This window comes from Pigmentiphaga sp. H8 (assembly GCF_003854895.1).
In the GTDB taxonomy this organism is placed as follows: domain Bacteria; phylum Pseudomonadota; class Gammaproteobacteria; order Burkholderiales; family Burkholderiaceae_B; genus Pigmentiphaga.
This window is the reverse complement of sequence record NZ_CP033966.1, coordinates 3,156,315-3,212,815: the sequence shown is the minus strand read 5'-3', so window position 1 is coordinate 3,212,815 and position 56,501 is coordinate 3,156,315. Positions and strand designations below refer to the sequence as shown.

51 protein-coding genes and 1 tRNA gene (2 of these 52 cut by a window edge) are annotated in these 56,501 nt (G+C 67.4%); 35 read left to right on the top strand and 17 right to left on the bottom strand.

Going from position 1 to position 56,501, the window contains the following annotated elements; genetic code table 11:
* Positions 1 to 358: the 5' portion of a RidA family protein gene (locus tag EGT29_RS15240; protein ID WP_124689786.1), read on the bottom strand. The gene continues 59 nt to the left of window position 1, outside the view; only the first 358 of its 417 coding nucleotides appear in the window; its start codon is at positions 356 to 358; the stop codon falls past the left edge of the window.
* A gap of 311 nt (positions 359 to 669) precedes the next feature.
* On the opposite strand from EGT29_RS15240, the gene EGT29_RS15235 reads away from it, so the two are divergent.
* Genes EGT29_RS15235 through EGT29_RS15220 form a run of 4 tightly spaced genes read left to right on the top strand, consistent with a single transcriptional unit; the run spans position 670 to position 4,452 of the window.
* Complete coding sequence (locus EGT29_RS15235) at positions 670 to 1,728, top strand: extracellular solute-binding protein (RefSeq protein ID WP_161567825.1); 1,059 nt, start codon at positions 670 to 672, stop codon at positions 1,726 to 1,728.
* Positions 1,728 to 2,624 (top strand): ABC transporter permease, encoded by an 897-nt coding sequence (locus EGT29_RS15230; RefSeq protein ID WP_124689784.1) that lies wholly within the window; start codon positions 1,728 to 1,730, stop codon positions 2,622 to 2,624. Before EGT29_RS15235 ends, EGT29_RS15230 begins: the two co-directional genes overlap by 1 nt.
* Complete coding sequence (locus EGT29_RS15225; protein ID WP_161567824.1) at positions 2,621 to 3,424, top strand: ABC transporter permease; 804 nt, start codon at positions 2,621 to 2,623, stop codon at positions 3,422 to 3,424. The genes EGT29_RS15230 and EGT29_RS15225 overlap by 4 nt, the downstream gene beginning before the upstream one ends.
* On the top strand, positions 3,421 to 4,452 hold the full coding sequence (locus EGT29_RS15220) for an ABC transporter ATP-binding protein (protein WP_124689782.1): 1,032 nt from the start codon (positions 3,421 to 3,423) through the stop codon (positions 4,450 to 4,452). The genes EGT29_RS15225 and EGT29_RS15220 overlap by 4 nt, the downstream gene beginning before the upstream one ends.
* A 20-nt stretch (positions 4,453 to 4,472) precedes the next feature.
* Here the strand turns inward: EGT29_RS15220 and EGT29_RS15215 are convergent, their stop codons facing one another.
* On the bottom strand, positions 4,473 to 5,567 hold the full coding sequence (locus tag EGT29_RS15215; RefSeq protein WP_124689781.1) for a helix-turn-helix transcriptional regulator: 1,095 nt from the start codon (positions 5,565 to 5,567) through the stop codon (positions 4,473 to 4,475).
* Between the two features lie 154 nt (positions 5,568 to 5,721).
* On the opposite strand from EGT29_RS15215, the gene EGT29_RS15210 reads away from it, so the two are divergent.
* The 19 genes from EGT29_RS15210 to EGT29_RS15120 all read left to right on the top strand — a co-directional run bounded on the left by EGT29_RS15210 (position 5,722) and on the right by EGT29_RS15120 (position 26,599).
* On the top strand, positions 5,722 to 6,156 hold the full coding sequence (locus tag EGT29_RS15210) for a hypothetical protein (RefSeq protein ID WP_124689780.1): 435 nt from the start codon (positions 5,722 to 5,724) through the stop codon (positions 6,154 to 6,156).
* Positions 6,157 to 6,307: 151 nt separating this feature from the next.
* A tRNA-Cys gene (locus EGT29_RS15205) sits at positions 6,308 to 6,381 on the top strand.
* Between the two features lie 284 nt (positions 6,382 to 6,665).
* Positions 6,666 to 8,753: a TonB-dependent siderophore receptor gene (locus EGT29_RS15200; protein ID WP_238160457.1), complete on the top strand. Its 2,088-nt coding sequence runs from the start codon at positions 6,666 to 6,668 to the stop codon at positions 8,751 to 8,753.
* A 180-nt stretch (positions 8,754 to 8,933) separates the two neighbouring features.
* A complete protein-coding gene (locus EGT29_RS15195) occupies positions 8,934 to 9,779 on the top strand; it encodes a methionine ABC transporter ATP-binding protein (RefSeq protein ID WP_124689778.1) in 846 nt (281 codons plus the stop codon).
* 2 nt (positions 9,780 to 9,781) lie between these two features.
* Positions 9,782 to 10,444: a methionine ABC transporter permease gene (locus EGT29_RS15190; protein ID WP_124689777.1), complete on the top strand. Its 663-nt coding sequence runs from the start codon at positions 9,782 to 9,784 to the stop codon at positions 10,442 to 10,444.
* Between the two features lie 59 nt (positions 10,445 to 10,503).
* Positions 10,504 to 11,313: a MetQ/NlpA family ABC transporter substrate-binding protein gene (locus EGT29_RS15185; RefSeq protein ID WP_124689776.1), complete on the top strand. Its 810-nt coding sequence runs from the start codon at positions 10,504 to 10,506 to the stop codon at positions 11,311 to 11,313.
* 96 nt (positions 11,314 to 11,409) lie between these two features.
* A complete protein-coding gene (locus EGT29_RS15180) occupies positions 11,410 to 11,595 on the top strand; it encodes a hypothetical protein (protein WP_124689775.1) in 186 nt (61 codons plus the stop codon).
* A gap of 137 nt (positions 11,596 to 11,732) precedes the next feature.
* Complete coding sequence (locus EGT29_RS15175) at positions 11,733 to 12,827, top strand: ABC transporter ATP-binding protein (protein ID WP_124689774.1); 1,095 nt, start codon at positions 11,733 to 11,735, stop codon at positions 12,825 to 12,827.
* 47 nt (positions 12,828 to 12,874) lie between these two features.
* Entirely contained in the window at positions 12,875 to 13,837 is a 963-nt protein-coding gene (locus EGT29_RS15170) for an ABC transporter substrate-binding protein (protein ID WP_238159998.1), read from the top strand.
* 55 nt (positions 13,838 to 13,892) lie between these two features.
* Positions 13,893 to 15,557 carry an iron ABC transporter permease gene (locus EGT29_RS15165; protein WP_124689772.1) on the top strand — a complete coding sequence of 555 codons (1,665 nt, stop codon included), beginning with the start codon at positions 13,893 to 13,895 and terminating at the stop codon, positions 15,555 to 15,557.
* Between the two features lie 70 nt (positions 15,558 to 15,627).
* On the top strand, positions 15,628 to 16,311 hold the full coding sequence (locus tag EGT29_RS15160; RefSeq protein ID WP_124689771.1) for a GntR family transcriptional regulator: 684 nt from the start codon (positions 15,628 to 15,630) through the stop codon (positions 16,309 to 16,311).
* A gap of 25 nt (positions 16,312 to 16,336) precedes the next feature.
* A complete protein-coding gene (locus EGT29_RS15155) occupies positions 16,337 to 17,719 on the top strand; it encodes a malonyl-CoA decarboxylase domain-containing protein (RefSeq protein WP_124689770.1) in 1,383 nt (460 codons plus the stop codon).
* 75 nt (positions 17,720 to 17,794) lie between these two features.
* Entirely contained in the window at positions 17,795 to 18,763 is a 969-nt protein-coding gene (locus tag EGT29_RS15150) for a tripartite tricarboxylate transporter substrate binding protein (protein ID WP_124689769.1), read from the top strand.
* A 17-nt stretch (positions 18,764 to 18,780) separates the two neighbouring features.
* Positions 18,781 to 19,599, top strand: a complete 819-nt coding sequence (locus EGT29_RS15145) for an enoyl-CoA hydratase/isomerase family protein (RefSeq protein ID WP_124689768.1) — start codon at positions 18,781 to 18,783, stop codon at positions 19,597 to 19,599.
* Positions 19,596 to 21,134 (top strand): malonyl-CoA synthase, encoded by a 1,539-nt coding sequence (locus tag EGT29_RS15140; RefSeq protein WP_124689767.1) that lies wholly within the window; start codon positions 19,596 to 19,598, stop codon positions 21,132 to 21,134. The genes EGT29_RS15145 and EGT29_RS15140 overlap by 4 nt, the downstream gene beginning before the upstream one ends.
* A 664-nt stretch (positions 21,135 to 21,798) precedes the next feature.
* Positions 21,799 to 23,580, top strand: a complete 1,782-nt coding sequence (locus EGT29_RS15135) for a hypothetical protein (protein ID WP_124689766.1) — start codon at positions 21,799 to 21,801, stop codon at positions 23,578 to 23,580.
* Positions 23,581 to 23,671: 91 nt separating this feature from the next.
* Positions 23,672 to 24,109 (top strand): low affinity iron permease family protein, encoded by a 438-nt coding sequence (locus EGT29_RS15130; protein WP_124689765.1) that lies wholly within the window; start codon positions 23,672 to 23,674, stop codon positions 24,107 to 24,109.
* 70 nt (positions 24,110 to 24,179) lie between these two features.
* Positions 24,180 to 26,039 carry a diguanylate cyclase gene (locus tag EGT29_RS15125; RefSeq protein WP_124689764.1) on the top strand — a complete coding sequence of 620 codons (1,860 nt, stop codon included), beginning with the start codon at positions 24,180 to 24,182 and terminating at the stop codon, positions 26,037 to 26,039.
* A 107-nt stretch (positions 26,040 to 26,146) separates the two neighbouring features.
* Positions 26,147 to 26,599, top strand: a complete 453-nt coding sequence (locus EGT29_RS15120; protein ID WP_124689763.1) for a DUF1178 family protein — start codon at positions 26,147 to 26,149, stop codon at positions 26,597 to 26,599.
* 269 nt (positions 26,600 to 26,868) lie between these two features.
* On the opposite strand, the gene efp is transcribed toward EGT29_RS15120, so the two are convergent.
* From efp to EGT29_RS15105, 3 genes are all read right to left on the bottom strand, one after another.
* Positions 26,869 to 27,426 (bottom strand): elongation factor P, encoded by a 558-nt coding sequence (efp, locus tag EGT29_RS15115; protein WP_124689762.1) that lies wholly within the window; start codon positions 27,424 to 27,426, stop codon positions 26,869 to 26,871.
* A 131-nt stretch (positions 27,427 to 27,557) separates the two neighbouring features.
* Positions 27,558 to 28,658: an elongation factor P maturation arginine rhamnosyltransferase EarP gene (earP, locus tag EGT29_RS15110; RefSeq protein ID WP_124689761.1), complete on the bottom strand. Its 1,101-nt coding sequence runs from the start codon at positions 28,656 to 28,658 to the stop codon at positions 27,558 to 27,560.
* Positions 28,658 to 29,590, bottom strand: a complete 933-nt coding sequence (locus EGT29_RS15105; RefSeq protein ID WP_124689760.1) for a LysR family transcriptional regulator — start codon at positions 29,588 to 29,590, stop codon at positions 28,658 to 28,660. The genes earP and EGT29_RS15105 overlap by 1 nt, the downstream gene beginning before the upstream one ends.
* 93 nt (positions 29,591 to 29,683) lie before the next feature.
* On the opposite strand from EGT29_RS15105, the gene EGT29_RS15100 reads away from it, so the two are divergent.
* On the top strand, positions 29,684 to 30,085 hold the full coding sequence (locus EGT29_RS15100) for a CidA/LrgA family protein (RefSeq protein WP_124689759.1): 402 nt from the start codon (positions 29,684 to 29,686) through the stop codon (positions 30,083 to 30,085).
* A complete protein-coding gene (locus tag EGT29_RS15095; RefSeq protein ID WP_124689758.1) occupies positions 30,082 to 30,759 on the top strand; it encodes an LrgB family protein in 678 nt (225 codons plus the stop codon). The genes EGT29_RS15100 and EGT29_RS15095 overlap by 4 nt, the downstream gene beginning before the upstream one ends.
* A gap of 39 nt (positions 30,760 to 30,798) precedes the next feature.
* On the opposite strand, the gene EGT29_RS15090 is transcribed toward EGT29_RS15095, so the two are convergent.
* Positions 30,799 to 31,521: a glutathione binding-like protein gene (locus EGT29_RS15090; protein WP_124689757.1), complete on the bottom strand. Its 723-nt coding sequence runs from the start codon at positions 31,519 to 31,521 to the stop codon at positions 30,799 to 30,801.
* Between the two features lie 324 nt (positions 31,522 to 31,845).
* Between EGT29_RS15090 and EGT29_RS15085 the strand changes: the two genes are divergently transcribed.
* Positions 31,846 to 32,841 (top strand): bile acid:sodium symporter family protein, encoded by a 996-nt coding sequence (locus EGT29_RS15085; protein ID WP_124689756.1) that lies wholly within the window; start codon positions 31,846 to 31,848, stop codon positions 32,839 to 32,841.
* 18 nt (positions 32,842 to 32,859) lie between these two features.
* On the opposite strand, the gene EGT29_RS15080 is transcribed toward EGT29_RS15085, so the two are convergent.
* The 6 genes from EGT29_RS15080 to EGT29_RS15055 all read right to left on the bottom strand — a co-directional run bounded on the left by EGT29_RS15080 (position 32,860) and on the right by EGT29_RS15055 (position 40,740).
* The gene (locus tag EGT29_RS15080) at positions 32,860 to 34,050 is read right to left on the bottom strand and encodes a DUF2863 family protein (protein WP_124689755.1); all 1,191 of its coding nucleotides are present in this window, start codon (positions 34,048 to 34,050) and stop codon (positions 32,860 to 32,862) included.
* A 43-nt stretch (positions 34,051 to 34,093) separates the two neighbouring features.
* Positions 34,094 to 35,005: a hydroxymethylglutaryl-CoA lyase gene (locus EGT29_RS15075; RefSeq protein WP_124689754.1), complete on the bottom strand. Its 912-nt coding sequence runs from the start codon at positions 35,003 to 35,005 to the stop codon at positions 34,094 to 34,096.
* On the bottom strand, positions 35,002 to 36,198 hold the full coding sequence (locus EGT29_RS15070) for a CaiB/BaiF CoA-transferase family protein (protein ID WP_124689753.1): 1,197 nt from the start codon (positions 36,196 to 36,198) through the stop codon (positions 35,002 to 35,004). The genes EGT29_RS15075 and EGT29_RS15070 overlap by 4 nt, the downstream gene beginning before the upstream one ends.
* Positions 36,199 to 36,310: 112 nt before the next feature.
* Complete coding sequence (locus EGT29_RS15065; RefSeq protein ID WP_124689752.1) at positions 36,311 to 37,219, bottom strand: LysR substrate-binding domain-containing protein; 909 nt, start codon at positions 37,217 to 37,219, stop codon at positions 36,311 to 36,313.
* 95 nt (positions 37,220 to 37,314) lie between these two features.
* Complete coding sequence (acnA, locus tag EGT29_RS15060) at positions 37,315 to 40,017, bottom strand: aconitate hydratase AcnA (protein WP_124689751.1); 2,703 nt, start codon at positions 40,015 to 40,017, stop codon at positions 37,315 to 37,317.
* A gap of 270 nt (positions 40,018 to 40,287) precedes the next feature.
* A complete protein-coding gene (locus EGT29_RS15055) occupies positions 40,288 to 40,740 on the bottom strand; it encodes an acetyltransferase (RefSeq protein WP_124689750.1) in 453 nt (150 codons plus the stop codon).
* Between the two features lie 87 nt (positions 40,741 to 40,827).
* Here EGT29_RS15055 and EGT29_RS15050 point away from each other — a divergent pair, with 87 nt between their 5' ends.
* The 5 genes from EGT29_RS15050 to EGT29_RS15030 all read left to right on the top strand — a co-directional run bounded on the left by EGT29_RS15050 (position 40,828) and on the right by EGT29_RS15030 (position 44,471).
* Complete coding sequence (locus EGT29_RS15050) at positions 40,828 to 41,310, top strand: SgcJ/EcaC family oxidoreductase (protein WP_124689749.1); 483 nt, start codon at positions 40,828 to 40,830, stop codon at positions 41,308 to 41,310.
* A 70-nt stretch (positions 41,311 to 41,380) separates the two neighbouring features.
* Positions 41,381 to 42,415, top strand: coding sequence for a selenide, water dikinase SelD (selD, locus tag EGT29_RS15045; RefSeq protein WP_124689748.1), 1,035 nt, complete (start codon positions 41,381 to 41,383; stop codon positions 42,413 to 42,415).
* Complete coding sequence (gene mnmH / locus EGT29_RS15040) at positions 42,415 to 43,515, top strand: tRNA 2-selenouridine(34) synthase MnmH (RefSeq protein ID WP_124689747.1); 1,101 nt, start codon at positions 42,415 to 42,417, stop codon at positions 43,513 to 43,515. Before selD ends, mnmH begins: the two co-directional genes overlap by 1 nt.
* 26 nt (positions 43,516 to 43,541) lie before the next feature.
* A complete protein-coding gene (locus EGT29_RS15035) occupies positions 43,542 to 43,919 on the top strand; it encodes a VOC family protein (RefSeq protein ID WP_124689746.1) in 378 nt (125 codons plus the stop codon).
* 105 nt (positions 43,920 to 44,024) lie between these two features.
* Positions 44,025 to 44,471 (top strand): SRPBCC family protein, encoded by a 447-nt coding sequence (locus tag EGT29_RS15030; protein WP_124689745.1) that lies wholly within the window; start codon positions 44,025 to 44,027, stop codon positions 44,469 to 44,471.
* Between the two features lie 5 nt (positions 44,472 to 44,476).
* On the opposite strand, the gene EGT29_RS15025 is transcribed toward EGT29_RS15030, so the two are convergent.
* The 5 genes from EGT29_RS15025 to EGT29_RS15005 all read right to left on the bottom strand — a co-directional run bounded on the left by EGT29_RS15025 (position 44,477) and on the right by EGT29_RS15005 (position 51,440).
* Complete coding sequence (locus EGT29_RS15025) at positions 44,477 to 45,808, bottom strand: serine hydrolase (RefSeq protein WP_124689744.1); 1,332 nt, start codon at positions 45,806 to 45,808, stop codon at positions 44,477 to 44,479.
* A 66-nt stretch (positions 45,809 to 45,874) separates the two neighbouring features.
* The gene (gene lysS, locus EGT29_RS15020) at positions 45,875 to 47,404 is read right to left on the bottom strand and encodes a lysine--tRNA ligase (protein WP_124689743.1); all 1,530 of its coding nucleotides are present in this window, start codon (positions 47,402 to 47,404) and stop codon (positions 45,875 to 45,877) included.
* A gap of 78 nt (positions 47,405 to 47,482) precedes the next feature.
* A protein-coding gene (gene prfB, locus EGT29_RS15015) for a peptide chain release factor 2 (RefSeq protein ID WP_124689742.1) occupies positions 47,483 to 48,587 on the bottom strand; the annotation gives its coding sequence in 2 pieces (ribosomal slippage) (positions 47,483 to 48,505 and positions 48,507 to 48,587; 1,104 coding nt in all).
* A 79-nt stretch (positions 48,588 to 48,666) separates the two neighbouring features.
* Positions 48,667 to 50,379, bottom strand: coding sequence for a single-stranded-DNA-specific exonuclease RecJ (gene recJ, locus EGT29_RS15010; protein ID WP_124689741.1), 1,713 nt, complete (start codon positions 50,377 to 50,379; stop codon positions 48,667 to 48,669).
* Positions 50,358 to 51,440: a hypothetical protein gene (locus tag EGT29_RS15005; protein ID WP_124689740.1), complete on the bottom strand. Its 1,083-nt coding sequence runs from the start codon at positions 51,438 to 51,440 to the stop codon at positions 50,358 to 50,360. Before EGT29_RS15005 ends, recJ begins: the two co-directional genes overlap by 22 nt.
* Before the next feature lie 109 nt (positions 51,441 to 51,549).
* Between EGT29_RS15005 and EGT29_RS15000 the strand changes: the two genes are divergently transcribed.
* The 4 genes from EGT29_RS15000 to EGT29_RS14985 form a co-directional block, all read left to right on the top strand.
* Positions 51,550 to 52,818: a lipoprotein-releasing ABC transporter permease subunit gene (locus tag EGT29_RS15000; RefSeq protein WP_238159997.1), complete on the top strand. Its 1,269-nt coding sequence runs from the start codon at positions 51,550 to 51,552 to the stop codon at positions 52,816 to 52,818.
* Entirely contained in the window at positions 52,811 to 53,506 is a 696-nt protein-coding gene (locus tag EGT29_RS14995) for an ABC transporter ATP-binding protein (protein WP_124689738.1), read from the top strand. Before EGT29_RS15000 ends, EGT29_RS14995 begins: the two co-directional genes overlap by 8 nt.
* A 25-nt stretch (positions 53,507 to 53,531) precedes the next feature.
* Positions 53,532 to 54,341 (top strand): TatD family hydrolase, encoded by an 810-nt coding sequence (locus EGT29_RS14990; protein ID WP_124689737.1) that lies wholly within the window; start codon positions 53,532 to 53,534, stop codon positions 54,339 to 54,341.
* A gap of 97 nt (positions 54,342 to 54,438) precedes the next feature.
* Positions 54,439 to 56,501, top strand: partial view of a DNA internalization-related competence protein ComEC/Rec2 gene (locus tag EGT29_RS14985; RefSeq protein WP_124692372.1) — the 5' portion only. 337 nt of this gene lie beyond the right edge of the window; the window shows 2,063 of its 2,400 coding nt (coding positions 1–2,063); it begins with the start codon at positions 54,439 to 54,441; the stop codon falls past the right edge of the window.

The following is a 56,501-nucleotide window of genomic DNA, read 5'->3' as shown; positions in this document are numbered from 1 at the left end:
CGATGATCAGCAGCGTGTTGGGCGGGAAGAGCGGGCCCGAAAAGATGCGCGGAAAGAGGTCGGCGCGCAGTTCCATGAAGCGCCCGATATCCTGGGAATGGACCAGGTAGGTCGTGAACTTGACGACGTTGTCGAATCCCATGTCCAGCCCCTTCAATACCGACTCCAGGTTCTGGAACACCTGCGCGAACTGCGCGGAAAAATCCCCCTTGCCGGCAACGCCGCCGTCGCCGGCTACCGAGAGCTGGCCGGCGATGTAGTAGGTCTTGCCACTGCTTGCCGTTTCCGTGGCATGGGAATACAGCCCCTGGGCCGGGCAGGCCCCCTGGGGGTTGATGTACTTCGGCTTGGTGGTCATCTGCGCGCTCCTCGCTTGGTGATGGGACGATATATCTTGCGTTTTGTATAAAGTATTCAATTTTGATTGGACGTGCAAGCATTTCGCCGGATAGCTAGGAATTTTGCGGCATTTTTCCCTCGTGTGGCGATGTATTTTCCTACGGGAAAACATGTATTTACCTCACATACGTGGAGAATTTTATACTTTATGCAATTATGGCTTCGCCACGATTCCCGATAGGGGATGCGGCGGAGTCGACAGCGCGGCCCGCCTTTGTGCAACGTGTTGTGCCCAGGCAGGCCATTCCTCCCTTCGCCGCCGGAGTTCACATGAGCCGATTGATTTCCCGCCGCAGTTTTCTTTCCTCTGTCGTTGGGGCAGGCGCCCTTGCCGCGGGCGTGCGTCCGGGCCTGGTGCATGCCGATGACAAGGTCGTGACGGTGACCAGCCTGGGTGGGCGGTGGGAGCAATCCATCCGCACGCATTTCGCGCCGCTGTTCAAGAAGCGGACCGGCGCGGATGTCCGCATCGTGTCGGGCGGGCCGGCACAATGGACCTCCCAGATCCTGGCGCAGCCCGCGCATCCGCCCCTGGACGCCGTGGACAACAGCGAAGTCCTGGCCATGGACCTGATCGGCAAGGGGCGGGTCCTGAAGCTGACGGTGGACAAGGTGCCCCATCTGGCCGACATTCCAGCGGTGTTTCGCCAGACCTGGGACGACTACGGGGTGTCGTACCAGTACGGCTCGTCCGGCATCTGGTACGACAAGAACAAGATCAAGCAGATACCCAGGACCTGGCCGGAATTCCTGGAACGCGCGGGGAAGGGGGAGTTCGGCAAGCGCATCGCCTTTCCGGACATCTCATATCCGTGGACCCCGGAACTCGTCTGGCACCTGGCCACCTCGCTGGGCGGTTCGATGTCCAACCTCGATCCGGCCTTCGCGGCGCTGCGCAAGATGCGGCCCTATGTGGTCAAGTTCTGGGGGACGGCCATCGAGGCCGAGCGCCTGATCGTGTCCCGCGACGCCGAGATCGGCTGGATCTGGGACGGCCGCGTCTACGCGATGATGGACAGTGGCGACAAGGCGCTCGACTTCACGCGCCTGGGGCCGAACACCTTGTTCTCGCTCGTGCCGGCGCAAGTGGTCAAGGGCGGCAACACGGAGCTTGCCTTCGCCTGGGTCAATACGCTGCTGGATCCCGAGCCCCTGCTCAAGTACTACCAGACGATCCAGTACACGCCCACGAATCCCAAGGTCGTCATTCCCGAGGCGACGCGGGCCCGCATCATGCCCGTGTCGGAAGGGGTGGTGCCGGACATGAAGGAACTCATCAAGGCGACGCCGGAAATCATGGCGCGCTGGAATGCGGAGATGCGCGGCTGATGTCCACGCACGCGATATCCGCGCCCGCGCGGCCGGGACCCGAGCCGCGCCCCGTGTCCCCGCGGCTGCTGCTGGGCCTGCCCATGGCCCTGCTGATGCTGGCGGGCTTCGTCCTGCCCGGGCTGCTGACCCTGGCTGTCAGCGTGAACGAGGGCGGTATCGGCGAGTTCGCCGGTATCAGCGCGGCCAAGTATGTCGCCGTCCTGGGCTCCGCCTATTTCTGGCGTGTCCTGGGGTTCACGCTGGCGGTCAGCGCCGGCGTGGCCGCGATCAGCGCGGTGCTGGCCTATCCGCTGGCCATGTTCCTGGCACGCTCGCCCAGCCGCTGGACAGGCACCGCCTACCTGATCACCTTCACGCCGCTCGCGGTCGGCATGAACATGCTCACGATAGGCTGGTTGATCGTGCTGGGCCGCGCCGGCGTGGTCAACAGCACGCTGCTGAATTTCGGTCTGGTGTCCGAGCCGCTACCGCTGGCCTATGGCGCGACCGCCGTGGTGATCGGGCTCGTGCACGTCAGCTTCACCTTCATGGTGCTGCCGCTCGAAAGCGTCATCCGGGGGATACCCGCGCAGGTGGAGTCCGCCGCGCGCAGCCTGGGGGCGCCCAGGTGGAAGGTGTTTCTTACGATCACGCTGCCGCTGAGCTTCGAAGGCCTGGCCGCGGGCATGCTCATCGTCTTCATGCAGAGTTGCGGCGCCTTCGTCATCCCGCTGCTGCTGGGCGGATCCAGCACCGTCATGTTGCCGGTGGCGATATGGGAACAGATCGGCGTGGCGAACGACCAGGCCAGCGCGGCGGCGTTGTCGGTGATCCTGACGGTGATCGCCCTGGCCGTGCTTTTCGTGCAGTTGCGCTACTTCAACCGCTCCGGGGGCCAGGGAGATCCAGCATGAATACCCTCTCGGCACCCGGCCGCGCCGGCAGCCGACTGTTCAATGCCTACATCGTGGGAATCTGCCTTTTGCTGGTGTTCCCGCTTGCGGTCGTGGCGCTGATCTCGTTCGACACCTCGTCCCACATCGGTTTCCCGCCCAAGGGTCTGCACCTGGAGTGGTATCGATCGCTGCCGGACAACGCGAACTTCCTGCTGTCGTTCAAGAACAGCCTGATCGTGGCCCTGGCTTCCACCGCGATAGCGGTGCTGGTCGCGGTTCCCGCTGCCATCCTGGTCACGCGCTTCAGGTTTCGGGGCAGGGGCGTCCTGTACGCGATGCTGATGTCGTCGCTGACGGTGCCGTGGATCGTCTACGGCGTCGCGCTGTTGCTGCTATGGACACACCTGGGACTGCGGCTGGGCCTGGATACGCTGATCTTCGGCCATGCCGTCATCGGCGCGCCCTATGTGCTGCGCACCTCGGTCGCGGTGCTGGCGGACATGCCCATGTCCTATGAGCGGGGGGCGCGCAGCCTGGGGGCGGGTCCGCTGCGTACGTTCTTCACGATCACCCTGCCTTTGATGATGCCGGGCCTGAAGGCGGGGGCCGCCTTCGCGTTCATCGTGTCCTTCGTCAACATCCCGGTATCGCTGTTCGTCACCACCGCGGACAACATCACCGTCCCGGTCGCGGTCTTCAACTACATGCAATACAACTTCGATCCCGGCGTGGCCGCGTTCTCGATGGTCCAACTGATCATCATCGCGCTTTTCATTGGATTCGCCGTGCGCGCGGCGAAGTCCGGAGCCCTTGCATGACCCATTCCCAAGACCTCGTACTGGATTCCCTCGTGAAGAACTTCGGCAGCGCGAGAGCTGTCGACGGCATTGACCTGACGATACGGAAAGGCGAGTTTGTTTCGCTGCTCGGGCCGAGCGGCTGCGGGAAAAGCACGACGCTCATGATGATCGCGGGCTTCGAGCGCGCCGACGCCGGAGCAATCCATATCCGCGGCAAGCGCGTCGACCATCTGCCGCCCGAGCGGCGCGACATCGGTATCGTCTTCCAGGCTTATGCGCTGTTTCCCCACCTCAGCGTCCGGGAAAACGTCGAGTACGGATTGCGCATGCGCAAGGTGAAGGCCGAGGAGCGCAAGCGCGTCGCCGGGGAAATGCTGGAACTGGTGCACATGTCGGCATTCGCCGACCGCGACATCAAGCGCCTGAGCGGCGGGCAGCAGCAGCGCGTCGCGTTGGCGCGGGCGCTGGCTATCCGCCCGGACGTGCTGCTGCTGGACGAGCCTTTCAGCGCCCTGGACCGCAAGCTGCGCGAGGAGCTGCAACGCGAGATACGGATGCTTCAACGTTCGCTGGGCATCACGACCATATTCGTGACGCACGACCAGGAAGAGGCGTTGCTGATGTCGGACCGGATCGCCGTCATGTACGGAGGGAAGATCGAGCAGTGCGCCGCGCCCGAGACCTTGTACAACTGCCCGGCCACCGAGTTCGTCGCCGGATTCATCGGCCGCGGCAACCTGCTCAGGCCCGGTTCGCCGATCGCGGTGCGCGCCGGGGCCGACGCGCTGTTCGATGACGGCGGCAAACCGCTCTTTTTCCGGCCCGAGGCTGTTCGCAAACCCGGCGGGGCCGATGGGCTCGAATTTGCCGGCAAGGTCCGCTCGATCTATTTCCACGGCTCGGCTCGCCTGGCCGAGGTCGAGATCGCCGAGACCCGCGACAGCCTGCTCATCGACATGAGCGCCTTCCGGGACGAGACGATCCGCGAAAACGACAGGATCCGGTTCGGCGTGCCCGCCGAGAGCCTGGTGCGGGTATCGCCATGACGGGCCGAGCCCGCCAAGACCTAGCGAAACGTGCCGCCCGGTTCCAGCCGGGCCAGCAGTTCGGCGCGGTTGCCGGCGCCCAGGCGGTTGTAGAGCTGGCGTCGGTGATAGACCACCGTGTTGGCGCTGATGCCCAGGCGCCGGGCGATCTGCGATTCGGGCATGCCGCGCGCCAGCCAGTACGCCAGTTCGTGCTGACGTGGCGGCAGCCGCAGCGCGAGCAAGGCCGACCATAGCCGCAGGCCGCGCGGCACGCGCTGCGTGATGTGGATCCCGACGGCATCCTCGTCGCCGGAGGCCGCCGCCAGATGCGTGGCCCGCAGCGAGAACCAGCCGTGGGCGTTGGACAGTTCCTGCTGCGGTGGCGGGCAGGCGGTGCCCGTCCGCGGCGTCAGCCGCTGCACCAGCGATTGCAGCACAGGGGGCAACGCGGCGCCGCGGCGCCAGCGCCAGCCGAAGGCCAGCGGCATGAGGGCTTCGGCGTCGGGGGAAATCCACAAGGGCCGGCCCTCCGGGGTGGCGACCAGCAGTCCCTGGCGATGGACCTCGCTGTCGTCCGCATCCCGTTCGCCCTGCCGCAAGGCATGCGCCAGATGCGATTCGAGCCGCGCCAGCGTCGCGATTTCTTCCGGCTGGAACGGTTGCGCGCCAGGCGGCCGGAACAGGAACAGCATGCCCACGCCCTGGCCCTGCGGCGCGCGCAGCGCCAGGCACAGCCAGTCGGCCACCCGCGCGGGGCGCATCACCACGTTGTAGTAATCGCTGCGCCGCAGGTCGACATGGGACGCCCTGAGCATCTGGCCCATGGTACGCGGGCCGTGGCCGTGCAGCTCGATGTCGCGCGCCTGGCGCAGGCTGTTGTGGAACATCTCGTTTTCGCTGCGCAGGATGCGCGGATCGAAATGCTCAGGCACCGAGGCCTGCACGTCGGCATCCTCCATGTGCGCTTCCAGTCCGTTGTGGTGGTCCGGATAGAAATAGCCGCCCGACTCGAACCCGATCAGCGGATGCAGGGTCTCCAGCAAGGGCTGGATCAGTTGCGGACCGCCCACGTCCAGGCATGCCAGCTGGTGCAGGCGAGCAAGAGCATGGCCGGTCGAGCGAGGCAGGGACATGTCGGTCGGAAGCGATGGGGAATCCCGATCGTACCCGAGCCGCCGCGTCCCGGCACCTGCGTGCGCCGGCCACGACACCCTATCCCGGCGGGGTGGGGTGGGCGAAGGCGGGTTTGGTTAGGCTGCTCGGGTTTTTTCCAAGGTATTCATCGTCATGTTGCCAAGCACCCGTTTTCTTTCCCTGGCGGCCGCCTCCGCCGTCATTGCCCTGAGCGCCTGCCTGGCCGCGGGCACCGCCCGCGCCGCCGATGGCGCGGACCCGGCCCGCTTTCGCCTGACTCCCGCCTTGCTCGATCGCATGGACGCGGTGGCGGCCGAATTGAAGGACCTGAAAGCGGCGGACGACGATGACGATGACGCCGAGTCGGTCGAGGACATCGCGCGCAAGCTCGAGGCCCGGCCGCGCGTGCGTTCCGCGCTGGCGCGCCAGCGGCTGACCGGAAAGGAATACGCCACCGCGATGCTGGCCGCGCTGCACGCCGGCATGTACCTGGCCACCGAACGGGCCGCCGACCCGCAAGGGCAGTCCTCTTTCACTCCCGAGCAGCGGGCGAATATCGAGGTGATGCGTGCCCGCCGGAAGCCCTAGCGGAAAGGCCGCAAGCCCGGGGCGGGCGATGCCTCGCACACAAGCGTGGCTTCGTGTAGAATAGCGGGCTCTTTCCAGCAAAGCCCTTTTGCATGCCGTGCAAAACCCATGGGCGGAAAAGGGAAGACGAATTGCGAACCTTGTTCGCCATGGCGCGTTAGCAAAGCGGTTATGCACCGGATTGCAAATCCGTTGAGGGCGGTTCGACTCCGCCACGCGCCTCCAGCTTTATCTGAAATCGCCGTTCCCGCAAGGGGCGGCGATTTTCTTTTGCGCGTCGCTGCCGCTTGTATCAACGGGGGCGATCGAGCGGACAGGCTCGGTTCCAGAAAGGTTTAAGGGGAACGCTTTAAGTTAAATGAAAACGTTTATCATTATGATTTGCGTAAATGATAACTCATTTTCCCTACTCGAGAACCCCGTTGCATACTTCCCTCCACCAAGATCGCCAAGCCGGTCACGCCAGCGCCGTCCGCCCCCGTCACTCCGTTCTCGTCCTCGCGCTATCCCTGGCCTTCGCGGCCCGGGCGGCCTCCGCCGATGACCCCGCCAGAGACCAGGACAAGCTACCGGAAACCGCCCAGCAGCTTCCCACCATCTCGGTCACCGCGACGGGCGAGTCGGCCACGCTGCATGACCTGGAAGCGCCGGTCAATGCCGGCGCGCTGGGCAATCTGACGCAGCTCGAGACGCCGTTCTCGACCACCGTGGTCACTCGCGGCGACCTGGACGATCGGCCCATCGTGAAGCTGGGGGACCTGTTCGCGACGGACGCCTCGGTATCGGACAACAGCGGCGCCCACGGCGCCTGGGCCAGCTACCTGACCGTGCGCGGGCTGCAGCTGGACTGGCAGAACGCCTTTCGCATCGACGGCAAGCCTTTCCTGAGCTACGCCACGACGCCGCCCTACGAACACTTCGAGCAAGTCGAACTGCTCAAGGGAGCGTCGGGGTTCATGTACGGCTTCGGCTCGCCGGGCGGCGTCGTCAACTACGTGACGAAGCGGCCGACCGCCCAGCCGGTGCGCAGCGTGAGCCTGGGATTCTCGTCCGGCAATGTCTGGCGCCAGCACGTGGACCTGGGCGGCAGGGCGGGCGAGGACGATCGTTTCGGCTACCGGCTGAACGCGACGCATGAACAGGGCGATCTCTACAACGACGGTTCCCTGAAGCGCAATGCCGTGTCGCTGGCGCTGGACCTGAAGCTGACCGACCGCCTGACCTGGGATTTCCAATCGCTTTACCAGAACAAGAAGGTCGTCGGACAGGAGCCGACGATCAATACGTCCAAGCTGGTCGGGACGGTGCTGCCGCGGCCCGTGCGCGACAACGACCGCACGCTGGTCGGGGACGGCACGTTCGTGAACAACGAGTTCCAGTTCCATTCGACCGGGCTGACGTACCGGCTTGCGCCGGACTGGAAGCTCAGCACGACCTACAGCCACAGTTCGACCCGGACCCGCCGCAGCGAATCGGTGCTGTTCCTGACGGACAGCGGCGGCAACTATCAGGACGTTCGGTCGGACTATGCGGAGCGTTATGCCTACGACCAGTGGCAGGCCATGGTGCAAGGCAGTTTCTCGACGGGCGCGCTGGAGCACCAGGTCGTGCTGGGTACGTCGTGGCAGCAGCAGAAGAACGACTACAGCCTGAACAGCGTGTACCAGCAGATGGGGACGGGTTCGCTCGGGTCGCAGAACGTCATTTCCTACCATCCGCAGGGCGGGCTCGACCTGTACCGGGCCGGCGAGATCACGCAGAAGGCGCTGTTCGCCAGCGATACCGTCAAGCTGTCGGATCGCTGGTCGGTGCTGGCGGGCGTGCGCTACACCAAGTTCAGGCAGGAGGGCTATACGCCGGACGGCGCCATGTCCGCGCTATATGACAAGAGCAGCGTGACGCCCACGGTGGCGGTGATGTTCAAGCCCGATGCGCAGACCATGGCCTATGCCAGCTATGTCGAGTCGCTGGAACAGGGCGCGACGGTGGGCAATGCCTATGCGAACCGCGGCCAGACGCTGGGGCCGCTTACGAGCAAGCAGTACGAGGTCGGCGTCAAGACCGAGCGCAGAGGCTGGGCCGCCACCGCCGCCTTGTTCCGCATCGAGCGCGGCGCCGAATATGCGAACGCCGGCAACGTGCTGGTGCAGGACGGCTTGTCGGTCTATCAGGGCCTGGAGCTGGGCGCCTCGAAAAGGGCGGGGGCCTGGACCGTGGGCGGCAACCTGATGCTGCTGGATTCGGAGTACCGCAAGGGTTCGGACTACAACGGCAAGCGTGTCGCCGGCGCGCCGCGTTTCGTCGCGGCCGGGCAGGTGGTCTACAGCGTGCCGCAGGTGCAGGGGCTCAGGCTGCGGGCCGATTTCAAGTACACCGGCAGCACGATGCTGCGTCCGGCCAACGACGTGAGGGTCTCGGGCTACACCATCGTCAACGTCGGCGCCAGCTACGAGACCCGCCTGGGCGGCTACGACACGGTCTTCCGCGCGGCCATCACCAATCTGGCCGACAAGCGGTACTGGGAATTCCAGTACGCGGACTATGTGAAACCGGGCTATCCGCGCGCGCTGGCCTTGGGGATGACGCTGAAATTCTGAGTTGGCGGCTTATGCGTTTTTTGTCGAATGAACGCAGGGCTTAATAAGGAAATAGAATATATATAGGAAAAATGCGTCGTTCCTGGCGCAGGGCACTTGCCTCATACTGCGATGTTACATTGGCGGCCACCGTGTTCCCGCGCCACTTCCGGGCGGGAGCCAGCCGCCTCGTCTTTTTCTATGAACCAGAATTCCTCTCCTTCCGCATCGCCGCTGATCCGGCTCGAAGCGGTCAGCAAGACGTTCAAGCTGCCCGACGGGCGGGCGTTCGAAGCTGTGAAGTCCGTGTCGCTGGACATGGCCGAAGGGCGCATCTTCGGCCTGATTGGCAAGAGCGGCGCCGGCAAGTCGACGCTGCTGCGCATGATCAACCTGCTGGAGCGTCCGGACGCCGGCCAGGTGCTGGTGGACGGCCGCGACCTGACCCGGCTCTCCAAGCGCGAGCTGCGCGAGACCCGGCAGGGCATAGGCATGATCTTCCAGCAGTTCAACCTGCTGCAGAACGCCAGCGTCTACGAGAACGTGGCCTTCCCGCTGAAACTGCACGGCAACCGCAGCCGGGCCGAGATCGAGGCCCGCGTGCGGGAGTGCCTGGCCGTGGTGGGCCTGACCGACAAGCTGCACAACCATCCCGCGCAGTTGTCCGGCGGGCAGAAGCAGCGCGTGGCGATCGCGCGCGCCCTGGCGCCGCACCCCAAGGTGCTGCTGTGCGACGAACCGACCTCCGCGCTGGATACCGAGACCACGCGTTCGGTGCTGGACACGCTGCGCGAGATCAACCAGCGGCTGGGCGTGACCATCATCATCGTCACCCATGAACTGCACGTGGTGCATGCCTTGTGCGACCACGTCGCGGTGCTCGAGAACGGCCAGTTGGTCGAGCGCTTCGACGTGGGCGACCAGACCACGCCGCGCCTGAGCGCGCTGGGCCGCGAGCTGGCCCAGGAGCAGGTGCGCGAAGACATCCTGAAAGAACACGCCGCCCGCATCGCCCAGGCGGCGGAGCCGACTACCCGGGCCGCCTGACCATGTCCGACAATATCCTCGCCATTCTTCCCGAACTCTGGGTCGCCATCGGCCAGACCTTCATGATGCTGGGCATCGGCCTGGCCGCCGCGATCCTGATCGGCGGCCCGCTGGGCGTGCTGCTGTTCCTGCTGGGTCCCGGGCAGTCGCTGGAGAACCGACCCGCCTATCTGGTGCTGAGCTGGATCGTCAACACCGTGCGGTCCTTTCCTTTCATCATCCTGCTGGTCGCGCTGGTGCCCATCACGCGCGTGGTGGTGGGGACGTCCATCGGCCCGCTGGCCGCGTCGGTGCCGCTGTCCGTGGCCGCCATCCCGTACTTCGCACGCCTGGTGGAGCAGAGCATCCGCGAGGTGCCGCGCGGCGTGATCGAGGCCGCGCACGCCATGGGCGCCTCCGAGCTGCAGATCGTCTGGCGCGTATTGGTGCGGGAAGCCCGGTCCGGACTGATCCTGGCGCTGACCGTGCTGGCGGTCAGCTTCCTGTCCTATTCGGCCATTGCCGGGGTAGTGGGCGGGGGCGGCATCGGCGACCTGGCCATCCGCTATGGCTATTACCGCTTCCAGACCGACGTCATGCTGCTGACCGTCGCGCTGCTGATCGTGCTGGTGCAGATCATCCAGTTCGGCGGCAACGCGCTGGCCCACAGGCTGGACAAACGCTGACTCTTTCTTTCCGTCGAAGGCACGGCTGGCCGTGCCGGCATTCATTTCCGGGACTCATCATGACTCTACGCCGCACTTTCATCCTTGGCACGGCCGCCGCCGTCCTGGCCCTGGGCGCCGCCGCCCACGCCGCCGACCCCGCCAAGAAGGACCTCGTTTTCGGCGCGACCGCCGGCTACAACTACGACGTGCTCAAGCTCGGCATCGTGCCTCAACTCGAAAAGCAGGGCTACAAGGTCAAGCTGGTCGAGTTCAACGATTACGTGCAGCCCAACCTGGCCCTGGCGCAAGGCTCGCTGGACGCCAACCTGTTCCAGCACATCGCCTACCTGAACCGATTCAAGGCGGACCAGAAGCTGGACCTGGTCGACCTGGTGCAAAGCACGACCGCGCCCATGGGCATTTACTCGAAGTCGCGCAAGAGCCTGGCCGACGTGAAGGAGGGCGACCGCTTCACGCTGCCCAACGATCCGAGCAACCTGGCGCGCGCCCTGTTGCTGCTGCAGCAGAATCGGGTGATCACGGTGAAGGCCGACGTGGATCCGCTGCGGGTCACGGAAAAGGACCTGGCCAGCAATCCCAGGAAGGTCAGGCTGCAGCCCGTCGAGGCCGCGCAGCTGCCGCGTACCGTGGGCGACGTGGAGTTCGCCGTGGTGCCGGGCAACTTCGCCATCGCTTCGGGCCTGAAACTGACCAGCGCGGTGGCGCTGGAGACGCCGCCCGTGCAATTCCAGCAGGTCGTGGCGATCCGCCGCGCGGACCAGGGCAAGCCATGGGCCAAGGACCTGGCCGCCGCGTTCAAGTCGCCGTTCTTCAAGAGCGTGCTGGACAAGGACTTCCCGGGCTATGTCCGCCCGGCGGGCTTGTGATCGGCGCGGGCGTTTTCACGTTTTTGGAGTACGACCTTACGGATATGGTGATTCGCGGCGGGGGCGGATAGACTCACGTCGCGGATTTTCGCAATCATGAGAGGTTCTGCAACCATGGAATACCACGGCGTGGAGTATCGGCCCATGACGGTATTTCTCAAGCGTTTGCGCGATCTGGCCCTGCTGGCCGGTTTCTCGTGCGGTTTCATGTGGCTGGTCGCGAAGCTGGGCACCCTGTGTCCCACGGTGCTCGAGCATTTCGCCATCACGTCGATCTTCTGAGCCGGTGCCCCCGATGCGGGGCGACCGGCTGTCATGATCCGGTCATCGGGCGGACATAGTATTTACACGATCCTACGGCGCCGTGGCCGGGCTCGTGCGAGCCGGCGAACGGCGGCGTTTCCTGTTCATGTCCGCCCGTGTCCGATTCCGCTTCCCATTCCGATTCTTCTTCCTCCGGTGCCGCCATCGATATCGAGGGCGTGGTACAGCGCCTGTCCGGCACTACCATCCTGGACGGCATCGACATCCGGCTCGAACCGGGCAGGGTGCTGGCCCTGCTGGGACCGTCCGGCTGCGGCAAGACCACGCTGCTCAAGCTGCTGGCCGGCCTGAGCCGCCCGGTGGCGGGGCGCATCGGGATTGGCGGTGTCACCGTCGCGGACGACCGGACCTTCGTTCCCCCCGAGCGGCGCGGCCTGGGCATGGTGTTCCAGGACTACGCGCTGTGGCCGCACATGACCGTGGGGGCCAACGTGGCCTTCCCGCTGGAAGTGCGTGGCGTGCCCCGAAGCGATCGGGCGGAGAGGGTGGCGAGCGCGCTCGGCATGGTGGGGCTGGCGGGCTGCGAAGACCGTTCGCCCGGCAGCCTGTCGGGTGGCCAGCAGCAGCGCGTCGCGCTGGCGCGGGCCGTGGTGGCGCGGCCCCGGGTGCTGTTGTTCGACGAACCACTGTCCAATCTCGACCGGGATCTGCGCGAGACCCTGTGCGGCGAGATCGGACTGTTGCTGCGCGAGCTGGGCACCACGGCGGTGTACGTCACCCACGACCACGAGGAAGCCTTCTCGCTGGCTGACACGGTGGCGGTCATGCGGGCCGGCAAGGTGTGCCAGATCGCCGCGCCCGAACTGCTGGTGAGCGAACCCGCCAGCCCCGAGGTGGTGGAGTTCCTGAAACTGGGCGCCCTGCGCAGCGGCGTGCGCACCGAACGCGGCTGGCAACTGGCCGGCGGCCTCGAACTGGTCTGCCCCGTGCCCCTGGCCGGCGGTCCGGCGGGGCCGGGCCATCTCTTCATTCCCCATGCCGCGCTGAAGGCGGGCGAACGCCACGCCCTGCGAGGCCATGTGATCGCGCAGCGGTTCCGCGGCGGGCACTACACGACGACCGTGCGCGTGGGCAGCGACCACCATGCCTTCGAACTGGCGTGGCTGACCGATCAACGCATGCCTGTCCAGCACCCCGTGGGGCTGGACCTCGACTGGAGCCGCCTGCGCTGGTTTCCGCAGGCGGCGTGACGCTTTTCCCCGGCGATATGCCGTTTCTCGACTCAGGAATCTCGATGATGAAAATCAAGCCTCTGATCGGCGCGCTGGCGTTCGGCGCGATGCTGGCCGCTGGCCAGGCCCAGGCCCTGACGGTCTATACCGCCGGCCCGGCCGGACTGATCAAGCAACTGGCCGACGACTTCAAGAAGCAGACCGGCGTTTCGGTCGACGTGTTCCAGGCCGATACCGGCAAGGTGATGGCGCGGCTGGAGGCGGAAGCCTCGAACCCGAAGGCCGACGTGGTGATCTCGGCGTCGTGGGACAGCGCCCTGGACCTGCACAAGCGCGGCTGGCTGCTGGCCTATGCCAGCCCCAATGCCGCGAAGGTGCCGGCCGAGTACAAGGGCCCCAGCTACGTGGCCCAGGGCCTGTCGGCGCTGGCCATCGCCTGGAACACCAAGAGCGGCACGCCGCGTCCGACGGACTGGGCCGACCTGGCCAAGCCCGAGTTCAAGGGGCTGGTCAACATGCCCGATCCGGCCCAGTCGGGCACCGCCCTGGAACTGCTGTCGGGCCTGCAATCGGCGCGCGGCGCCGATGCGTGGCGCCTGTTCGCCGATCTGAAGCGCAACGACATGGCCATTGCCGGCGCCAATGCGCAGGCGATGAATCCCGTTTTGCAAGGCGCCAAGGCAGCCGTCTTCGGCGCGGTCGACTACGTCGCGCTGGGCAACCAGGCCAAGGGCGAGAGCATCGAGGTCATCTTCCCCGCCAGCGGCACGGTGATCGCCGGCCGGCCGATGATGATCCTGAAGTCCAGCCGCCAGCAGCAGGATGCCAAGCGCTTCATCGATTTCGTGCTGTCCGACGCCGGCCAGGCGCGGGTGGCCGCGACCTACCTGATCCCGGCCCGCCAGGACGTGCAGGCCAAGCGCCCGGTGATCAAGGACATCAAATCGCTGCCGGTGGAGAACGAAGCCCAGCGTGCCGGCCGCCAGGCCCTGCTGGAGCGCTTCACGACACTGTTCGGCCGCAAGTGACCGGACGCGGTCGGGCGTGATTCCACATAGCTAGCAAGAGGAAGAGGCGGGCTCCATGCGCGCGAACACGTTGTTGGTGGGGGCCGCGGTGTCCGCCTTGGGTATCCTGGTGGCCATGCCGCTGGGATTCGTCCTGCTGCAGGCCGTTTTCCCCGAGCTTGCCCAGGGCTCGCTGGCGCGGCCGCTGGCCCACCTGGCGGGGGTCCTGGCCGATCCCAAGCTGGTCGAACTGACGATCAATACGCTGAAGCTGGGCGCCTGCGTGGTGCTGGCCGCCGCGGCCATCGGCATCCCGCTGGGAACGCTGCGCGGCCTGTTCGATCTGCCCGGCGCCAAGCTCTGGGACGTGCTGATGCTGGTGCCCTTCATGATCCCGCCCTATATCAGCGCGTTGGGATGGATCATGCTGCTGCAGCCGCGCGGATACCTGCAGCAGCTGCTGGGCATCCATGCCGGGCCGGCGCTGTTCTCGTTCGGCGGCGTGGTGTTCGTGATGACGCTGAACGTGGTGCCGGTGGTCTATTTCGCCGTCTCCCGCACCATGGCGGCGTCGGGCTCCCGCTTGGCGCTGGTGGGGCGGGTATGCGGCGGGGGCGCCTGGCGCTGCTTCTGGCGCATCACGCTGCCGCTGGCCCTGCCGGGCATCGCCGCGAGCCTGCTGCTGGTGTTCGCGATGGCGATCGAGGAGTACGGCACGCCGGCCGCACTGGCGGCCAACGCCGGCTTCTTCGTGCTGGTGACGGGCATCGAGCGGCGCTTCTCCGAGTGGCCGATCGACCTGCCCGGCGCCTCGGTGCTGTCGCTGATCCTGGTCGCGCTGGCCATGCTGGCCTTCGTCTGGCAGCGGCGCATGCTGACGGGCAAGGGCTACGAGACCACCACGGGCAAGCCCGCGCGGGGCGAGACCCTGCCGCTGGGCGCCTGGCGCTGGCCCGCCGCCGCGCTGTTCGCCGCGATCGTGGCGGTGGCCACGTTCGCGCCGCTGTTCGCCATCGCCGCGACGGCATTCAGCCGCACGCTGTCGGGCGGCCTGGCCATCGGCAACCTGTCGCTGACGCATTTCCAGGCCATCGCCGCCGGCGGCAGCGAAGCCTCGGGCGCGCTGGCCACGAGCCTGATGCTGGGTGCCGGCGCGGCCATCGTGACCGGGCTGACCGGCGTGCTGGTGGCCTATTGCGTGGTCAAGACCCGCACGCGCGGCCGGGCGGTGCTCGATGCCCTGGCCGTGCTGCCCAACACCATGCCCGGCGTGGTGGTCGGCGTGGGCCTGATACTGGCGTGGAATCAGGCCTTCTGGCCGGCCACGCCCTACAACACCTGGGGCATTCTGCTGCTGGCCTATTGCTGCCTGCTGCTGCCGTACCCGGTGCGCTATGCCCACGCCGCGCTGATGCAGATCGGCGACAACCTGGAGGCCGCCGCCCGGGTGCATGGCGCCGGCACGGTCACGGCGCTGGCGCGCATCCTGCTGCCGCTGCTGGCGCCCAGCCTGGTCGCCGCCATGCTGCTGGTGTTCGCGGTGGCCTCGCGCGAGCTGGTGGCTTCGCTGCTGCTCGCGCCCACGGGCGTGCAGACGGTATCGCTGTTCATCTGGCGCCAGTTCGAACAGGGCTCGGTGGGCCAGGGCATGGCGATGAGCCTGGTCACCGTGGCCTTGACCACGACGGTGATGCTGCTGGCCACCCTGTGGCTGGAGCGGCGGCAGGCGCGCGGTGTGTAACCAGACCCCTGTTTGTGTGTATTTATAAAAATCTCTTGTATACAAGAAAAGGATGGGGCAAGATGATTCCATGTCATCCCGCCCCCCATCCTCCGGCAACGAGAAAAAGCGCTCCGAGACGCTGCGCGAAACCATCGAAGAGCTGATCGCCGTCGGCGAACTGTCGCCGGGGGATCCGCTGGACGAGACCGTGCTGGCCAATCGTTTCGGCGTGTCGCGCACGCCCATACGCGAGGCCCTGATCCAGCTGGCTTCGGCCGGACTGGTGGAGATGCGGCCCAGGAAGGGCGCGCTGGTGGCGCAGATCGGCCCCCAGCGCCTGATCGAGATGTTCGACGTGATGGGCGAAATCGAGGCCATGTGCGCGCGGCTGGCCGCGCGGCGCATGACGGCCGACGACCATCGCCGCCTGCTCGAGGCCCATCGCGCCTGCCAGGCTTCGCGCAACGCGGGCGACGCCAACGCCTATTACTACCTGAACGAAGTTTTCCATCGCACCATCTACGGCCTGGGCTGCAACGGGTTCCTGAACGAGGAAGCCATCAAGCTGCATCGCCGGCTGGGCCCGTATCGCCGCCTGCAATTGCGCGTGCGCGATCGCATCGCCACGTCCTACGACGAGCACGAGGGCATCGTCGAGGCCTTGCTGGCCGGCGATGCCGGCCTGGCCGCCGAGCGCGCGCGCGACCATGTCGTGGTGCAGGGACAGCGTTTCGCCGACCTGATGGCCTCGCTGTCCAGGCAATCGGCTTGAGTCTTTCAGAAGGAACACGAGCGACATGTTGAACAGCGAACGTCAAGATGCCGCCGATGCGCGGCCCGCCGCGCCGGCCCCCGATCCGCAGCCGACCCAGTCGCTGCTGGCCCGCTGGAGCAAATGGCTGGGAGGGCGGCCCCAGGGGGCCGCCGAGCCCGGCCGCGAGGCCGTTGCCTTGTCCACGCGCGAGGCCAACCGCCAGCGCGCCATGCTGCTGCCGTGTTTCCAGGCGCGCCTGACCGACGTCGCGGCCAATCGCGCCGCGTTGACCTGGCAGGAGGCCTATCGTGCCGCCGACGCCCAGCGCCGCGGCGCCATGCTGGAACTCCTGGCCGAAGTGGGTGCCTCGTCGGCGGGGCCGTCCGAGACCGGCGGCAAGGAGACGCCTTCCGATCTGTCGCGCGCGCTCTCGCATGCCCGGGTCCGTTTCTTCAAGCGCTTGAACGCGTTGCCGGACGGCCTGCCTTTCCTGCTGGAACTGCGCACCGACATGCTGGCCTGGCGCGCGAAGATCCCCGCCCTGCAAGGGCTGGACGGCGACCTGGAGGGCTTGCTGTCGAACTGGTTCGACGTGGGCCTGCTGGAGATGCGGCGCATCACCTGGGACTCGCCCGCCTCGCTGCTCGAGAAGCTCATCATCTACGAGGCGGTGCACGAGATCGCCTCGTGGACCGATCTGCGCAACCGCCTGGATTCCGACCGCCGCTGCTACGCGTTCTTCCACCCGCGCATGCCGAACGAGCCGCTGATCTTCGTCGAGGTCGCGTTCTGTGCCGACATGGCCGGCAACGTGCAGAGCCTGCTGGACGAGGGCGCGCCCATGGAGAACCTGGACAAGGCGCGCTGGGCCATTTTCTATTCGATCTCCAACACCCAGCAGGGCTTGCGCGGCGTCAGCTTCGGCAACTTCCTGCTCAAGCGCGTGATCGAGGAACTGAACGGCGAACTGCCCAAGATCAAGCGTTTCGCCACGCTCTCGCCCATACCGGGCTTTTGCGACTGGGTCAGGAAACGCGGCGCCGAGGACCTTGCCGCCATCGTTCGCAAGGAAAAGGCCGGCCTGGAGGCGGCCACCGGCCCGCAGGTGCTGGCCGCCATTCAGCAGGCGGTGGACGACGAGGCCGCGCCGCCGGCCGTGCAGGCCGTGGCCATGCGGCTGGCGGCCCGCTACCTGGTGGAGCGCAAGGGATCGCTGCCGCTCGATTCGGTGGCGCGGTTCCACCTGGGCAACGGCGCCCGCATCGAACGGCTGAACTGGAAGGCGGACACGTCGCGCAAGGGCCGGGCCCAGTCGTGCGGCATGATGGTCAACTACGTGTACGAGCTGGATGCGCTCGACGACAACCTGGCGCGGCTGGGCGAGGGGAAGCCCGAGACGAGCAGGGGAGTGGCCCGGCTGCTCTGACGCGCGCGAAAAGAATCGATCAGAACTGGCAAGAGCCAGCGTGTAGTACCTTCATACCAAGAAAGGAGACGGGAGATGAAACGCAGCATTGCCTTGATCGCCTGCATCGTGGGCGCGGCCGCGGGTGGCCATGCGGTGGGAGCGGAGGCCTGGCCGTCCAAGGCCGTCACCATCATCGTGCCGTTCCCGGCCGGGGGCGGCACCGACGCCTTCGTCCGGCCGCTGGCGCAGCAGCTGGGTGCCCAACTGGGGCACAGCGTGGTGGTGGACAACCGTGGGGGCGCGGGCGGCACCGTGGGGGCGGCCATCGCGGCGCGCGCCCAGCCGGACGGCTACACGTTCTTCGTGGGCGGGGCGCACCACGCCATCGCGCCGTCGTTCTACAAGGGCCTGACCTACGACATCGAGAAGGATTTCGTCCCCGTCACGCTGATCGCGCAGCCGCCGCAGATCATCGTCGCGGCGCCCACCGAACCCTTCAACGACCTGAAGGGCTTGATCGACCAGGCTCGCCGCCAGCCGGGCAAGCTCAACTTCGGCTCGGCGGGCAACGGCACTTCCCACCACCTGGCCGGGGAACTGTTCAAGCTCCAGGCCGGCGTGGACATCGCGCACGTTCCGTACACCGGCGCCGGCCCCATGCTGCTCGCGTTGATGGGTAGCCAGGTGGACCTGGCTTTCGACGGGCTGGGGTCGTCGGCCCAGCACATCCGCGCCGGCAAGATCAAACCCCTGGCCGTGGCGGCGCCGAAGCGTTCGTCCGCCTTCCCCGACGTGCCCACCGCGGCCGAGGCCGGCCTGCCGGGCTATGAGGTCTCGACCTGGTATGCGATGTGGGCCCCCAAGGGCACGCCGCAGCCCATCGTCGAGCGCATGTACGCCGAGGTTCAGAAGGCGCTGGGCACGCCCGAGATCAAGAAGGTGTGGTTGAGCAACGGCTCCGAGATGCCGCGCTACACCAGCGCCGAGTTCGGCAAGTATCTGCACGAGGAAGTGCAGCGCTGGGCCAAGGTCTCCAAGGACGCGGGCATCAAGGCCGATTGATGGACGAGGCTCCGCTCATGGAACCGGCGCCGGGCCGGATCGACGCGTCGACCGAGGGCGGCGTGCTGACGCTGACCCTGGCGCACGCGGGCAAGCTCAATGCGCTGACCGCCGCGATGTGGCGCGAGCTGGCCGCGGCGATGCGGGACGCGGCGGACCGGCCGGGCCTGCGCGCCGTCGTCATCCGGGGCGCCGGCGGCCATTTCGCGGCCGGCGCCGATATCGGCGAGTTTCCGGTGGAGCGGGGCGGCCTCGCGGCGGTGCGCCACTACCACGAGCGGATCATCGCCCCGGCGCTGCGCGCGATCGACGATTGCCCATGGCCCACGGTGGCGCTGGTGCAGGGCGCCTGCGTGGGCGGCGGGCTGGAGATCGCCTGCTGCTGCGATCTGCGCATCGCCGGCCGCAGCACCCGCGTGGGCGCGCCCATCGCGCGGCTGGGGTTTCCGATGGCGCCGGCCGAGCTTGCGGGCCTGCTGGCCGTGGCCGGCCGCGCGGTGGCGCTGGAACTGCTGCTGGAAGGCCGCATCCTGGACGCCGCCGAGGCCCATGCCAAGGGCCTCCTGACCCGCGTGGTCGAGGATGTCGAGCTCGAGGCCGAGCTTGCGCGCACCCTGTCCCGCCTTGCCGCCGGCGCGCCGCTGGCGGCTACCCTGAACAAGCACATGGTACGGCGGCTGCAGCGGCCCGAGCCGCTGGCCGAGGCCGAGCTGGCGGCATTCTTTTCCTACAGCGATACCCGCGATCATCGCGAAGGCGTGGCGGCGTTCCTCGAAGGGCGCACCCCCGTGTTCGGCGGCGACGCTTCACCTTTCCCGACCGAAGAAGATAGATGAAAGACGAGAATCTCTATTCCTTGCTGGCCTCCGGTTTCCCCGCCGATCTCGACGCGGTCTGCATCGAGGCGCCCGGCGCCGGCGACTACACCTGGCGCGACGTCCAGACGCAGACGGCGCGCATGGCGAACCTGCTGCGTTCGCTGGACCTGCCCGAGGGCGCCCGCGTGGCCGTCCATGTCGAGAAGTCCCCCGAGGCCTTGCTGCTGTACCTGGCCACCTTGCGCGCGGGCTACGTCTACCTGCCGCTGAACACCGCCTACCAGGAAAGCGAGGTCGACTACTTCCTGGGCGATGCCGAACCGTCGGTGGTGGTCTGCGCCAGCAAGAACCGGGAATGGGTGGGCCGCTGCGCGCAACGCGCCGGAACGGGCCACGTCTACACGCTGGACGACGATCGCACCGGCACGCTGCTGGACGCCGCCGCCCAGGCCTCGCCCGAGCATGAGGTGGCCGTGCGCGCCGCGGATGATCTCGCAGCCATCCTGTACACCTCCGGCACGACGGGCCGCAGCAAGGGCGCCATGCTGACCCATGGCAATCTGGCCTCCAACGCCCGCGTATTGCACGAATACTGGGGCTGGCGCGCCGACGACGTGCTGCTGCACATGTTGCCCATTTTCCACGTGCACGGATTGTTCGTGGCCGCGCACGGCGCGCTGCTGGCCGGCGCGAAAATGATCTGGCTGCCCAAGCTGGACGTGGCCGCCGCGCTGCGCCTGCTGCCGCGCTGCACCGTCATGATGGGCGTGCCGACCTACTACGTGCGGTTGCTGGCCGAGCCGGCGTTCGGGCGCGACACCTGCCGCAACATGCGGCTTTTCGTGTCCGGATCGGCGCCCCTGCTGATGGAGACCTTCAACGCCTTTCGCGAACGAACCGGCCACACCATCCTCGAGCGCTACGGCATGAGCGAGACGGTCATGCTGGTCTCCAATCCTTACGACCCCGCCCTGGGCGAACGCCTGGGCGGCACCGTGGGCCAGCCGCTGCCGGGCGTGTCGGCGCGGGTGGTGGACGATGCGGGGGCGGCGTGCCCACCGGGCGAGATCGGCAATATCCAGGTCAAGGGTCCCAACGTGTTCAAGGGCTATTGGCGCATGCCCGAGAAGACCCGGGAGGAATTCACGCCGGACGGCTGGTTCAAGACCGGTGATGTCGGCCGCTGGGGGGGCGAATCCGGCGGCGCCAGGGTGCCCGACGGCTACCTGTCCATCGTGGGCCGCAGCAAGGACCTCATCATCTCGGGCGGCTTCAACGTCTATCCGAAGGAAATCGAGAGCTTCCTGGATGACATGCCGGGCGTCGAGGAAAGCGCCGTCATCGGCGTGCCGCACCCCGACTTCGGCGAGGCGGTGATGGCCGTGGTCGTGCCCAAGCCGGGCGCCAACCTGGACGAGGCCGCCATGATCGCCGAACTCAAGGCCAGGATCGCCAACTTCAAGGTGCCCAAGCGCATCCACGTGGTGTCCGAACTGCCCCGCAACACCATGGGCAAGGTCCAGAAGAACGTGCTGCGCCAGACCTACGCCTGACCAGGCCTGGAATGGGGAAGGGCGCCGGGGGCGCATCGGCTACAATACCGCCCGTGCGCCCGTGACGAAACTGGTAGACGTAGCGGACTTCCGTAAGAGTGGAGTGCCCTGGACGAAAGTCCGGGAGTAGAACCCGTCAAATTCGGCGAACCCCTGGCACGGGAACGCCGAGCCAAGCAGGCGGCCGATGTTGGCCGCTGGGCGTGTGTAGAGACTCGACGGCGGGGACCTAAGGCTGGCGCGGCAATCTTGCCGCGCGACGCGATGGTCAAGGCAGAGTCCAGACCCCAAACGGCATTGCCTTCGTGCAATCCGGCTGCGCGAGCAGTAGCGGGTAAGAAAATCCGCCGCCGCAAGGCGTGCCGGTTCGATTCCGGCCGGGCGCACCAATTCCTCATCACATGTTGTCCAGTTCTTCAAAAGCTGCCCTCATGCGCTCGGCCCTTGAGCGCCCTCTTTTGTTGAACCTGTTCCCCTTTTCCTTTATCTCCTGCCTCAAAAAAATGACAAGAAATGAGGCGAGAAAAAGCGACCCACTTGTTCTATGTTTTTCGAATTTCTGCTTCAACGTTGAGCTGAGTATTGGTATCTTTCTCTCAAGAGGAGCCGCTGCAGCAGTGCGTAGCGGGCAATCGTGTGGTAAGGGTTGCATACGGGGGCAGAGATGCAAGATGCTTTTGACGTCAAGGACTACGGAGCTCAATGCGACGGTAGTACGGATGATACGGGCGCAATTAATAGCGCAGTTGCGGCTGCCTTTGCCGCAAACAAGCGACTCTACGCATGTGGGCGTATCAGGGTCGACGGGAATCTGAATTTGCGGCGTGTCTCCCTTGATTTTGAAGCTGCAGAAATAGAAGTAGGGGGAAGCGCAATAGTAATGATAGGTGGCCATGCCGGGACAAGTGAAAATAAAAGCCAGTCCCTGGGGCGCGTCTTTCGAGCAGCAGATGGCAATGCCTTGATACCAACATTGCGAATGATGGGGGCAAAGAATCAGCAGATTTCGATCCGGTATTGCAACTACCTGCAGCTATGGGCTGATGCAACGAATCCGTCTGATTCATCGATTGCCTATTGTGCTTTTCATTTAGGGCATATTGAAAAAATTGAACTGAACACTGCGCCAGTTATTTCACAAAGCGCCATCCAGTGGATAAATGAAAATCACTTTTCTCTTCAAAGATGTTCGTACCTGATTTTTGACGGTAGTTATCCCCACAATCATAATAAGATTGCAGGTGGATCTTTCGAGGGCACATTCTCGATTCTTTTCAATGTAGGTACGGATAACTATCTGCTAGGTACTCGTTTTGAGGGTGGAAAGGGTCTCGTTAGTCTTGCCGCAGAGACGCAAAGAAATATTATTGTCAATACGTGGGATTCTTCTACTGCAAATTTCGATAAGGTAGGGGTGAATGTTGTCGACAATGGGTTCGATAACGTTGTAATGGATGATTTTGCCAATTTTCGCCATGCGGAAGTCATTGCATGCACCAATACTAACGATATCGTCCTGGATACGATGCTCTATCCGAGCGCCGGGCGTCGATGCGATCTGTTAAGGATAGCCCATGCACAGTCTGCTCGTGTGCTTGTAGAGTCAGAGTTGATCGATATCGTTGAAGGTGACATCTTTCGACTGAGTTCTTTTGGGCCGACAGGTGCTCTAAATGATGAGACGGCGCGCTATAGGCCACGAATTGAGTTTTATGATTCCAATCAACGTCTGATTACACCATCGTTGAACTTTATCTCAACGACAGGAGGAGTTTTTTCCGTCGTCGTCAATGATGGGCTCCAAGCAGGCACAAATGTCTCGAGCGCCGTAGCTATCGTTGCAAGAGCCGCTGTTGATGCTGGCGCCGTTTTTGTGAGGGTGTATTGGTACAGCAATTCTCCTTCGACCGACTCAATCAGCAATGCAACGGATTTGCGAATTATAAGGTATACAAAAAATTCGAACCCATACCGAGGAGTAGCTGGACGCAGGCCACTCGGAAAAAAGCAACTAGTTCTGACGGCGCCCCCCAGCCAAGGTTTTGCCCCGTTGGGATTGGTTGCGGTTAAGAATGATGGTACTGAAAGCTACACGTGCGTTTTGTCAGTCCGAACAAGACTGACTGTAGCTGCCGCACTGAATACGACTTCTCTGGTTGTCGAAACTGTGTCTGGTGTACAGCCAGGAGATATAGTTGGCGTGAACCTAAACAGTCGTTCAACGCTATGGGGTGTGGTCATCTCAGTGGTGGGAACAACAGTTGAAATCTCCACGGCCTTGAGTGGAGCGGCCTCTCTCGGGGCGGGGGTGGTGTTCAACCGATGGATAATTCGCTCATTAGCAGCCGCGCAACCCGATAGCGTCGCCACCGACGTTGCCGGGCTCCGGGAAGATCTCAACGCTATCCTGGTGAAGCTTCGGGCCGCGGGGCTGATGGTTGGGTAAGGGCAATAGACTATTCCGCCTAGTCCAGGGAGCTAACTTCTTGGGTACGCCGCTTGCTACGCCCCATCGTCCTCATCCACGGGAGACGGCGATGAATCAAGCCAGCATGCGGAGAAACGGCAGGGGGCAATTGTTCGATCGCTTCGCGACGTCGGTCACCCGGACCACGGGCTCGCCGCCGGCGTTCAGCATGGCGTGCGCGGCCATCGTGCTCTGGGGCGCGCTCGGGCCGATATTCCATTTTTCCGAAACCTGGCAACTGGTGGTCAATACCGGGACCACCATCGTGACCTTCCTGATGGTGTTCGTGATCCAGCGCACCCAGAACAAGGACAGCGAGGCGCTGCACCTGAAGCTGGACGAGTTGCTGGGGGCGCTGGAGGGCGCCAACAGCAAGCTGGTCGCGATCGAAACGATGGACGAGGATCACCTGCGCCGGTTGAGCGCGCGCTACCACGCGATGGCGGAGAGGGTGGCCCGGGGCCGGGCGGGGACGTCTTCCGGGCCGGAGAATGCAAATCACCGTTAAGACGCGTGCCGCGGGCTACCCAATGGATGTATAGTCCCGGTTAATTTTTGTAACCTGTATCGTTTGGTCCATGCGCTGGCTAACGTTATGGGCCACCTTGGTGGTCGCGTGTTTCGGCCTGGTATGCGCGGCCGCGCTATACGACACCCGCCAGGATGCCAGGCGAGCGGCCAGGGAAGCCACGGTGAACCTGGGCCGGGTGGTCGCCGACGGCATCGGCCGCGACATCGAGCTGGTCGACCTCTCTCTGCAATCCATGCTCAATGGCCTGCGGCTTGCCGAAGCCGAAGGCCTGGATCCTTATCGCCGTCACCAACTGCTGTTCGGCAGCCTGCCGCAGATGCGCGGCGTGGGAACGATGGTGGTGCTGGACACCGAGGGCCGGATGCTGACCGACTCCAAGTCGGTGCAGCCGCGCGGCGTCGAGTTTTCGCAGCGCGACTATTTCCGCGTGCACAAGGAAGCTTCCGACGTCGGACTGTTCGTGAGCCGGCCTTTTTTCTCGCGGCTGACCAATATGTGGTCCATCGCCATCAGCCGCCGCGTGAGCCGGCCCGACGGCAGCTTCGGCGGCGTGGTGGTCAGCACGCTGCGCATCTCCCACCTGGAAAACCAGTTCCGCCAACTGGACCTGCGCCAGAATGGCTCCATCATGCTGCTGCGCGCCGACGGCTCGGTCATGGCGCGTTTCCCGGCGGTACAGGGCCTGCTGGGCAAGCAATTGGCCGATCTCGAGCTGTTCAAGCGCTATCCGGCATCGGACACCGGTTCGTACGAGGCCGTGTCGGCCACGGATGGGGTGACCCGGCTTTATTCCTTCACGGCGGTCGAGCCCCCGCTGCCGCTGATCGTGCTGGTGGGCATGGCCGACAGCGACATCTATGCGGCCTGGCGCAACAAGGCCGGGATCATCGCCATGCTTACGCTGCTGCTGTGCATGGGCACCATGGTGCTGGTGTGGATGCTGCGCCGGGAGTTCGCGCTGCGTCTGGCGGCCGAGCGCAGCGCGCTGCGCAGCGAGGCCCGGTACCGGGTGCTGGCCGAGAATTCGGCCGACATCATCGCGCTGTGCCGGGCGGACGGCATCGTCACCTATATCTCGCCGGCCATCAAGGACGTGCTGGGGTGGGTGCCGGGGGACATCGAAGGGCGCAACATCGACGACTTCGTGCGGGCGGACTACGTGCCGCTGTTCTCCGGGGACGAGCAGTCCTGGCCGCGCATGCTGACCTTTCCGGCGCGCCACCGGGATTCGTCGTGGAGCTGGCTGGAGGCCAGCGTCAAGCGCCTGCCGCCCGAGATGGGCGACGAGCGCTGCATCCTGAACATCCGCGACGTCTCGCGCCGCAAGAAGGCCGAGGAAGCCCTGGAGGCCGAGAACGCCCAGCTGCTGGCCATGGCGGCCACCGACGGCCTGACCAACCTGTCGAACCGCCGCCGCTTCGACGAGGCGCTGGAGCGGGAATGGCGGCGCGCCGCGCGCGAGGAAAGCTCGCTGGCGCTGCTGCTGATCGATGCCGACCATTTCAAGGCGCTGAACGACCACTACGGCCACCAGCATGGCGACCAGTACCTGCGCACCATCGCCCAGGTGATCCAGGGCAATATCCGGCGCCCGGCCGACATGGCGGCGCGCTACGGCGGCGAGGAATTCGCGGTGCTGCTGCCCAAGACGGACATCGATGGCGCCTATCTGATCGCCGAGAACATTCGCAAGGCCACGCTGGATGCGCGGATTCCCCACCTGAAGAGCGAGCAGGGCGTGATGACGGTCAGCATCGGCGTCGATGCGATGGTGCCGGGCCATGCCACCGCGGCGGCGCTGCTGGTGCGCCAGGCCGATGCCGCGCTGTACGCCGCCAAGCGGCAGGGGCGCAATCGCACCTGCGTCTACGAACCGCAGCAGGGGTCGATGTCGCGTTCGGTATGAAGGCCGGGGCGCGGCGCGGCTGCAAGCCCCGGGCTTGGGGTACGATAGGGCTCTCTACAGGTACAGACCGCGCCAGGCGTTCCCCGGGGGCGACAGGCGCATCATTCATGGCATTCAAGGTTTTCGATCTGCAATGCGAGCACGGCCACGTTTTCGAAGGCTGGTTCAGCTCGCACTCCGATTTCGACACGCAACGCGAAAGCGGCCTGATCAGCTGCCCGCTGTGCGACAGCAAATCCATCGACAAGAAATTGTCGGCCCCCATGCTGAACGTCTCCGGCAGCAAGGCGCCGGCCACTCCCGCCGCGCGCGAACCCGGCAACGCCCCCATGTCCCCCGACATGCAGGCCGCCATGCTCAAGCAATTGCGGGAAGTCCTGCGCCAGACCGAAAACGTCGGCGAACGCTTCGCCTCCGAAGCCCGGCGCATCCACCACGGCGACGCCCCCGAACGCCCCATCCGCGGCGTGGCCACCCAGCAGGAACGCCAGTCGCTGGCCGAAGAGGGCATAGCCGTAGCCCCCATCCCCGCCCTGCTAGACGACGACCGCCTGCAATAACCGACGTTCGTCCCGCCCGCGGGACGAACGAGCGCCTACCCACGCCAAAAGCGCAAGCAACCCAATAGAAAAAGACAACGGGGGAAAGGGGGCCAAAGGCCCCCAAGAAAGACGAGGCGAAGTGGATCCGGCTCCGCCGGTCCACTTCGACGCCCCACGGGGCCCGGCGCCGGGCCGCCCCAAGGCGGGCCCCCCGGCCCCCTCGGGGGGCTGCCGCGTAGCGGCTGGGGGCTCACCATGCCGGGCGCGCGTAAGCGCGTAGGGGGGGCTTATTTCACCCTGCTACGGTACTCGCCCGTACGGGTGTCGATCTCGATCTTGTCGCCGATTTCGCAGAACAGCGGCACCGGCAGTTCGTAGCCAGTGTTGACCTTGGCGGGTTTCATGACCTTGCCCGAGGTGTCGCCACGCACGGCCGGCTCGGTGTAGACGATCTCGCGCACGACGATGGTGGGCATTTCCACCGAGATCGCGCGGCCTTCGTAGAAGACCACCTCGACGGGCATGCCTTCTTCCAGGTAGTGCAGGGCATCGCCCATGCTCTCGGCTTCGACTTCGTACTGGTTGTACTCGGTGTCCATGAAGACATACATGGGGTCGGCGAAGTACGAGTAGGTGCACTCGCGGCGCTCGAGCACCAGGATTTCGAACTTTTCGTCGGCCTTGTAGACGGATTCCGTGCCCGAACCGGTCAGCAGGTTCTTGAGCTTCATCTTGACGACGGCGGCGTTGCGGCCGGACTTGTTGTATTCGGCCTTCAGGACGACCAGGGGATCCTTGCCGACCATGATGACGTTGCCGACGCGCAATTCCTGAGCGATTTTCATGCTGGAGCAACCTTAGGGGAGGGAACGCTAGTGACAGCCGGCGTGTAGCGCCGCGATGTCCAAAAGACGGCCATATGGCCTGTGCAGCCAACTAGTATAGCCCGGGACAGGGTGCCCCGGCTAGTTCCGCGTCAGGCGTGGTTTTCCTGCCGTGCCGCGCAGAAACCGGCCAGTTGGGTGGCCAGGTCGGGCTGGGCGGCCAGGGTGTCGCTCCAGGCGCGCGCGGCCTCGCGCCACGGGTCGAACACCGCTGGCGACAAGGCCTCGGCCAGCAACGGTTGGAAGCGCGCCGCCCCGGCGTCGCCGTTCCAGGCGGCCTGGAGCGCCGCCGCGGCTTGCGGGGCGGGGTAGCGCCGCAGCCAGGCGTGCAGCTTGTCGACATGGGCGGCCTCGGCCTGGGGGTAGATGTGCCAGACCATGGGGCGGCCGGCCCACTGGGCGCGGATGAAGGAATCCTCGCCCCGGACGAAGTTCAGGTCGGCGCTCCACAGCAGGCGGTCGTAGTCGGCCTGGGGCAGGAAGGGCGCCCGCGCGATGCGCAGGCGGCCACGCGCGCCGGCGGTCAGGTAGGGGGCGACGCCGGGCGGGATGGCCAGCAGCGTGGGTATGTCGCCGCCCGCCAGTACGTCGGCCAGGATGGAGGCCGGTGCGTCGGGATAGCAGAACAGGGTGACCAGGCGTTCGCCGGCACAGGGCTCGGGCAGGCCGGCACCGCGCAGGAAGGCGGCCAGGGCGGCCGGATCGGCCTGGAGGGCATCGCGTTCGGCCAGCAGGCCGCGCTCGCGCAGCAGCCCGCCGGTCGCCGGCGTGAACCCGGGGAAGAAGAAGTACTTGCGCAGCCCGCCCGGCTGGGGTGAGGGCAGGGCATGGCAGTTCTCGACCCAGGTCTCGGCGCTCAGGTATTCCAGGTTGACCCAGACGGGCGGGCGCACCCGGTCCCGCATGCGCTGGACGAATTCGGCGGGCGGATCGCAGGCGAAGGCCTCGATGACCACGTCGCCCGGTTCCAGCGGCGGCGCCGGCCGCGTCCAGCGGACGATGTCCACGCCATCGGCGCGCTGCGCGGCCGCCTTGGGATCGACCGCCGGCGCCAGGCGCGCCATGACCGGCAGGTCGTCCACCCACAGGCGCACCCGCCAGCCGTGCTCCCGCGCCAGTTGGCGGGCCAGGCGCCAGCACACGCCTATGTCGCCGTAGTTGTCGATCACGCGGCAGAAGATGTCGGCGCGCATCAGCGGTTTTCCTCGTCCCAAAGGACGCCATTATCGCCCGCGGCCCGGCCGTCCCCGGGCAGCATGCGGCGGGCCAGGTCCAGCCAGGCGCGCGCGGCGAACGAGAGGTAGCGGCCGCGGCGCCAAGCGAAGGCCATGTGCCACCACAACTGCGGATCCTGGAGCGGGACCACCGCCAGCCGAGAGCGGTCCAGTTGGCGGCTGAACAGCTCCGGCAGCAGGGCGAGCCCCACGCCGGCGGCCACCATGGAGGCCATGAAGTCCCACTGGCTGCTGCGGCCGGCGATCCGCGGCGTGAAGCCGGCCTGGACGCAGGCGGCGTGGACCACTTCGTTCAGCACGAAGCCCTCGCCGTAGAAGATGAAGGGTTCGGCCGCCAGTTCCTCCAGCCGGACCCGTTCGCGCCCGGCCCAGCTCGAGGATGCCGGCACGATCAGGCGCAGCGGGAAATTGCAGATGGGCAGCGTTTCGTATTCGTTTTCGTCCGCCGGCAGCAGCATGGCGCCGATCTCGAGCGTACCGGACTTCAGTTCGTCTTCGACCGAGCGCGAGCCGCGCTCGAACAGCCGCAGCTCGATCCCCGGATAGTCCTGATGGAAGCGTGCGAGCAGCGGGGCCAGCAGGTGGTGCGCCAGCGGTGGGGTGCCGACGACCAGTTCGCCCCGGGCGGCCTGGCGCACGTCGGACAGTTCGGCCTGCAACTGGGCGTGCAGGGCCAGCAGTTGCCGTCCGCGTTCCAGCACGATGCGGCCGGTGTCGGTCGGTTCGATGCGCCGGCCGAACTTGCGCAGCACCGGCGTGCCCAGTTCGTCCTCCAACTGCCGGATCATCTTGCTGACCGTGGGCTGGGTCACGAACAGCGCGCGCGCCGCCGCCGTGTAGCTTTGGCGCTGGACGACCTCGACGAAGTACCGCAGGGCGCGCAAATCCATTTCATTCCAATATGGAATTCTTAATATGGATTTTATTCATTTTCTAAATGGAAGCGTCTTGTCTAGAATTACGGGTATACCCGTAGACCAATCATGTCGCACCGCTTCCTTCCCCCCTTCGCCGTCCGCATCCTCCAGGTCCTGGCCCTGGTTGCCGTCTGGTGGGCCGCCGACACTGCCGTCCGCTGGACCGGCCTGCCCATCCCCGGCGGGGTGGTGGGCCTGTTCGCCGTGCTGGCGCTGCTGCTGAGCGGCCGCCTGCCGCTCCACCGCATCGACCAGGGCGCGCACTGGCTGCTGGCCGACATGCTGGTGTTCTTCATTCCCGCCGTGGTCGCGATGGTGCGCTACCAGGATCTGCTCAGGAACGAGGGGCTGAAGCTGGCGGCGGTCATCGTGCTGGGCAACGCCTGCGTCATGCTGACCACCGCGGCGACGGTGGAGTGGATCGCCCGGCGGCGCCGCGCCCGCGCGCCGGCGAAGGCGGCATCATGATCATCGTCCTGTGCGTGGTGGCCACGCTTGCCTTGTATTACCTGAACAAGCTGCTCCATGCCCGCCATCCGCGGCTCTGGACGCATCCCATCCTGCTGACGCCGCTGGCGTTGCTGGCCTTGTTGCTGGCCACGGGCATTTCGCTGGACGAATACGCGGCCGATACGCGCGTGCTGCTGTGGTTCCTGGGCCCGGCCACGGTGGCGTTCGCGGTACCGATCTACCAGTACCGGCGCCTGATACGGGAGCTGTGGCCGGCCCTGGCCGTGGGCACGGTGGCGGGCGTGACGGCTGCGGTGGCCAGTTCGTGGTGGCTGGCGCGGGCCTTCCACCTGGCCCCCGAGGTCGCGCGCAGCCTGCTGGTGCGCTCGGTCTCCACGCCCTTCGCCATGGCCACGGCGGACCGCTTCGGCGGCGACGCCGACCTGGCGGCGATGTTCGTGGTCTTCACCGGGCTGGCCGGCATGCTGACCGGCGAATTGATCCTGGCCCTGATGCCGCGCCGTTCGGAGCTGGCCTCCGGCGCGTCCTACGGCGCCGCGGCCCACGCGCTGGGCACGGCCAAGGCGCGCGAGCTGGGCGAGGAAGCCGGCGTGATGGCCAGCCTGCTGATGATATTCAGCGGCCTGTCCATGGTGCTGCTGGCACCGGTCCTGGGCGCCTGGCTGGCCTGAGGCCCGCGGCGCGCCGGCAGGGGGCGCCGCCCCCGCGCGTCAGCGCCGCTGGTACTGCGTGGATCCGAACAGGTTTTCCTTCGCGGTGGCGTCTTGCGGCTTGCGCTGATCGGCCAGGACCTGGATGCCGCGCTGCACGGCTGGTCGGGCGTGGATCTCGTCGAACCAGCGCTTGACGTTGGGGAAGTCCGCCAGGTCCACCCCCTGGTTGGCGTGCGAGCGGGTCCAGGGCCAGGTGGCCATGTCGGCGATGGTGTAGGCGCGTCCGGCCAGGAAGGCCTGGCGGGACAACTGCTTGTCCATGACGCTGTACAGCCGCCGGGATTCGTTGGTGTAGCGGTTGGTGGCGTATTCGATGCGCTCGGGCGCGTACAGCCGGAAATGGTGGGCTTGGCCCAGCATGGGGCCGACGCCGCCCATCTGGAACATCAGCCATTGCAGTGTGCTGTAGCGCTCGCGGTCGGTCTTGCCCAGGAACTTGCCGGTCTTGCCGGCCAGGTAGACCAGGATGGCGCCGGACTCGAACAGCGAGATCGGCTTGCCGTCGGGCCCCTCGGGATCGACGATGGCGGGAATCTTGTTGTTGGGGCTGATGGCCAGGAACTCTTCCTTGAACTGGTCGCCAGCCCCGATGTTGATGCCCGTCACTTCGTACGGAAGCTTGCACTCCTCGAGCATGATGTGCACTTTGTGGCCATTGGGCGTCGGCCAGGAGTAGACCTGGATGGGCTGCTGGGCCGGCTTGGCGATCTTGTCGGTCATGCGGGACTCCGGAAAAGAGGTCGAATTCGATGCGATTATGCGACAAAGACCCTCGCTCGTGGCCCATAGGCCGCCCTTGCGGAAGGGATACGGGCGGCGATCTTTGACCGTGGCGCACAGCAGCTGCACCGAATGCGGGCTGGGCAGGGGGGCGACAAAGGAAGATAATCCGTGTTTACCCTTGGCCGGATCCGCCTTCCGGCCGCTGGCTGCCAGCGCGCAACGACCGCTGCGGCGGGACCAGCGACCGGCTTCGTCCGGAGGCGCCGCGAGGCCTCGTGCCCGGCGCCAGGCGCAGGTTTCCTTTGTTTTTCGGCCCATCCCATGACTCGTCCGCGTTTCCTGCCCGATAATTTCACACTCAGCCTGATCGTCGTCGTCACCCTTGCCAGCTTCCTGCCATGTTCCGGGCAGACGGCCGTGGTATTCGACTGGATCACCAACATCGCCATCGGCCTGCTGTTCTTCCTGCACGGCGCCAAGCTGTCGCGCGAGGCCATCGTCGCCGGCGCCACCCACTGGCGGCTGCATCTGCTGATCTTCGTATTCACCTTCGTCATGTTCCCCGTCCTGGGGATGGCGTTCAAGCCGCTCCTGGCGCCGCTGGTCACCCCCGACCTGTACCTGGGCATCCTGTTCCTGTGCGCCCTGCCGGCCACGGTGCAGTCGGCCATCGCGCTCACGTCCATCGCGCGCGGCAACATCCCGGCGGCCATCTGCAGCGCCTCGGCCTCCAGCCTGCTAGGCATCTTCCTGACGCCGGTGCTGGTCAAGCTGATGATGAGCACCGCCGGCGAGGCGGCCTTCTCGTTCGACGCGGTGGGCAAGATCCTGATGCAACTGCTGCTGCCCTTCGTGGTGGGGCAGGTGATGCGCCGCTGGATAGGCGGCTGGGTCGCGCGCCATCGCGCCGTGCTCAAGTACGTGGACCAGGGCTCCATCCTGCTGGTGGTCTATTCGGCCTTCAGCGAGGCCGTGGTGGGCGGCCTGTGGCACCAGACCTCGACCGCGACGCTGGCCGGCGTGCTGGTGGCCTGCGCGGTGATCCTGGCCGTGGCGCTGCTGGCCACGACCTACATCAGCCGCGCGCTGGGATTCTCGAAAGAAGACGAGATCACCATCGTTTTCTGCGGGTCCAAGAAAAGCCTGGCCACCGGCATTCCCATGGCCAAGGTGCTGTTGTCCAGCAGCGCCGCCGGCGCCATTGTCCTGCCGCTGATGATCTTCCACCAGATGCAGCTGATGGTATGCGCGGTGCTGGCGCGCCGCTACGCCAACCGCCCCGAGGAAGCGACCGAGGCCAGCCCGCGCGCGGCCTGAGCGTCCGCCGCGTCCCGCTCAGTGGAAATGGGCGGGGCCGGCGTCGGCGTCCTCGGGAGGCTCGGCGTGCACCATTTCCCCCAGGGGGTTGGGGAAGTAGGGCGCGCCGCAGTCGTCGCAGAATTCCAGGGGCAGCAGGCCCTGCAGCTTGCGCAGGTCGGTCACGCCCAGTTCCCGCAGCTGGTCGGCGATCACGTCCATGACGGGCATCTCGGGATCGTCGTCGTCGCGGCCGAATATCGGCCAGGTCGAGCCATAGATGACGTCGTTGCTCTGGCGCTGGGTGAAGCCGATCCGGTATTCCTCGATCTCGGTTTCGCCGCAGGCGGCGATGACGGCGCGCAACTGGTCGGGCGCGATGCCCAGCGTGGCTTCGAGCCAGGCGACCGAGGCGCGCAGCGACAGCGGCCGCACGCGCCGGTCGGCTTCGCGGTTGTTGACGTAGTAGGCGTCCGGCAGCAGGCATTCGAAGCCGCAGCCGGGCAGCAGGTCGGCGAACAGCGGGGCGGCTTGCGCTTCCCACTGGGCCAGGCAGCTTTCACGCGTGTGCTCGGGCTTGCCGGGGTTTTCCTGCCAGCGGAACACCGGGGCGCCGCGCGGCACGGCAACGGCCGCCACCACGTAGCGCGTGTCGGCCAGCAGGTTCGCGACCTCGGTGTCGTCGGTGGCCGGCATGCGCGGCAGCGTCAGACCCAGCGCCTGCGAGCCCAGGCGGCTCAGCCATAGCCGCGTGGCGCTGAACGAGCGCGGCATCTGGTCCACGCTGTAGAGTTCCGGAGCCACCGCCATGCGCGCGTCGGCCGCCAGGATGTGGCCGTGCAGCTGGGCCTTCAGCGCATCCAGCAGGCCGATGCGTATCGGGCCGTAGGGAATGCTGAAACGGGTCCAGGCCACCACCGGCGCCACCACCAGCAGCACGTCGTGGTCCACGCCGTCCTTCTGCAGCGTCAGCGATTCCGACAGGGTCTCGGCCTGCTCGACCAGGATCTCGTAGGCGCCGGCGTTGCGCTGGTACAGGACCTCGAGCGCGGCCTCGATGGTCGCGTCCTGGCCGCCGTGCATGAGCTTCTCCAGCAGCGTGCCCAGTTCCCCCTCCCAGTAGCGGTCCTCGACCCGGCTGCCCGAGCCGTTGAGCGACAGGGACAGCGATACGAGTTTTTCGGCATCGCGATTGAGGCGGGACGAGGATGTGCTGCGGGAACGGGGCATGGAGGGGTCGCGGCTGACGGAATGATTGTTCGAGTCCGCTAGTTTATCTCCCCGGCGCCGGATGGGTGCGCAGGCGCGGCCCGGCGGCCAGCAACTGGCTGGGCACCTCGCGCGCGACCAGGCGCGGCAGGGTGGCCACGACCTCCAGCAGCGGGGCCAGCGAGACGCCGGTGTCCACGCCCATGCAGTCGAACATGTGGACGAGTTCCTCGGTGCTGGCGTTGCCGCTGGCGCCCGGTGCATAGGGACAGCCGCCCAGGCCGCCCACGGCGCCGTCGAAGCGCCGCATGCCGGCCTGCCAGGCCGCCAGCGCATTGGCCAGCGCCATGCCGCGGGTGTTGTGCAGATGCAGGGTCAAGGAGATGGAGGCGGGCAGGAGGGCGGCCAGCGACGCGGACAGGTCCGCCACCTGCGTGGGGTAGGCCATGCCGGTGGTGTCGCACAGCGTGATGCCGGCCGCGCCGGCGCCGGCGAAGAGCCGCGCCAGCCGCTCGACCTCGGACGGCGCGATGTCGCCCTCGAACGGGCAGCCGAACGTGGTGGACAGCGAGACGTTGCAGGGCACGCGCGCCTGCGCGGCGCGTTCGAGCATGGCCAGCAACTGGGCCGTGGATTGTTCGCGGGTCATCCGCAGGTTGGCCTGGTTGTGGGTCTCGCTGACCGACATCACCAGGTTGAGTTCGTCGGCGCCGCTGTCCAGGGCGCGCTCCATGCCGCGCAGGTTGGGCACGAGGCAGGTGTAGACCACGCCGGGCCGGCGGCGGATGCGCTGCATGACGGCCTCGGCGTCGGCCAGCGCGGGAATGGCGCGGGCCGAGGTGAAGCTGGTGACCTCGATGCGGGCGAAGCCGCAGTCGGACAGCGCATCGACCAGCGCCACCTTGTCGTCGGTGGCGACGAAGGCGGGTTCGATCTGCAGCCCGTCGCGCGGGCCGACCTCGTTGATCTGGATCATGCGATCACTCCCTTGCCGCGCAGCGTCCGCAAGGCCTCGTCGTCCAGGCCCACGCCGCGCAGCACGGCGTCGGTGTGTTCGCCCAGGGTCGGCGCGCGGTGGCGGATGGCGCCCGGATGCGTGGACAGCTTGGGCACGATGCCGGGCATCTCGACCTTCAGGCCCTTGGCCGAGGTGACTGCCTGGATCATGTCGCGGGCGCGGTAGTGCGGGTCCTGGGCGATGTCGCGGGCGTTGTAGATGCGGCCGGCGGGCACGTCGGCCTCGCGCAGCGCGGCCAGCACCGCGCCGCTGTCCAGCGTGCGGGTCCAGGCGCCGATGGCCTCGTCCAGCTCGGCCGCGCGCTGCGCGCGGCCGTCGTTGCGGGCCAGGCCCGGGTCGTCGGCCAGGTCGTCGCGTCCCATGCGCCGCATCAGGCGCACGAAGATGCCATCGCCGTTGCCGGCGATCAGCACGTACTCGCCGTCGGCGCAAGGGTAGGCGTTCGAGGGAGCGATACCGGGCAGGGCGCCGCCCGCCGGCTGGCGCACGGCGCCGAACACCGAATACTCGGGCAGCAGGCTTTCACTCAGGTTGAACACGCTTTCGTACAGCGCGGTGTCGATCATCTGCCCCTGGCCGCCGCGCGCGTCGCGGTCGTACAGCGCCAGCAGCACGCCCATCGCGCCATGCAGGCCGGCGATCGTGTCGCCCAGCGACAGCCCCGCGCGCACGGGCGGGCGGCCCGGTTCGCCGGTCAGGTAGCGCAGCCCGGCCATGGCTTCGCCTATCGCCGCGAAACCCGGTTCGTCGCGTTTGGTTCCGGTCTGGCCGTAGCCCGAGACGCGCAGCATGATCAGGCGGGGATTCAGCGCATGCAGGGCTTCCCAGGACAGGCCCCATTTCTCCATGGCGCCGGGGCGGAAGTTCTCGATCAGCACGTCGGCCTGCGCGGCCAGCTTGCGCACTAGTTCCTGCCCTTCGGGTTGACGCAGGTCCACGCATACCGATTGCTTGCTGCGCGACTGGGCTTCCCACCAGACCGAGGTGCCCTCGTGCAGCATGCGCCACTTGCGCAGCGGATCGCCCTGGCCGGGCGGTTCGATCTTGATGATTTCGGCGCCGAAATCGGCCAGCGTCTTGGCGGCGAACGGGCCGGCGATCAACTGGCCCAGTTCCAGGATGCGGATGCCTTCGAGGATTTGCCGTGGCATGGGAGGTCTCGTGGGGGAAATGGCTTGGCGACAGTGTGACCCGAAACGTTCGGAGGGGGAAATGGCCGATCGGGCAAGCGGGGTTTGCCGGAATGCGAAAGCCGGCGCGGGGTCAGGCCGGCGCGGCGGCCGCCCGCAAGTGCGACACCAGCAGCCGCGCCGGCGCGGTCAGCGCCTCGGGCGCGCGCACGCCCAGCAGCAGGCCGCGCCTGGCCCAGCCGTCTTCCAGCGCGACCAGCTTCAGATTCATGGACTTCGCATGCGGGACCGCCGCGAGGCGGGGCAGGATCCCCACGCCCATGCCGGTCGAGACCATCCGGCAGATGGCATCGAAGCTGCGCACCTGGATGCGCGGCCGGATGGGCCGGTCCAGCCGGCTGCTTTCCTCCCGTATCCGGTTGGCGAGCGAGGTGGCGTCCGGCAGGCTGACGTAGTCATAGTCCAGCGTATCGCGAAAGGCCACCGAGCGCCGGGACGCCAGCGCGTGCGCGCGCGGCGCGATCAGCACCAGTTCGTCCTCGCGATAAGGGTAGGTCGCCAGGCCATCGGCGGGCGTGCGATCGGCGAACACGCCGACGTCGGCGCGGTTCTCGTTCACCGCGGCCACGATGTCCGCGCTGTTCTGTTCTTCGAGTTCGATGCGGATGCCGGGATGGCTCGCCATGAACCCGGCCAGGTCCTCCGGCAGGAACTGCGTGATGGACGAGGTATTGGCGGCGATGCGGACCTGGCCCACGGCGCCGCTGGCATAGTCGGACATCCGGCCGGCCAGTTGCTCCACGTCCTGCAGGATGCGCAGCGCGTGCCGCAGGCAGGCGCCTCCGGCCTCGGTCAGCTCCACGCCCGAGGCCCGGCGGTAGAGCAGGGGAGTACCCACCGTGTCCTCCAGGTCGGCGATGCGCCGGCTGGCCGCGCCCACCGCCAGGTTGGCCTGGCGGGCGCCGGCCGAGATGCTGCCGTGGCGCGCGACGGCCGCGAACAACGACAGCGTGACGAGATCGAAGCGCGAAAGATTGACCAAGCGTGGCTCCGCAGATGTGGCAAGGCCTGCGCCGGGCGCCGCGAGGGCACCGGAGGCGCAGGCCTCGGGTGGCGGCCCCGAGGGGCCGGCCGGCTTCAGGCTGCCAGCAACTGGCGCAGCACGAAGGGCAGGATGCCGCCGTGGTTGTAGTAGTCCACCTCGATGGGCGTGTCGATGCGCAGCAGCAGCGGGACCTGCCTGCTGGTACCGTTCTCGTAGTGGATGGTCAGCGTCACGTCCTGCTGGGGCTTGATGCCGTTTTCCAGCCCGGTGATGTCATAGGTCTCGCGGCCCGTGATGTTCAGGGACTGGATGCTGTCGCCTCCCTTGAACTGCAGCGGCAGCACGCCCATGCCCACCAGGTTGCTGCGGTGGATGCGCTCGAAGCTGCGCGCGATCACGGCCTTCACGCCCAGCAGCTGCGTGCCCTTGGCGGCCCAGTCGCGCGACGAACCCGTGCCGTATTCCTCGCCGCCGAAGATGACCGTGGGCGTGCCCTCGGCGATGTACTTCATGGCCGCGTCGTAGATCGACAGCTGTTCGCCGCTGGGCTGGTGCAGGGTCAGGCCGCCTTCCACGCGCGTGCCGTCGGCGTTGGGCGGGATCATCAGGTTCTTGATGCGCACGTTGGCGAAGGTGCCCCGCATCATGACCTCGTGATTGCCGCGGCGCGAGCCGTAGCTGTTGAAGTCGGCCTTCATCACGCCGTTGGCCTGCAGGTACCTGCCCGCGGGCGAGCTTTCCTTGATCGAGCCGGCCGGCGAGATGTGGTCGGTGGTGATGGAGTCGCCGAACAGGCCCAGGGCCCGGGCGTTCCTGACCACGGCATTGGCCGCGCCCGGCTCCATCGTGAAGTCCTCGAAGAACGGGGGCTCGGCGATGTAGGTCGACTTGGGCCAGTCGTAGATCTGCCCGGCCACGCCCTGGATGTCCTGCCACAGCTTGCCGGGGTTGGTCTTGACCTGGGCGTAGTTGCTCTTGAACGCCTTGGGATCCAGGGCGTATTTCATCAGCTTCTCGACTTCCGCCTGGGTCGGCCAGATGTCGCCCAGGTAGACATCGCCCTTGGTGCCGCGCCCCACCGGCTCGGTCATCAGGTCGCGCTTCATGGTGCCGGCGATGGCGTAGGCCACGACCAGCGGCGGCGAGGCCAGGAAGTTGGCCTTGATGTTCGGGTGGATGCGGGCCTCGAAGTTGCGGTTGCCCGACAGCACGGCCGCGCACACCAGGTCGTTCTTGGTGATGAGGTCGTTCAGCTCGGGCGCGAGGTCGCCGGCGTTGCCGATGCAGGTCGTGCAGCCGTAGGCCGCCACGTCGAAGCCGAGCTGTTCAAGATAGGGCAGCAGGTCGGTCTTCTGGAGGTACTCGGTCACGACGCGCGATCCGGGGGCGAGCGAGGTCTTGATGTGCGGCTTGACTTTGAGCCCGGCCTTCACCGCCTTCTTGGCCAGCAGGCCCGCCGCCAGCAGCACGCTGGGGTTGGACGTGTTGGTGCAGGAGGTGATGGCGGCGATCAGGATGTCGCCGTTCTGGATGGGGATGCCGTTGTCGGTCGTGAAGACCTGGTCGAGTTTCGCGGCGGGCTGCGAGAAGCCGTTCTCGGCAACCGGCTTGCTGAACAGGTCGCCGAAGGTGGCCTTGACGTCGCCGATCTCGATGCGGTCCTGGGGACGCTTGGGGCCGGCCAGCGAGGGCGCGACGGTGGACAGGTCCAGGGTCAGCAGCGTGGTGTAGTCGATGTCCTTGGCATTGGGCACGCCGAACATCTTCTGGGCGCGGTAATACGCTTCGAAGGCGTCGATTTCTTCCTTGGTGCGGCCCGTGCCCTTGAAGAAGTCGATGGTGCGCTCGTCCACGGGGAAAAAGCCCATGGTGGCGCCGTACTCGGGGGCCATGTTGCCGATGGTGGCGCGCTCGGAAACGGTCAGGCTGGCCGTGCCGGGACCACAGAACTCGACGAACTTGCCGACGACTTTCTCGCGGCGCAGCATCTCGGTGATGGTCAGGACCAGGTCGGTCGCGGTGACGCCTTCGCGCAGCTTGCCCTTGAGCTCGACGCCGACGACGTCGGGGGTCAGGATGTAGACGGGCTGGCCCAGCATGGCGGCCTCGGCCTCGATGCCGCCCACGCCCCAGCCGACCACGCCGATGCCGTTGATCATGGTGGTGTGGCTGTCGGTGCCGACCAGCGAGTCAGGGTAGTAGACCTTGTCGCGCTTGTGCACGCCGCGCGCCAGGTATTCGAGGTTCACCTGGTGGACGATGCCGAAGCCCGGGGGCACCACGCCGAAGGTGTCGAAGGCCTGCATGCCCCACTTCATGAACTGGTAGCGCTCGTGGTTGCGCTTGAATTCCAGCTTCATGTTGATGTCGAGGGCGTTCTTGGTGCCGTAGGCGTCGATCATGACGGAGTGGTCGACGACGAGGTCCACCGGAACCAGGGGTTCGATGGCCTTGGGATTCTTGTCGAGCTTGGCAGCGACGTTGCGCATGGCGGCCAGGTCGGCCAGCAGGGGAACGCCGGTGAAGTCCTGGAGCACGACGCGGGCGACGACGAAGGGGATTTCTTCTTCGCGCTTGGCGCCGGGTTTCCAGTTGGCGAGCTGTTTGATGTGTTCTTCGGTGACTTTCTTGCCGTCACAGTTGCGCAGGACGGATTCGAGCACGATCCGCAGGGAGACGGGCAGTCGCTCTACCGCCACGCCCAGGGCCTTGCCGAGTGCCGGGAGCGAGTAGTACTGGCCGGTTTTGCTGCCGATCTTGAACTCTTTCAGGGTTTTGAACGTGTTGTGCGGCATGATGGGCTCCGAAGGAAAACCGGTTAAATCTACCACTTATGTTGCGTCGTTGCGATGTAGGGGGCGGATGACTTTCTATAAGGGTAGGTCCTATGTCTTATATAAGATATAAGACATAAAAATGCAAGTATTGGTTTGGACTGCTGGATGGAGGGTTGGTTCTTGAGACGGCCTGCTTGCGGCCCCCGGCCGCCCTGTGCGGGCGCAGCGAAGCCGGTCCCGGCTTTGCCGGGACTACCCGGCGTTTGAGCGGCTGGCGGAGCGGGCGGGTCATCCGGCTGGTGTTGGGGTGGGGTGGCGCAGATGGATCAGCGGATAGGGGCGGCCCTGGCCGTCCCGCGGGGAGCGGCCGGTGGGGATGAAGCCCAGGCGTTCGTAGAAGCCCATGGCCTGGGCGTTCTGTTCGTTCACGTCGGTGGTCAGGCCGGGGAATCGTTCCAGGGCGTGCCGGACCAGGGCGCGGCCGAGGCCGAATCCGCGGTGGTCGGGGTCGACGAACAGGGCTTCCATGTGGCCGTCGTTCAGCAGCATGAAAGCCAGGGCGCGGTCCTGGTCGTCCACGGCTACCCAGAGCGGGGCACCGGGCAGGAAGGACACGACTTCGCGGTCGATGGCCTGGCGGTCTTCCGGCGTCAGGAAGTCGTGGGTGGCGTCCACGGCGCGGCGCCAGATGGCGATGGCGAGGGGGGCGTCTTGGGGAGTGGAGGGGCGGATCTTGATCACGGGGCAGTATAGCCACGGCGCGGCCGAGGCCGCTCTCCGCTATGCTTGAGCGTTCGCTTCCACAACAACAATGAAGGGGGGAAGTTCATGAAACGTCTGGGAATGGTGATCCTGGCCGGCGCGCTGGCAGGCTGTGCCACGAATCCGGGGGTGTCCGGGGGCGCGCTGGCGCCGCACCTGGAAAGCTGCAAGGGGGTCAGCGAGCAGGAGATCGCCGGCCTGTTCGACCGATGGAACCGCTCGCTGCAGACCGGCGATCCGCATCAGGTGGTGGCCAACTACGCGCCCGATTCGGTGCTGCTGCCCACCATGTCCAACCAGCCGCGCTACAGCGCGCAGGCCAAGGAGGACTACTTCCAGCATTTCCTGGAGGATCGTCCGGCGGGCCGGATCGACGAGCGCCGCATCGCGCTGGGGTGCAATACCGCCGTCGATTCGGGGCTGTACACCTTCACCTTCGCCCGGACGGGGGCCGCGGTCAAGGCTCGCTATACCTATGCCTATCGCTGGGACGGGCGGCAATGGCTGATCACCAGCCATCACTCGTCGGCGATGCCGGAAAGAAAGTAGGGGGCAGGGCGGGGGAGCTGCCCGGAACGGGTGTTCTAGAATGGCGCCATCAAGCCATTGCGAACGATCCATGAGCACTCCCATACGCCTGACGCAGTACAGCCACGGGGCCGGCTGCGGCTGCAAGATATCGCCCAAGGTCCTGGATGTGATCCTGGCCGGCAGCGGCGCGCAGCATCTCGACCCGCGGTTGTGGGTGGGCAACGCCTCGCGAGACGATGCGGCGGTCTACGCGCTGGACGACGAGCGCGGCGTGGTGTCGACCACGGATTTCTTCATGCCCATCGTCGACGATCCCTTCGATTTCGGCCGCATCGCCGCCACCAACGCCATCAGCGACATCTATGCGATGGGTGGCGATCCGCTGCTGGCCATCGCCATCCTGGGCTGGCCGGTCAACCTGCTGCCGCCCGAGGTGGCACGCGAGGTGGTGCGCGGCGGCCGCGCGGCCTGCGACGCGGCGGGCATTCCGCTGGCGGGCGGGCATTCGATCGACGCTCCCGAGCCGATATTCGGGCTGGCCGTGACCGGCGTGGTGGACAAGGCCCGGCTCAAGCGCAACGACACCGCCACGGTGGGCTGCAAGCTGTACCTGACCAAGCCGCTGGGCATCGGCATCCTGACCACGGCCGAGAAGAAGGCCAAGCTGCGCCCCGAAGATGTGAACCTGGCACGGGACTGGATGTGCACGCTGAACCGGCCGGGCAGCCGCTTCGGCCGGCTGGCCGGGGTCCAGGCCATGACCGACGTCACCGGCTTCGGCCTGCTGGGCCACCTGGTGGAGATGGCCGACGGCAGCGGCGTCAGCGCCCGCGTCGAGTTCGCCAAGGTGCCGCGCCTGCCGGGCGTGGAGCACTATCTGGCCGAAGGCTGCGTGCCAGGCGGCACGGGCCGCAATTTCGACAGCTATGGCCAGCGCATCGCCCCGCTGGGCCAGGATCGCATCGACTTGTTGTGCGATCCGCAAACCAGCGGCGGCCTGCTGGTGGCGGTCGCGCCGGGGGCCGAGGACGAGTTCCTGGCGGCCGCCGCCGAATCCGGGCTGGCGCTCGAGCCCATCGGGGAACTGGTCGAGCGGCGCGACTACGCGGTCGAAGTGGTGTGATGCAAGGCGACATCGACGACTATCGCGCGCTGTTCCTGCGGGGCACGCCCCTGATGGATACGCGCGCGCCCATCGAATTCCGCAAGGGCGCTTTCCCGGGCGCGATCAACCTGCCGCTGATGACCGACATCGAGCGGCAGAAGGTCGGCACCTGCTACAAGCAGCAGGGCCAGGAGGCCGCGATCGCGCTGGGCCATCAACTGGTGCGTGGCCAGACCAAGGCCGAACGGGTCGAGGCCTGGGCGGCCTTCGCCCGCGCGCACCCCGAGGGCGGCCTGTACTGCTTCCGCGGCGGCCTGCGTTCGCAGATCGCCCAGCAGTGGCTGCGGGACGAGGCGGGCATCGCCTATCCGCGCGTGGTGGGTGGCTACAAGGCCATGCGCGGCTTCCTGATGGACACGCTGGAGCGCGCCGTGGCCGAGTGCGGCTTCGTCGTGCTGGGCGGCATGACGGGCACGGGCAAGACCGATGTGCTGCGGGCGCTGGACCATGCCCTGGACCTGGAGGGCCATGCCCATCATCGCGGATCGAGCTTCGGCAAGCACGCCACCGGGCAGCCGCCGCAGATCGGCTTCGAAAACGAATTGGCGATCGATGTCCTGAAGAAGCGGGAAGCCGGCCATGCCCGCTTCGTCCTGGAGGACGAGAGCCACGCGATAGGCAGTTGCAGCGTGCCGCTGGGCCTGTTCCAGGGCATGCAGGAATATCCGGTGGTCTGGCTGGAGGACAGCCTGGAGAACCGGGTGGAGCGCATCCTGCGCGACTACGTGGTCGACCTGTGCGCCGAGTTCGTGGCCATCCATGGCGAGGAGGCGGGCAGGGAGATGTTCGGCCAGCGTCTGCGGGAAAGCTTGGACAACATCCGCAGGCGGCTGGGTGGAGAACGGCACCAGCGTCTCGCGGCGATCATGGATGCCGCCCTGGCCGGGCAGGCGCGAGGAGACAGCGTCGAGCCGCACCGAGCCTGGATCGAGGAACTGCTGACCGGCTACTACGATCCCATGTACGTCTACCAGCGCAAGCTGAAGGCGGCGCGTATCGTGTTCACGGGCGACCAGCGCGCGGTGCTGGATTATTTGCGGGATCACGCGAGGGCATAGCGGGCGCTGCCCGTTCGGGAGCTGCGATGCACAAGAGCCGGTTGGGAAACATCGTCATCGACTGCAAGACTGGCGACCTGCTGTCGGAGGCCCGCTTCTGGAGCGCCGCGCTCGGGTGCCCCCTGCCCGCGGAGATCGATCCGGACGGGCGCTACATCCAGCTCGTGACCCGGCCCGGGGACGTCCAGGTCATCATCCAGAAGGTCGATCACGAAGCACGGGCCCATCTCGACATCGAGACCGATGCGGTCGAGGCAGAAGTGGCGCGCCTGGAAAACCTCGGGGCCGTCGTGGTGTCCCGCAAGGAGGCCTGGGTGGTCATGCAGGCGCCCAGCGGACACCGGTTCTGCGTGGGCAAGCCTTACCGAGGCGGATTCGAACAGGGGGCCAGCGTCTGGGATTGACGGCATGATCGCGTCCTAGGGTTTTCACTGATCCGCCAAGTTGTCGATTTTTGCGCTTCCCACTCGTCGTAGGCATGTAACCACCCTGACGAAAGGAGATTCACCATGGCTACCGGTACCGTCCGACTCCACCGTGTCCTGCGCGCCACCCCCGAGCGAGTCTATCGCGCCTTCGTCGAGGCCGATGCGCTGGCGAAGTGGCTGCCGCCGTATGGCTTCACCTGCCAGGTCCACCACCTGGAGGCCAAGGTAGGCGGGACATTCAAGATGTCCTTCCGGAACTTCACGACCGGCAATGCGCATTCCTTCGGCGGCGAATACCAGGAACTGGTTCCGTTCCAGAAGATCCGCTATACCGACAAGTTCGACGATCCCAACCTGCCGGGGGAAATGGCGGTGACGGTCGTGTTGAAGCAGGTGGCCTGCGGCACCGACCTGGACGTCGTGCAGGCCGGCATTCCCGAGGTCATTCCCACGGAGATGTGCTACCTGGGCTGGCAGGAATCGCTGCTCCAGCTGGCCAAGCTGGTCGAGCCGGAAATCCCGGATTGAGCGGATCAGCGCGTTTTCATCAGGTGCTGCGCCAGCGCGTGGTAGGCCGGTAGCGACGTCGGATCGTTGGCGGCGTTGCCCGCCACCGGATGCGACGCGAAGCGCGCGATCACCATTTCCGCCTTGGGATCGATGTAGATGGCCTGCCCGTGCACGCCGCGCGCGGCGAAGGCGCCGTGCGCGTTGTGCGTGACCCACCACATGTCGCGATAGGTCCAGCCCGCCAGCAGCGTGTAGCCGGCCTGGGCGAAGTCCGCCGGGGCGCCGCCGCGCCGGATGTCGGCCACGGCGGCGGCGGGCAGGATCTGCCGGCCGTTGAAGACGCCATTGTTCCGGATCATTTCGCCGAAGCGCGCCAGGTCGCGCAGGCCCGTGTTCAGGCCGCCGCCCGCGAACGGCGTGCCGGTCGAGTCGACCGTCATGTAGGCATCCTGCTCGGCGCCCAGCCGGCTCCAGATGCGGTCGGACAGCAGTTGCGCCACCGATTTGCCGCTGGCGCGGGCCAACACCCAGCCCAGCGCGTCGGTGTTGGCCGTGCGGTAGTGGAAGGCCGCGCCGTGCCTGCCCTCGGGTTTCACCGTTTGCAGGAATTCGTAGTAGCTGCGCGGCCCGGTGTAGTCCTTGGGCTTGGGCAGCGGGTTGCCGGCGGCCGCGTGGGCCCAGACCTCGGCGTCGGGGTCGGCGTAGTCCTCGCTGAAGCGGATGCCGGTCGTCATGTCCATGAGCTGGCGCACCGTCGCGTCGCCGAAGGCGGACGAGGCCAGCTCGGGCACGTACTCGGCCACCTTGCGCGACGGATCCAGCGTGCCTTCGGCCGCGAGCATGGCGGCCAGCGTGCCGATGAAGGATTTGGTCACCGACATCGCGCCGTGCTGGCCCTGGGGGCCGAGCACGCCGAAATAGCGTTCGTAGACGATGCGCCCTTTGTGCAGCACGACGATGCCGTCGGTGTAGTTGGCCTTCAGCGATGCCTGCCAGGTCATGGTCCGGCTCGAACCCAGCGGCTGGAAGACCACGCTGTCGATGTCGTCGCGCAAGGCCCGCGGCAGCGGCGTGGGGGCGTCCAGGCCGCGCGAGACGTTCACCGTGGGCATCAGCTGCCGGAAGTGCGAGACGCTCCAGCGCATCGCGGGGAAGCGGAAGTAGGAGCCGTCATCGAAGCGCAGGACGCGGTCTGGCGGAGGCGGCGAGCCGACCATCCAGCCCAGCCTGGCAGGGTCGCTGGCATCGGCGTCGGGGTAGGTGGGCGAGGGAGCGGCGGCCAATGCGGTACCGACGGCTACCAGGGGCAGCAGGGCGGCCAGAACGGCCGCGCATGGCCGAGGTCGTGTGTCCATGTGGCTTCCTCGCTTCTGCTCCGGAGAACGTGGTCTCACTGTAGCAGCATGCCGCCGCGAGAAAGATCAGTCCTCCGGCCGCAGATGCGGGAACAGGATCACGTCGCGGATGCTGGGGCTATCGGTCAGCAGCATCACCAGGCGGTCGATCCCGATGCCGCAGCCGGCCGTCGGAGGCATGCCGTATTCCAGCGCGCGGATGTAGTCCGCGTCGTAGTACATGGCTTCCTCGTCGCCGGCGTCCTTGGCCTCGACCTGCTTGCGGAACCGCTCCGCCTGGTCCTCGGCGTCGTTCAGTTCCGAGAAGCCGTTGGCGATCTCGCGGCCGACCATGAACAGCTCGAAGCGTTCGGTAATGCCCGGGCGGGAGTCCGAGCCGCGCGCCAGCGGCGACACTTCCACCGGGTAGTCGATGATGTAGGTCGGCTGCCACAGCTTGGCTTCCGCCGTTTCCTCGAACAGCGCCAGTTGCAGCGCGCCCAGGCCGGCGCGGGCCAGCGGCGGACCGTCCACGTGGGCGCCCAGCCGCTTGAGTTCCGCGCGCACGAAGGCTTCGTCGTTCAGTTGTTCGTCGGTGTAGCCGGGCTCGGCGTACTTGTGGATGGCCTCGGTGATGGTCAGGCGGTCGAAGGGTTGCGACAGGTCCACCTCGCGGCCCTGGTAGGTCACCTTGGCGCCGCCGGTGGCATCGACGGCGGCCTGGCGGATGAGCTGTTCGGTGAAGTCCATCAGCCAGCGATAGTCGCCGTAGGCCGCGTAGAACTCCATCATGGTGAACTCGGGGTTGTGCCGGGGGCTGACGCCTTCGTTGCGGAAGTTGCGGTTCAGCTCGAACACGCGCTCGAAGCCGCCCACGATCAGGCGCTTCAGGTAGAGCTCGGGCGCGATGCGCAGGTACATGGGCATGTCCAGCGCATTGTGGTGGGTCGTGAACGGCTTGGCCGCGGCGCCGCCGGGGATGGCGTGCAGCATGGGCGTTTCCACCTCCAGGAAGCCCGCTTCGGTCATCAGGCGGCGGATGGAGGCGATGGCGCGGCTGCGCGCGACGAAGGTGTTGCGGGTCGACTCGGTCATGACGAGATCGACGTAGCGCTGGCGATAGCGCATCTCCTGGTCGGAGATGCCGTGGAACTTGTCGGGCAGGGGCCGCAGCGACTTGGTCAGCAGCCGCACTTCGGTGGCCTGGATGGACAGTTCGCCCTTGTTGGTCTTGAAGACCTTGCCGCGCACGGCCAGGATGTCGCCGATGTCCCAGTGCTTGAAGGCGTCGTAGGCCTGGTCGCCCACCAGTTCCTTGCTCAGGTAGATCTGGATGCGGCCGGTCGAGTCCTGCAGGGTGGCGAAGCTGGCCTTGCCCATCACGCGCTTGAGCATCATGCGGCCGGCGACGCTGGCGGGAATGCCGGCGGCCTCCAGCGCTTCCTTCTCGGTGCCGTCGTGCGCCGCGTGCAGCGCGGCCGCGCGGTCGGCGGGCACGAAGTCGTTGGGGAAGGCCGGCCCGGCTTCGCGCAGGCGGGCGAGCTTGGCGCGCCGTTCGGCGATGATCTGGTTTTCGTCTTGCGCGGGTTCGTTGGCGGTGGGCCGGTTGTCGGTCATGATGGCTGTCGGGGTCGGTAATGTCGGATGTCGTCGATGTCGGTGCGACGACCGAAGTCGTCGCGTTGCCGGCGTCGGTCAGACGCCCTGTTTCAGGCTGGCTTCGATGAAGGGATCGAGATCGCCGTCCAGCACCTTCTGGGTGTTGGAGATTTCGACGTTGGTACGCAGGTCCTTGATGCGGCTCTGGTCCAGCACGTACGAACGGATCTGGTGGCCCCAGCCCACGTCGGTCTTGGAGTCTTCCAGCTTCTGCTGCTCGGCCATGCGCTTGCGCATCTCGAGTTCGAACAGCTTGGACTTCAGCATCTGCATGGCTTCGGCGCGGTTGCGGTGCTGCGAACGGTCGTTCTGGCACTGCACGACGATGCCCGTGGGGATGTGGGTCATCCGTACCGCGGAGTCGGTCTTGTTGATGTGCTGGCCGCCCGCGCCGGAGGCGCGGAAGGTGTCCACGCGGATGTCGGCGGGGTTGACGTCGACCTCGAAGGAGTCGTCGACTTCCGGATACACGAACACGCTGGCGAACGAGGTGTGGCGGCCGCCGGACGAATCGAAGGGGCTCTTGCGCACCAGGCGGTGCACGCCGGTCTCGGTGCGCAGGTAGCCGAAGGCGTATTCGCCCTCGATCTTGATGGTGGCGGACTTGATGCCGGCCACTTCGCCCTCGGACTCTTCCATCAGCTCGGCCTTGAACCCCTTGCGCTCGGCGTACTTCAGGTACTGCCGCAGCAGCATGGAAGCCCAGTCCTGCGCCTCGGTGCCGCCGGCGCCGGCCTGGATGTCCAGGAAGCAGTTCAGCGGGTCGGCAGGATTGGCGAACATGCGGCGGAATTCCAGTCCGCCCACTTTTTCCTCGATTCCCGAGGCATCGCCGACGATGGACTCCAGCGTGGCGTCGTCGTTGTCGGCGGCGGCCATCTCGAACAGCTCGGTGGCGTCGCGCAGGCCGGTGTCGATCTCGTTGATGGTCAGGACGATCGTTTCCAGCGCTTTCTTCTCGCGGCCCAGGTCCTGGGCGTGCTTGGGATCGTTCCAGACGTCGGGGTTTTCCAGCTCGGCGTTTACGACCTGCAGGCGTTCATCTTTGACATCGTAGTCAAAGATACCTCCGTAGATCCTGGGTGCGAGCAGCCAGGTCCTGCAGTTGGGCTTCGAGTTGGTTGAGGCGTTCTGCTTCCATGCTGAATTCCAGGTGATTTTTCGCGTAACCCGCTATTTTAACGTAGGCCGGGCATTCGCCGGCGGGCCGCGCGCGGGATTCAGCGCGCCGCGTCCTGCCCGTGCTCGATCACCAGTTGGACGGACACCATGCCGTTCCAGTTGTTCAGCGCCAGGCGGTAGGCCAGGTCCACGGCGGGCGGCAGGGCGTCGGCATGGCCGAACCAGATCGCGTCGAAGCGCTGGCTGCCGCGTTCCAGCGCCAGCTTCAGGTGTTTCTCGCCCACTACTCGCTGGTTGCGGACGACGAAGGCGTCGACGAACACGGGAGCCGGGAACCCGGATCCCCAGACCTGCTGGTCCAGCAGGGTGGCGACCTCGGCGTTGGCGTAGTCGGTCTCCAGCGAACCGTCGGTTTCCAGCGCCGGTTCGAAGCGGCTGCGGCCCGTCAGTTCGCGCACGGCGGCGTCGAAGGCCGGTGCGAAGGCGGCGAAATCCGCCTCGTGCAGGGTCAGGCCGGCGGCCATGGCGTGGCCGCCGAACTTGCGGATCAGGCTGGGGTAGCGCTTGGAGACCAGATCCAGCGCGTCGCGCAGGTGCACGTCGGGCACGGAGCGGCCCGAACCGCGCAGTTCGCCGTCGCCGGCCGGCGCGAAGGCCAGGGTCGGGCACCAGAAGCGGTCCTTCAGGCGCGAGGCCACCAGGCCCACCACGCCCTGGTGCCACGAGGCGTCGAACACGCACAGGCTGGCGGCCGAGGCCGCGGGCAGCGCGTCCAGCGAGGCCAGGGCCTGATCGCGCATGCCGGCCTCGATCTCGCGGCGTTCGCGGTTCATGGTGTCGAGTTCGCGCGCCAGCTTCAGGGCCTCGTCCTCGTCGTCGGTGACCAGGCAGCGTATGCCCAGGCTCATGTCGGCCAGTCGGCCGGCGGCGTTGATGCGCGGACCCAGGGCGAAGCCCAGGTCGAAGGTGCTGGCCTCGCGGGCCTGGCGGCCGCTGACCGAGAACAGCGCACGCAGGCCGGGCTGCATGCGGCCGGCGCGTATGCGTTTCAGGCCCTGCGCCACCAGCAGGCGGTTGTTGGCATCCAGCCGGACGACGTCGGCCACGGTGCCCAGGGCCACGAGGTCGGTCAGGGCGTCCAGCCTGGGGCCGCTGTCGCCACCGAAGGCGCCGCGCTGGCGCAGCTCGGCCCGCAGCGCCAGCAACAGATAGAAGATGACGCCGACGCCCGCCAGGTGCTTGGACGGGAAGCCGCAGCCGGGCTGGTTGGGGTTGACGATGGCCAGGGCCTCGGGCAGGACGTCGCCGGGCAGGTGATGGTCGGTGATCACGACCTGCATGCCGGCCTCGCGCGCCGCCGCCACGCCGTCCAGACTGGCGATGCCGTTGTCGACGGTGATCAGGATGTCGGGCTTGCCGGCCGGATGGGCGCAGGCCAGGTCGACCACCGCCGGCGACAGACCGTAGCCGGTCTCGAAGCGGTTGGGCACCAGGAAGTCCACCACGGCGCCCATGGCGCGCAGGCCGCGCAGGCCCACGGCGCAGGCGGTGGCGCCATCGCAGTCGTAGTCGGCCACGATCAGCAGCCGCTTGCGCGCGGCGATGGCGTCGGCCAGCAGCGCGGCCGCGCGGCCGGCGTGGGTCAGCAGCGAAGGGGCCAGCATGGCCTGCCAGTCGGGCGCCGTTTCCTGCGGCGCGGCCACGCCGCGCGCCGCCCACAGGCGGGCCAGGAGGGGATGGATGCCGGCCAGTTCCAGGCGGCGCCGGGCCGCCGGATCGGGTTGACGGGTCAGGATTCTTGGGGCAACCACCAGCGTTTCCAGTCGTGTCGGGGGGTGGGCAGCCAGCGCAGCAGGGCGGGCCGCCGTTCCAGGTTCAGGGTGACCAGCCGTTCGCGGGCCGGCAGCACCAGGGTCAGTTGTCGCAGGGTGCCGGCGCGCAGGGCCGCGTCGGCCGGGGCGAACCAGTCGCGATCCAGCCGGGCGGCGGCGTCCAGCCAGGTGCGCCAGTCGTCGGTGCGCTCGGGCAGGGCCAGGTCGTCCAGCTCCACCAGCGCGCCGGGCCGGATCGCCGCGGCCGCATCGACGGGGCGCAGCCAGGGCAGGCCGTCGCGTTCGGCCAGCGCGCGCAGCCAGGGCGCGTTGCCGGCCACCAGCGAGGGCCGGCCGGCGGGCCAGTCCGGCCGCCACGGCGCGGCACCGCCGTACAGCCACAAGGCGTTGACCGGGACGAGCCCCCGCGCTTCGCGGTCGGCGTTCACCGGCGTCTCGTGCCAGTGCATCTGGATTTCGTTGACCAACTTGCGCCAGGGCCGGGCCTCGGGCGTGCGCGGCCACCAGGCATCCAGCGCGGCGCCCGTCACGGCGTCCGGCGTGCCGGTGTGCCGGGCGACGCCTTCGGGCAGGTCCAGGCGCCAGCGGCGCGGGCCGATGCCGCGGGCCGCCGCGCCATGCGCGTCCAGCGCGGGCTGGGCCGCGGCCAGCAGCGCGTCGCTTTCGCCTTGCGTCGTGTCCAGTTCGCCGGAGTCGGTCAGGACCAGGCCGTCGCGGCCGACCTGCACATGGGCCAGGTCCGCCAGCCAGACGGGGCGATCGGCTTGGGCGTCGTTCGCCAGCAGGGGCGCGAGTCCCGCGCCGACCTTGCCGTCAGGCGGCCGGTAGCCCGCGCGATGCAGCCACCAGTATTCGCGCGACGTGCAGCCCGCCTCGAAGGGGTCGAAGTCCTGCTGGACGGGGTGGGCGGCGCCCAGCCACGCGACCAGCGTGCGCACGGCGGGCTGGTCCGCCAGCTGCCGCGCCAGTTCGGGCGCGATGGCGGCATCGGTCAGCAGGCCGGGAAGCAGCAGGGTCAGGGCGGAGGGCGAGGCGGGCACGGCGGTCGGATCCGGATGCGAGGGCCCGCGGGCGGCGGGCCGAATGGCCGGTATTGTAGGGGGTGGGGCGGAGGCGGTGCCGGCCGCCGCCTTCTGCCATAATACGCGCGTGCTCAAGATACCCTACGAATTCTGGATAGGCTGGCGCTATACGCGTGCCGGCCGCGGGCGGCGACGCGATCGCTTCATTTCCTTCATTGCCGCCAGTTCCATGGCGGGCATCGGCCTGGGCGTGGCGGCGCTGATCATCGTGCTGTCGGTCATGAACGGCTTCCAGAAGGAAGTGCGCGACCGCATGCTGTCGGTGCTGCCGCACATCGAGCTCTACCCGGTGGGGGGCGAGCGCGGCGCGGCGCTGGCCAACTGGCGCGAACTGACGGCGCAGGCCAAGAAGAATCCCGAGGTGCAGGCGGGGGCGCCCTACGTGGCGGCCCAGGCCATGATCGCCCGCGACCAGGTATTGCGCGGGGTGCAGGTGCGCGGTATCGATCCCGAGGCCGAACGCGACGTCTCCGACGTGGCCAAGAACATGGTGTCCGGGTCGCTGGACGACCTGAAGCCCGGCAGCTACGGCGTGGTGCTGGGTCGCGCGCTGGCCCAGGGCCTGGGCGTGGGGTTGGGCGATCCCATCCTGATGCTGGCCCCGCAGGGCTCGGTCACGCCCGCCGGCTTCACGCCCCGCATGCGGCAGTTCACCGTGGTGGGTGTGTTCGAGGCCGGCCACTACGAATACGATTCCAGCCTGGCCTTCGTGAACGTGGACGACGCGGCGCGGCTGTTCCGCGACAGCGGCATAGGCGGGGTGCGGCTGCGCATCGCCGACATGCAGAAGGCGCCGCAGGTGGCGCGCGACCTGGCGCAACTGCTGCCGCCGAACATCGCCGCCGCCGACTGGTCGCGCAACAACCGCACCTGGTTCGCCGCGGTGCAGACCGAAAAACGCATGATGTTCCTGATCCTGGCGCTGATCATCGCCGTGGCGGCCTTCAACCTGCTGTCCTCGCTGGTCATGGCGGTCAACGACAAGCAGGCGGACATCGCCATCCTGCGCACCCTGGGCGCCACGCCGGCCGAGATCGCCCGCATCTTCGTGGTGCAGGGGGCGCTGATCGGCGTCATCGGCACGCTGCTGGGCGTGGCTGGCGGCACGCTGATCGCCTACAACATCGATGTCATCGTGCCCGCCATCGAACATGCGCTGGGCATCCAGTTCCTGCCGCGCGACATCTACCTGATCACCGAACTGCCGTCCGATCCGCGCCTGTCCGACATCGTCACCATAGGCGTGACGTCGCTGGTGCTGTCGTTCCTGGCTACCCTGTATCCCAGCTGGCGCGCCTCGCGCCTGCAACCGGCGGAGGTGCTGCGCCATGACTGATCGCCGCGTGGTGCTGGAAGGGCGGGGCATATCCAAGACCTATGCCGAGGGCGGCGAGCGCGTCACCGTGCTGCGCGGCGTGGACCTGCGCGTGCGCCAGGGTGAAATGGTGGCCCTGGTGGGCGCCTCGGGCTCGGGCAAGAGCACGCTGCTGCACGTGCTGGGGCTGCTGGACCAGCCCAGCGCGGGCGAGGTCCTGCTGGACGGCCAGGCGGCGGCCCGTTTCAACGAGAAGCAACGCAGCCTGGCGCGCAACCGCAGCCTGGGATTCGTCTACCAGTTCCATCACCTGCTGGCCGAGTTCTCGGCGCTGGACAACGTCGCGATGCCGCTGATCGTGCGCCGCATGGACCGCGCACAGGCACGCCGTGCCGCAGCGGAAATGCTCGAGCAGGTGGGCCTGGGGCAGCGGGCCACCCACCACCCCGGCCAGTTGTCCGGCGGCGAGCGCCAGCGCGTGGCGCTGGCCCGCGCGCTGGTGACGCGGCCGCTATGCGTGCTGGCCGACGAACCCACCGGCAATCTCGACCGCCACACGGCGCGCGAGGTGTTCGGCCTGCTCAAGCGGCTGAACCAGGATCTGGACATGGCCTTCGTCATCGTGACCCACGACGCCGAGCTGGCGGCGCTGGCCGACCGGCAATTGAAGATGGCCGACGGCCTGCTGGCCGAGGAAGTTTCCGCCTAGGACGGCGAGACAGTAAAGTGGATCGATGCTGATCGATACCCATTGCCACCTCGATGCGGCCGAGTTCGGCCGCGACCGTTCGGACGTTGCCCGGCGGGCCCGCGCCGCGGGCGTGGCCGGCATCGTCATTCCCGCCGTGGGGCGCGACAATTTCTCCACCGTGCGCGACCTGGCCCATGCAATCCCGGGCGGTGCGTACGCGCTGGGCATCCATCCCATGTACGTGCGCGGCGCTGCCGACGACGACCTGGACCGCCTGCGCGACGCGGTGGCACGGGCCATGGTCGATCCGCGCTTCGTGGCCGTGGGCGAGATCGGCCTGGATTTCTTCGTCCAGGACATCGCCCAGGGCGAGCAGCGCGCGCGCCAGGAACGCTTCTACCACGCCCAGCTCAAGCTGGCGGCCGAGTTCGGCCTGCCCGTGCTGCTGCACGTGCGCCGTTCGCAGGACGTATTGTTGAAATACCTGCGGCGCGTGGAAGTGCCGGGCGGCATCGCCCATGCCTTCAACGGCAGCCGGCAGCAGGCCGACCAGTTCGTCGCGCGCGGTTTCGCGCTGGGCCTGGGCGGGGAAATGACCTATGAACGTTCGCGCAACATCCGCCGGCTGGCGGCCGCGATGGACCTGGCCGCGCTGGTGCTGGAAACCGACGCGCCCGACATTCCGCCGGCCTGGCTGCCGCGTGATGACCGGCGCAACGAGCCGGCGGAACTGCCGCGCATCGCCGCGGTGCTGGGCGAACTGCGCGGCCTGCCGGTGGCGGAGATCGCCTCGGCCACGTCGGCCAATGCGCGGCGGGTATTGCCGCGCTTGAGCGAGGCGCTGGCGGCCTGAGCGCCGCGCGGCCGCGTCCCGGACAGATTCATCCCAGCGGGGGCTGCGTGGCGGCCCCGGCATGCCTACCATCCTGGCCTTGGGCCGGAGGAAGGACATGCTGCGTTTTGCATTGGTGGCGTTCGTGCTGGGCACGGCGGGGGTGCATGGCCTGCCGGCGGTGCCATCGGCCTGGGTGTCGGTGCTGGTGGGCGCAACGGTGTTGGCGGCGTGTGCCGTGGGATGGCGATCGCTGCAACGACGCCGGCGGCCTCGCCGCGCGGCCGCCTTGCTCGCGCTCGCGGCTTTCACGGCGGGGGGCGGCCTGGCGCTGGCGCGCATCGACCTGCGTTTGCAGGACAGCCTGTCGCCGGCGCAAGAGAACGTGCCCCGGGAGCTGGACTATCTCGTCACCAGCCTGGCCACGGCCACGGCGACCGGCCAGCGTTTCGGGGCGAAGGTGCTGGACCCGCCGGCCGGCGTGCCCGAGCAAGTGCAACTGTCATGGTGGGGGAAGGACGCGGAGGTGGTGCCGGGCGAACGCTGGCGCGGCACCGTGGTGCTGAAGCGGCCTCACGGCAACCTGAATCCTCACGGCTTCGACTACGAGGCCTATTTGTTCGAACGCGGCATACGGGCAACCGGGTCGGTGCGCGGCCGTCCCGCCAAGGTGGCGGACGACCCCTACGCCAGTTTCGACGTGGCGGTGCAGCGGGTGCGCCATGCATGCCGCGCGGCCCTGCGCCAGGCCCTGGAAGGCAAGCGCTACGGCGCCGTGCTGACGGCCCTGGCGATGGGCGACCAGGCCGGCGTGGACCGGCGTGACTGGGACACCTTCAACCGCACGGGCATCACGCACCTGGTGTCCATCAGCGGCCTGCACGTGACCATGCTGGCCGCGCTGGCAGGGTGGGCGGTGCTGCAGGCCTGGAAGCGCTGCCGCTGGGGTGGCATCCGATTGTCCGAGCGGCAGCCCGCCCAGGTCGTGGCAGCCGGCGCGGCGCTGGCCGTGGCGTGGCTGTACTGCCTGCTGGCGGGGTGGGGCGTGCCGGCCCGGCGGACCTTCTTCATGCTGGCCGTGGTGGCGGGGGCGGCGGCATGGCGCGTGCCGGTGTCCGGTTCGCGCGTGCTGGCGCCGGCGGCGGCGCTGGTCTGCGCGCTGGATCCCTGGGCCCCGCTGGCGGCCGGGTTCTGGCTGTCGTTCGGCGCGGTGGCGCTGCTGATCCTGTGTGGCGGCGGGCGCTGGCGGCAACGCGATGAATCGGCTCCGGCCGCCGCATGGTCCGCGCGGCTGATCGCCCCGGTGCGCGAAGGCGCCCGGGCGCAGGCGGCGCTGACCGTGGGCCTGCTGCCCGCGCTGGCGCTGTTGTTCCAGCAGGTGTCGCTGGTATCGCCGCTGGCCAACGCCGTGGCCATCCCGATGGTCAGCCTGTTGGTCACGCCGCTGGCGCTGACGGCGCTCGCGCTGTGTGTCGTGCCGGGGCTGGCGCAGGCGGGCGCGGCCGCGGCGGCCGTCGCCCATGCCGTGTTCGAAGGGTTGATGGTGCCTTTGCAGTGGCTGGCCGAGACCCGGCTGGCGGCCGTCTCGCTGGCGGCGCCGCCCTGGCCGCTGTTCGCGCTGGCGCTGGCCGGCGTGGTCTGGGCCTTGCAGCCGCGCGGCCTGCCCGGGCGCTGGCTGGGGCTGGTGCTGCTGGTGCCCATGCTGGCCTATCGGCCCGAGCGTCCCGCGCCGGGCGAATGGCGTCTGGCGCTGCTGGACGTGGGGCAGGGCACCGCCATCGTGGTGGAGACGGCGCGCGCGACGCTGTTGTACGACACCGGGCCGCCCTATGGCGAGCAGGCCGATGCCGGCGGGCGCGTCGTCTGGCCCTATCTGCGCGCGCGAGGCATACGCCGGCTGGACCACGTGGTGGTGTCGCACGCCGACGCCGATCATGCGGGCGGCCTGCGCTCGGTGATCGCGGCCTTGCCCGTCGCGCGGGTGCATGCGTCCTACGATCTGGCGCCCGTGGACATCGGGCGGGCGGCTTTCGCGCGCTGCGCCGCCGGGCAGCGCTGGACGGTGGATGGCGTGGCGTTCGAGTTCCTGCATCCCGATTCCCCCGCGGGCGAGGTGCCGGCGCGTCGGCGCAATGCGCACAGCTGCGTGCTGCGGGTGCGCGGCGCCCATCACGCGGCCTT

Bases quoted from the DNA above. Each gene is read 5' to 3' on its own strand.
- EGT29_RS15235 (WP_161567825.1), top strand. From the start codon at position 670: ATGAGCCGATTGATTTCCCGCCGCAGTTTTCTTTCCTCTGTCGTTGGG.
- EGT29_RS15230 (WP_124689784.1), top strand. From the start codon at position 1,728: ATGTCCACGCACGCGATATCCGCGCCCGCGCGGCCGGGACCCGAGCCG.
- EGT29_RS15225 (WP_161567824.1), top strand. From the start codon at position 2,621: ATGAATACCCTCTCGGCACCCGGCCGCGCCGGCAGCCGACTGTTCAAT.
- EGT29_RS15220 (WP_124689782.1), top strand. From the start codon at position 3,421: ATGACCCATTCCCAAGACCTCGTACTGGATTCCCTCGTGAAGAACTTC.
- EGT29_RS15215 (WP_124689781.1), bottom strand. From the start codon at position 5,567: ATGTCCCTGCCTCGCTCGACCGGCCATGCTCTTGCTCGCCTGCACCAG.
- EGT29_RS15210 (WP_124689780.1), top strand. From the start codon at position 5,722: ATGTTGCCAAGCACCCGTTTTCTTTCCCTGGCGGCCGCCTCCGCCGTC.
- EGT29_RS15195 (WP_124689778.1), top strand. From the start codon at position 8,934: ATGAACCAGAATTCCTCTCCTTCCGCATCGCCGCTGATCCGGCTCGAA.
- EGT29_RS15190 (WP_124689777.1), top strand. From the start codon at position 9,782: ATGTCCGACAATATCCTCGCCATTCTTCCCGAACTCTGGGTCGCCATC.
- EGT29_RS15185 (WP_124689776.1), top strand. From the start codon at position 10,504: ATGACTCTACGCCGCACTTTCATCCTTGGCACGGCCGCCGCCGTCCTG.
- EGT29_RS15180 (WP_124689775.1), top strand. From the start codon at position 11,410: ATGAGAGGTTCTGCAACCATGGAATACCACGGCGTGGAGTATCGGCCC.
- EGT29_RS15170 (WP_238159998.1), top strand. From the start codon at position 12,875: ATGAAAATCAAGCCTCTGATCGGCGCGCTGGCGTTCGGCGCGATGCTG.
- EGT29_RS15165 (WP_124689772.1), top strand. From the start codon at position 13,893: ATGCGCGCGAACACGTTGTTGGTGGGGGCCGCGGTGTCCGCCTTGGGT.
- EGT29_RS15160 (WP_124689771.1), top strand. From the start codon at position 15,628: ATGTCATCCCGCCCCCCATCCTCCGGCAACGAGAAAAAGCGCTCCGAG.
- EGT29_RS15155 (WP_124689770.1), top strand. From the start codon at position 16,337: ATGTTGAACAGCGAACGTCAAGATGCCGCCGATGCGCGGCCCGCCGCG.
- EGT29_RS15150 (WP_124689769.1), top strand. From the start codon at position 17,795: ATGAAACGCAGCATTGCCTTGATCGCCTGCATCGTGGGCGCGGCCGCG.
- EGT29_RS15145 (WP_124689768.1), top strand. From the start codon at position 18,781: ATGGAACCGGCGCCGGGCCGGATCGACGCGTCGACCGAGGGCGGCGTG.
- EGT29_RS15140 (WP_124689767.1), top strand. From the start codon at position 19,596: ATGAAAGACGAGAATCTCTATTCCTTGCTGGCCTCCGGTTTCCCCGCC.
- EGT29_RS15135 (WP_124689766.1), top strand. From the start codon at position 21,799: ATGCAAGATGCTTTTGACGTCAAGGACTACGGAGCTCAATGCGACGGT.
- EGT29_RS15130 (WP_124689765.1), top strand. From the start codon at position 23,672: ATGAATCAAGCCAGCATGCGGAGAAACGGCAGGGGGCAATTGTTCGAT.
- EGT29_RS15125 (WP_124689764.1), top strand. From the start codon at position 24,180: ATGCGCTGGCTAACGTTATGGGCCACCTTGGTGGTCGCGTGTTTCGGC.
- EGT29_RS15120 (WP_124689763.1), top strand. From the start codon at position 26,147: ATGGCATTCAAGGTTTTCGATCTGCAATGCGAGCACGGCCACGTTTTC.
- efp (WP_124689762.1), bottom strand. From the start codon at position 27,426: ATGAAAATCGCTCAGGAATTGCGCGTCGGCAACGTCATCATGGTCGGC.
- earP (WP_124689761.1), bottom strand. From the start codon at position 28,658: ATGCGCGCCGACATCTTCTGCCGCGTGATCGACAACTACGGCGACATA.
- EGT29_RS15105 (WP_124689760.1), bottom strand. From the start codon at position 29,590: ATGGATTTGCGCGCCCTGCGGTACTTCGTCGAGGTCGTCCAGCGCCAA.
- EGT29_RS15100 (WP_124689759.1), top strand. From the start codon at position 29,684: ATGTCGCACCGCTTCCTTCCCCCCTTCGCCGTCCGCATCCTCCAGGTC.
- EGT29_RS15095 (WP_124689758.1), top strand. From the start codon at position 30,082: ATGATCATCGTCCTGTGCGTGGTGGCCACGCTTGCCTTGTATTACCTG.
- EGT29_RS15090 (WP_124689757.1), bottom strand. From the start codon at position 31,521: ATGACCGACAAGATCGCCAAGCCGGCCCAGCAGCCCATCCAGGTCTAC.
- EGT29_RS15085 (WP_124689756.1), top strand. From the start codon at position 31,846: ATGACTCGTCCGCGTTTCCTGCCCGATAATTTCACACTCAGCCTGATC.
- EGT29_RS15080 (WP_124689755.1), bottom strand. From the start codon at position 34,050: ATGCCCCGTTCCCGCAGCACATCCTCGTCCCGCCTCAATCGCGATGCC.
- EGT29_RS15075 (WP_124689754.1), bottom strand. From the start codon at position 35,005: ATGATCCAGATCAACGAGGTCGGCCCGCGCGACGGGCTGCAGATCGAA.
- EGT29_RS15070 (WP_124689753.1), bottom strand. From the start codon at position 36,198: ATGCCACGGCAAATCCTCGAAGGCATCCGCATCCTGGAACTGGGCCAG.
- acnA (WP_124689751.1), bottom strand. From the start codon at position 40,017: ATGCCGCACAACACGTTCAAAACCCTGAAAGAGTTCAAGATCGGCAGC.
- EGT29_RS15050 (WP_124689749.1), top strand. From the start codon at position 40,828: ATGAAACGTCTGGGAATGGTGATCCTGGCCGGCGCGCTGGCAGGCTGT.
- selD (WP_124689748.1), top strand. From the start codon at position 41,381: ATGAGCACTCCCATACGCCTGACGCAGTACAGCCACGGGGCCGGCTGC.
- mnmH (WP_124689747.1), top strand. From the start codon at position 42,415: ATGCAAGGCGACATCGACGACTATCGCGCGCTGTTCCTGCGGGGCACG.
- EGT29_RS15035 (WP_124689746.1), top strand. From the start codon at position 43,542: ATGCACAAGAGCCGGTTGGGAAACATCGTCATCGACTGCAAGACTGGC.
- EGT29_RS15030 (WP_124689745.1), top strand. From the start codon at position 44,025: ATGGCTACCGGTACCGTCCGACTCCACCGTGTCCTGCGCGCCACCCCC.
- EGT29_RS15025 (WP_124689744.1), bottom strand. From the start codon at position 45,808: ATGGACACACGACCTCGGCCATGCGCGGCCGTTCTGGCCGCCCTGCTG.
- lysS (WP_124689743.1), bottom strand. From the start codon at position 47,404: ATGACCGACAACCGGCCCACCGCCAACGAACCCGCGCAAGACGAAAAC.
- EGT29_RS14995 (WP_124689738.1), top strand. From the start codon at position 52,811: ATGACTGATCGCCGCGTGGTGCTGGAAGGGCGGGGCATATCCAAGACC.
- EGT29_RS14990 (WP_124689737.1), top strand. From the start codon at position 53,532: ATGCTGATCGATACCCATTGCCACCTCGATGCGGCCGAGTTCGGCCGC.